The 56,592-nt window shown below is 58.1% G+C and carries 58 protein-coding genes and 1 tRNA gene (1 of these 59 only partly in view); 33 read left to right on the top strand and 26 right to left on the bottom strand.

What is annotated here, in order from left to right:
* Positions 1-377, top strand: the 3' portion of a protein-coding gene (locus tag AB1E37_RS04240; protein WP_002916184.1) for a MarR family winged helix-turn-helix transcriptional regulator. It extends 130 nt beyond the left edge of the window; 377 of the gene's 507 nt are visible here — the last part of the coding sequence; the start codon falls outside the window, past its left edge; its stop codon occupies positions 375-377.
* Here the strand turns inward: AB1E37_RS04240 and AB1E37_RS04235 are convergent.
* Positions 374-1,330, bottom strand: coding sequence for a nickel/cobalt transporter (locus AB1E37_RS04235; protein ID WP_004900395.1), 957 nt, complete (start codon positions 1,328-1,330; stop codon positions 374-376). The genes AB1E37_RS04240 and AB1E37_RS04235 overlap by 4 nt on opposite strands.
* An 818-nt stretch (positions 1,331-2,148) precedes the next feature.
* Between AB1E37_RS04235 and AB1E37_RS04230 the strand changes: the two genes are divergently transcribed.
* From AB1E37_RS04230 to AB1E37_RS04180, 11 genes are all read left to right on the top strand, one after another.
* Positions 2,149-2,397, top strand: coding sequence for a hypothetical protein (locus tag AB1E37_RS04230; protein ID WP_004144011.1), 249 nt, complete (start codon positions 2,149-2,151; stop codon positions 2,395-2,397).
* 150 nt (positions 2,398-2,547) lie between these two features.
* Positions 2,548-3,153, top strand: a complete 606-nt coding sequence (gene fimB, locus AB1E37_RS04225; protein WP_004151951.1) for a type 1 fimbria switch DNA invertase FimB — start codon at positions 2,548-2,550, stop codon at positions 3,151-3,153.
* Between the two features lie 465 nt (positions 3,154-3,618).
* A complete protein-coding gene (gene fimE / locus AB1E37_RS04220) occupies positions 3,619-4,227 on the top strand; it encodes a type 1 fimbria switch DNA invertase FimE (RefSeq protein ID WP_002916189.1) in 609 nt (202 codons plus the stop codon).
* 479 nt (positions 4,228-4,706) lie between these two features.
* Positions 4,707-5,255, top strand: a complete 549-nt coding sequence (gene fimA / locus AB1E37_RS04215) for a type 1 fimbrial major subunit FimA (protein ID WP_002916190.1) — start codon at positions 4,707-4,709, stop codon at positions 5,253-5,255.
* A 70-nt stretch (positions 5,256-5,325) separates the two neighbouring features.
* Positions 5,326-5,862: a fimbrial protein gene (locus tag AB1E37_RS04210; protein ID WP_004174507.1), complete on the top strand. Its 537-nt coding sequence runs from the start codon at positions 5,326-5,328 to the stop codon at positions 5,860-5,862.
* A 28-nt stretch (positions 5,863-5,890) separates the two neighbouring features.
* Positions 5,891-6,616 carry a fimbria/pilus periplasmic chaperone gene (locus AB1E37_RS04205; protein WP_002916192.1) on the top strand — a complete coding sequence of 242 codons (726 nt, stop codon included), beginning with the start codon at positions 5,891-5,893 and terminating at the stop codon, positions 6,614-6,616.
* Positions 6,617-6,697: 81 nt separating this feature from the next.
* Positions 6,698-9,310 (top strand): fimbrial biogenesis usher protein, encoded by a 2,613-nt coding sequence (locus AB1E37_RS04200; protein ID WP_009308599.1) that lies wholly within the window; start codon positions 6,698-6,700, stop codon positions 9,308-9,310.
* Positions 9,311-9,320: 10 nt separating this feature from the next.
* Positions 9,321-9,848 carry a fimbrial protein gene (locus AB1E37_RS04195; RefSeq protein WP_019705553.1) on the top strand — a complete coding sequence of 176 codons (528 nt, stop codon included), beginning with the start codon at positions 9,321-9,323 and terminating at the stop codon, positions 9,846-9,848.
* Between the two features lie 27 nt (positions 9,849-9,875).
* Complete coding sequence (locus AB1E37_RS04190) at positions 9,876-10,361, top strand: fimbrial protein (protein WP_181948611.1); 486 nt, start codon at positions 9,876-9,878, stop codon at positions 10,359-10,361.
* A 17-nt stretch (positions 10,362-10,378) separates the two neighbouring features.
* The gene (locus tag AB1E37_RS04185) at positions 10,379-11,284 is read left to right on the top strand and encodes a fimbrial protein (RefSeq protein ID WP_004151788.1); all 906 of its coding nucleotides are present in this window, start codon (positions 10,379-10,381) and stop codon (positions 11,282-11,284) included.
* Positions 11,281-12,693, top strand: coding sequence for an EAL domain-containing protein (locus AB1E37_RS04180; protein WP_032448088.1), 1,413 nt, complete (start codon positions 11,281-11,283; stop codon positions 12,691-12,693). Before AB1E37_RS04185 ends, AB1E37_RS04180 begins: the two co-directional genes overlap by 4 nt.
* A 42-nt stretch (positions 12,694-12,735) precedes the next feature.
* Here the strand turns inward: AB1E37_RS04180 and AB1E37_RS04175 are convergent, their stop codons facing one another.
* Both AB1E37_RS04175 and yjdI read right to left on the bottom strand, forming a co-directional pair.
* Positions 12,736-13,008 (bottom strand): GNAT family N-acetyltransferase, encoded by a 273-nt coding sequence (locus AB1E37_RS04175; RefSeq protein ID WP_002916201.1) that lies wholly within the window; start codon positions 13,006-13,008, stop codon positions 12,736-12,738.
* Between the two features lie 11 nt (positions 13,009-13,019).
* The gene (gene yjdI / locus AB1E37_RS04170) at positions 13,020-13,250 is read right to left on the bottom strand and encodes a 4Fe-4S mono-cluster protein YjdI (RefSeq protein ID WP_002916202.1); all 231 of its coding nucleotides are present in this window, start codon (positions 13,248-13,250) and stop codon (positions 13,020-13,022) included.
* A gap of 205 nt (positions 13,251-13,455) precedes the next feature.
* Here yjdI and AB1E37_RS04165 point away from each other — a divergent pair, with 205 nt between their 5' ends.
* The 4 genes from AB1E37_RS04165 to AB1E37_RS04150 are packed head-to-tail and all read left to right on the top strand — an operon-like array spanning position 13,456 to position 18,155.
* Entirely contained in the window at positions 13,456-13,728 is a 273-nt protein-coding gene (locus tag AB1E37_RS04165; protein WP_002916204.1) for a YtcA family lipoprotein, read from the top strand.
* Between the two features lie 6 nt (positions 13,729-13,734).
* Positions 13,735-14,760 (top strand): multidrug transporter subunit MdtN, encoded by a 1,026-nt coding sequence (gene mdtN, locus AB1E37_RS04160; RefSeq protein WP_004181222.1) that lies wholly within the window; start codon positions 13,735-13,737, stop codon positions 14,758-14,760.
* A gap of 12 nt (positions 14,761-14,772) precedes the next feature.
* On the top strand, positions 14,773-16,710 hold the full coding sequence (mdtO, locus tag AB1E37_RS04155; RefSeq protein ID WP_004151786.1) for a multidrug efflux transporter permease subunit MdtO: 1,938 nt from the start codon (positions 14,773-14,775) through the stop codon (positions 16,708-16,710).
* Positions 16,707-18,155, top strand: a complete 1,449-nt coding sequence (locus tag AB1E37_RS04150; RefSeq protein WP_032448089.1) for an MdtP family multidrug efflux transporter outer membrane subunit — start codon at positions 16,707-16,709, stop codon at positions 18,153-18,155. The genes mdtO and AB1E37_RS04150 overlap by 4 nt, the downstream gene beginning before the upstream one ends.
* A 467-nt stretch (positions 18,156-18,622) precedes the next feature.
* On the opposite strand, the gene AB1E37_RS04145 is transcribed toward AB1E37_RS04150, so the two are convergent.
* The 5 genes from AB1E37_RS04145 to AB1E37_RS04125 form a co-directional block, all read right to left on the bottom strand.
* Positions 18,623-18,922, bottom strand: coding sequence for a DUF1889 family protein (locus tag AB1E37_RS04145; RefSeq protein WP_002916274.1), 300 nt, complete (start codon positions 18,920-18,922; stop codon positions 18,623-18,625).
* A 183-nt stretch (positions 18,923-19,105) separates the two neighbouring features.
* Positions 19,106-20,659 (bottom strand): peptide MFS transporter, encoded by a 1,554-nt coding sequence (locus AB1E37_RS04140; RefSeq protein ID WP_002916277.1) that lies wholly within the window; start codon positions 20,657-20,659, stop codon positions 19,106-19,108.
* A gap of 472 nt (positions 20,660-21,131) precedes the next feature.
* Positions 21,132-21,554, bottom strand: a complete 423-nt coding sequence (arsC, locus tag AB1E37_RS04135; RefSeq protein WP_016947386.1) for a glutaredoxin-dependent arsenate reductase — start codon at positions 21,552-21,554, stop codon at positions 21,132-21,134.
* A gap of 9 nt (positions 21,555-21,563) precedes the next feature.
* A complete protein-coding gene (locus tag AB1E37_RS04130; RefSeq protein ID WP_023301507.1) occupies positions 21,564-22,856 on the bottom strand; it encodes an arsenic transporter in 1,293 nt (430 codons plus the stop codon).
* A gap of 51 nt (positions 22,857-22,907) precedes the next feature.
* Positions 22,908-23,237: a metalloregulator ArsR/SmtB family transcription factor gene (locus AB1E37_RS04125; protein ID WP_002916281.1), complete on the bottom strand. Its 330-nt coding sequence runs from the start codon at positions 23,235-23,237 to the stop codon at positions 22,908-22,910.
* A 218-nt stretch (positions 23,238-23,455) separates the two neighbouring features.
* Here AB1E37_RS04125 and AB1E37_RS04120 point away from each other — a divergent pair, with 218 nt between their 5' ends.
* Together AB1E37_RS04120 and AB1E37_RS04115 are read left to right on the top strand one after the other, a co-directional pair.
* A complete protein-coding gene (locus AB1E37_RS04120) occupies positions 23,456-23,749 on the top strand; it encodes a YciI family protein (RefSeq protein WP_032448091.1) in 294 nt (97 codons plus the stop codon).
* 30 nt (positions 23,750-23,779) lie between these two features.
* A complete protein-coding gene (locus AB1E37_RS04115; protein WP_002916283.1) occupies positions 23,780-24,352 on the top strand; it encodes a DUF1349 domain-containing protein in 573 nt (190 codons plus the stop codon).
* Between the two features lie 3 nt (positions 24,353-24,355).
* Here AB1E37_RS04115 and AB1E37_RS04110 read toward each other — a convergent pair whose 3' ends face one another.
* Positions 24,356-24,631 (bottom strand): hypothetical protein, encoded by a 276-nt coding sequence (locus tag AB1E37_RS04110; RefSeq protein ID WP_004174494.1) that lies wholly within the window; start codon positions 24,629-24,631, stop codon positions 24,356-24,358.
* A gap of 171 nt (positions 24,632-24,802) precedes the next feature.
* Positions 24,803-25,702 (bottom strand): LysR family transcriptional regulator, encoded by a 900-nt coding sequence (locus AB1E37_RS04105; RefSeq protein ID WP_004174493.1) that lies wholly within the window; start codon positions 25,700-25,702, stop codon positions 24,803-24,805.
* A 138-nt stretch (positions 25,703-25,840) separates the two neighbouring features.
* Between AB1E37_RS04105 and AB1E37_RS04100 the strand changes: the two genes are divergently transcribed.
* From AB1E37_RS04100 to AB1E37_RS04085, 4 genes are read left to right on the top strand one after another with little or no spacing between them, the layout of a single operon-like run.
* On the top strand, positions 25,841-26,149 hold the full coding sequence (locus tag AB1E37_RS04100; protein WP_004151785.1) for a superoxide dismutase: 309 nt from the start codon (positions 25,841-25,843) through the stop codon (positions 26,147-26,149).
* A gap of 8 nt (positions 26,150-26,157) precedes the next feature.
* A complete protein-coding gene (locus AB1E37_RS04095) occupies positions 26,158-26,715 on the top strand; it encodes an NAD(P)H-dependent oxidoreductase (RefSeq protein WP_023285538.1) in 558 nt (185 codons plus the stop codon).
* 20 nt (positions 26,716-26,735) lie between these two features.
* Complete coding sequence (locus tag AB1E37_RS04090; protein ID WP_367777019.1) at positions 26,736-27,755, top strand: aldo/keto reductase; 1,020 nt, start codon at positions 26,736-26,738, stop codon at positions 27,753-27,755.
* Between the two features lie 32 nt (positions 27,756-27,787).
* Complete coding sequence (locus AB1E37_RS04085) at positions 27,788-28,591, top strand: carboxymuconolactone decarboxylase family protein (RefSeq protein ID WP_004185540.1); 804 nt, start codon at positions 27,788-27,790, stop codon at positions 28,589-28,591.
* A 363-nt stretch (positions 28,592-28,954) separates the two neighbouring features.
* Here the strand turns inward: AB1E37_RS04085 and AB1E37_RS04080 are convergent, their stop codons facing one another.
* A complete protein-coding gene (locus tag AB1E37_RS04080) occupies positions 28,955-29,884 on the bottom strand; it encodes a LysR family transcriptional regulator (RefSeq protein ID WP_015958948.1) in 930 nt (309 codons plus the stop codon).
* A gap of 129 nt (positions 29,885-30,013) precedes the next feature.
* Here AB1E37_RS04080 and AB1E37_RS04075 point away from each other — a divergent pair, with 129 nt between their 5' ends.
* On the top strand, positions 30,014-31,402 hold the full coding sequence (locus AB1E37_RS04075) for an MFS transporter (protein WP_032448092.1): 1,389 nt from the start codon (positions 30,014-30,016) through the stop codon (positions 31,400-31,402).
* A gap of 167 nt (positions 31,403-31,569) precedes the next feature.
* Here the strand turns inward: AB1E37_RS04075 and AB1E37_RS04070 are convergent.
* Positions 31,570-31,643: transfer RNA gene (locus AB1E37_RS04070), tRNA-Gly, on the bottom strand.
* 80 nt (positions 31,644-31,723) lie between these two features.
* Positions 31,724-32,437, bottom strand: coding sequence for an amidase activator ActS (gene actS / locus AB1E37_RS04065; RefSeq protein ID WP_004157874.1), 714 nt, complete (start codon positions 32,435-32,437; stop codon positions 31,724-31,726).
* Positions 32,438-32,753: 316 nt separating this feature from the next.
* Between actS and idi the strand changes: the two genes are divergently transcribed.
* The gene (gene idi, locus AB1E37_RS04060; protein WP_032448103.1) at positions 32,754-33,308 is read left to right on the top strand and encodes an isopentenyl-diphosphate Delta-isomerase; all 555 of its coding nucleotides are present in this window, start codon (positions 32,754-32,756) and stop codon (positions 33,306-33,308) included.
* 234 nt (positions 33,309-33,542) lie between these two features.
* Here idi and lysS read toward each other — a convergent pair whose 3' ends face one another.
* From lysS to xerD, 5 genes are all read right to left on the bottom strand, one after another.
* The gene (lysS, locus tag AB1E37_RS04055; RefSeq protein WP_002916299.1) at positions 33,543-35,060 is read right to left on the bottom strand and encodes a lysine--tRNA ligase; all 1,518 of its coding nucleotides are present in this window, start codon (positions 35,058-35,060) and stop codon (positions 33,543-33,545) included.
* A 9-nt stretch (positions 35,061-35,069) separates the two neighbouring features.
* Positions 35,070-36,168 (bottom strand): peptide chain release factor 2 gene (gene prfB, locus AB1E37_RS04050; protein WP_095858446.1). Its coding sequence is split into 2 segments (ribosomal slippage): positions 35,070-36,092 and positions 36,094-36,168, totalling 1,098 coding nucleotides; the frame shifts between segments, so codons are not numbered across the junction.
* A gap of 85 nt (positions 36,169-36,253) precedes the next feature.
* Positions 36,254-37,987: a single-stranded-DNA-specific exonuclease RecJ gene (recJ, locus tag AB1E37_RS04045; protein WP_004149758.1), complete on the bottom strand. Its 1,734-nt coding sequence runs from the start codon at positions 37,985-37,987 to the stop codon at positions 36,254-36,256.
* A gap of 5 nt (positions 37,988-37,992) precedes the next feature.
* Complete coding sequence (gene dsbC, locus AB1E37_RS04040; protein WP_002916301.1) at positions 37,993-38,706, bottom strand: bifunctional protein-disulfide isomerase/oxidoreductase DsbC; 714 nt, start codon at positions 38,704-38,706, stop codon at positions 37,993-37,995.
* 22 nt (positions 38,707-38,728) lie between these two features.
* Positions 38,729-39,625 (bottom strand): site-specific tyrosine recombinase XerD, encoded by an 897-nt coding sequence (gene xerD, locus AB1E37_RS04035; protein WP_004144729.1) that lies wholly within the window; start codon positions 39,623-39,625, stop codon positions 38,729-38,731.
* 100 nt (positions 39,626-39,725) lie between these two features.
* Between xerD and fldB the strand changes: the two genes are divergently transcribed.
* On the top strand, positions 39,726-40,247 hold the full coding sequence (gene fldB / locus AB1E37_RS04030; protein ID WP_004144730.1) for a flavodoxin FldB: 522 nt from the start codon (positions 39,726-39,728) through the stop codon (positions 40,245-40,247).
* 6 nt (positions 40,248-40,253) lie between these two features.
* On the opposite strand, the gene AB1E37_RS04025 is transcribed toward fldB, so the two are convergent.
* Both AB1E37_RS04025 and sdhE read right to left on the bottom strand, forming a co-directional pair.
* A complete protein-coding gene (locus AB1E37_RS04025; RefSeq protein WP_002916310.1) occupies positions 40,254-40,664 on the bottom strand; it encodes a protein YgfX in 411 nt (136 codons plus the stop codon).
* Positions 40,645-40,911, bottom strand: coding sequence for an FAD assembly factor SdhE (sdhE, locus tag AB1E37_RS04020; protein ID WP_002916312.1), 267 nt, complete (start codon positions 40,909-40,911; stop codon positions 40,645-40,647). The genes AB1E37_RS04025 and sdhE overlap by 20 nt, the downstream gene beginning before the upstream one ends.
* Positions 40,912-41,156: 245 nt before the next feature.
* Here sdhE and ygfZ point away from each other — a divergent pair, with 245 nt between their 5' ends.
* On the top strand, positions 41,157-42,140 hold the full coding sequence (gene ygfZ / locus AB1E37_RS04015; RefSeq protein ID WP_023286864.1) for a tRNA-modifying protein YgfZ: 984 nt from the start codon (positions 41,157-41,159) through the stop codon (positions 42,138-42,140).
* A 98-nt stretch (positions 42,141-42,238) separates the two neighbouring features.
* Here ygfZ and AB1E37_RS04010 read toward each other — a convergent pair whose 3' ends face one another.
* Complete coding sequence (locus tag AB1E37_RS04010) at positions 42,239-42,898, bottom strand: hemolysin III family protein (protein ID WP_002916317.1); 660 nt, start codon at positions 42,896-42,898, stop codon at positions 42,239-42,241.
* Positions 42,899-43,061: 163 nt separating this feature from the next.
* The gene (gene yqfB, locus AB1E37_RS04005; protein WP_004144734.1) at positions 43,062-43,373 is read right to left on the bottom strand and encodes a N(4)-acetylcytidine aminohydrolase; all 312 of its coding nucleotides are present in this window, start codon (positions 43,371-43,373) and stop codon (positions 43,062-43,064) included.
* Between the two features lie 49 nt (positions 43,374-43,422).
* Here yqfB and AB1E37_RS04000 point away from each other — a divergent pair, with 49 nt between their 5' ends.
* From AB1E37_RS04000 to AB1E37_RS03970, 7 genes are all read left to right on the top strand, one after another.
* Positions 43,423-44,151, top strand: a complete 729-nt coding sequence (locus AB1E37_RS04000) for a MurR/RpiR family transcriptional regulator (RefSeq protein WP_002916321.1) — start codon at positions 43,423-43,425, stop codon at positions 44,149-44,151.
* Between the two features lie 118 nt (positions 44,152-44,269).
* Positions 44,270-45,703 (top strand): 6-phospho-beta-glucosidase BglA, encoded by a 1,434-nt coding sequence (bglA, locus tag AB1E37_RS03995; RefSeq protein ID WP_002916322.1) that lies wholly within the window; start codon positions 44,270-44,272, stop codon positions 45,701-45,703.
* A 124-nt stretch (positions 45,704-45,827) separates the two neighbouring features.
* On the top strand, positions 45,828-46,187 hold the full coding sequence (locus AB1E37_RS03990) for a hypothetical protein (protein WP_004185561.1): 360 nt from the start codon (positions 45,828-45,830) through the stop codon (positions 46,185-46,187).
* 49 nt (positions 46,188-46,236) lie between these two features.
* On the top strand, positions 46,237-48,246 hold the full coding sequence (locus AB1E37_RS03985; protein ID WP_009308616.1) for a protein-disulfide reductase DsbD: 2,010 nt from the start codon (positions 46,237-46,239) through the stop codon (positions 48,244-48,246).
* A gap of 1 nt (position 48,247) precedes the next feature.
* Complete coding sequence (locus tag AB1E37_RS03980) at positions 48,248-48,859, top strand: DsbA family protein (RefSeq protein WP_009308617.1); 612 nt, start codon at positions 48,248-48,250, stop codon at positions 48,857-48,859.
* A complete protein-coding gene (locus AB1E37_RS03975; protein WP_009308618.1) occupies positions 48,849-49,352 on the top strand; it encodes a protein disulfide oxidoreductase in 504 nt (167 codons plus the stop codon). Before AB1E37_RS03980 ends, AB1E37_RS03975 begins: the two co-directional genes overlap by 11 nt.
* A 142-nt stretch (positions 49,353-49,494) precedes the next feature.
* Positions 49,495-50,858 (top strand): IS3-like element ISKpn1 family transposase gene (locus AB1E37_RS03970; protein ID WP_087760150.1). Its coding sequence is split into 2 segments (ribosomal slippage): positions 49,495-49,963 and positions 49,963-50,858, totalling 1,365 coding nucleotides; the frame shifts between segments, so codons are not numbered across the junction.
* A 63-nt stretch (positions 50,859-50,921) separates the two neighbouring features.
* Here the strand turns inward: AB1E37_RS03970 and AB1E37_RS03965 are convergent.
* The 4 genes from AB1E37_RS03965 to gcvT form a co-directional block, all read right to left on the bottom strand.
* Positions 50,922-51,665, bottom strand: coding sequence for an SDR family oxidoreductase (locus AB1E37_RS03965; protein WP_004174442.1), 744 nt, complete (start codon positions 51,663-51,665; stop codon positions 50,922-50,924).
* A 62-nt stretch (positions 51,666-51,727) separates the two neighbouring features.
* Positions 51,728-54,601 (bottom strand): aminomethyl-transferring glycine dehydrogenase, encoded by a 2,874-nt coding sequence (gene gcvP / locus AB1E37_RS03960; RefSeq protein ID WP_004900541.1) that lies wholly within the window; start codon positions 54,599-54,601, stop codon positions 51,728-51,730.
* Between the two features lie 206 nt (positions 54,602-54,807).
* Positions 54,808-55,197 (bottom strand): glycine cleavage system protein GcvH, encoded by a 390-nt coding sequence (gene gcvH, locus AB1E37_RS03955; RefSeq protein ID WP_002916479.1) that lies wholly within the window; start codon positions 55,195-55,197, stop codon positions 54,808-54,810.
* Between the two features lie 24 nt (positions 55,198-55,221).
* On the bottom strand, positions 55,222-56,316 hold the full coding sequence (gcvT, locus tag AB1E37_RS03950; protein ID WP_002916480.1) for a glycine cleavage system aminomethyltransferase GcvT: 1,095 nt from the start codon (positions 56,314-56,316) through the stop codon (positions 55,222-55,224).
* Between the last annotated feature and the right edge of the window lie 276 nt (positions 56,317-56,592).

Genomic DNA, 56,592 nt, shown 5'->3' with positions numbered 1-56,592 from the left:
CGCAGGTGGAAGTGGCCTTTACGCGCCACGATCTGGTGCGCTGGGAGTTTGACATGCTGGCGACGCTGCGGCGCGCCGGGGCGCCTTTCGTACTTTCGCCCACCCAGCTCTTCTCCACGCTGATGATTACCTCCGGCACCATGACCCATCGTCTGAAGGCGCTGGAGAAACGCGGGTTTATTACCCGCCTGCCCAATCCGGAGGATGCCCGCAGTATGCTGGTCGCCCTGACTTCCGCCGGACGCGAACGGATCGATGCCGCAGTGGAAACCCACGTCGACAACGAACGGCAACTGCTGGCAGGACTCAGTGACGGTGAACGCCAGCAGTTGGATCAGGCGCTGCGGGTGTTGATGCGACTGCTGGAAACGGGCTAACAGCCAGCGGCGATAAAGTCGCCGTTGGCGCTGATCGGCACCACGCTGAAAAACAATCCCACGGCAAAGAGGATCAGCGCCAGACCGCCGAGGATCTTCACCAACGGTACCAGCCAGGGCCGCGGGCGGTGATTCGTGACCAATCGTTTGACCGTCCGATGGCGCGCATAGTGAACCAGCAGCGACAGACCGAGGATCGAGAGCGCGGTGCCCAGCGCCATGCTCATCACCGCGGCGATGCCCCAGCTAACAATCCCCAACGCATTGGCGAATAATAAAATCATGATCGCCCCGCTACAGGGCCGAACGCCGATAGCCAGCACCACGCCAAGGCGCGTCTTCCAGTCAGCGCCCTGCATATCCTGCCCCACGCCGTGATGGCCGCAGCCGCACGAGGCGTCATGCTGATGCGCTGGCGTCAGACGGCGAATCACCTGTTTTGTCGGCCACAGGCTTTGCAGAGCGCGAAAGATAACATAAGCCCCAAAGACGCCGATGGTCAGGGCGCTGATCTTCTCGACGTACCAGCGGCTGGCGCTAAGATCGCCGGCGGCCAGATTCAGCCCCACCGCAAGAATAAAGACAAAGAGTATCGCAGTGACGCCCTGCAACAGGCTGCCGAGAAAGGGCACCACCCGCGCCGCCGTCAGGCTCTCCTGATTGGTGCTCAGGTAGGTCGTCACGATAAATTTACCGTGTCCCGGTCCGACGGCGTGCAGCACGCCATAGAGAAAGGCCCCCACCAGCAGCCAGATACCGCCGCTGTACTGATGGTTATTCAGCAACAGAAGGTACATCACCAGATAGCGATGCAGGGTAATTTGGGTGGCGAGACACCACTGGAGAAAGTCACCCCAGTGGCTGTGCAAGGTGATAGCGGCGGCCAGCAGTAGAAGGCCGCCGCACCCGGCCGCCAGCAGGCGCCAGTCGCGGAGCGCAATCGGAGTCGTCATCGTTATACCATTGTAGTAAACGTAAACCGCCTGACAGCAACTTTACGACAGGCGAGCGAAGGTGTCAGCGCTGAAGGGTGAGGAATTTGTCGAAGCTGTTCACGGGATTGTTCGTAGTCACCAGGCTCCGCATTATCTACCGATCGCTATCTTCCCGACACCGTATTAGCGCAGAATGCCTCAATATCTTGAGCATACCACAGCTATATCTTTTTATGCGTTATTGGTTACCAATACCTTTTAACAGGAATAATTACTCAAAAAATCACAGATAAAAATAAATAAGTTATTTCTTGGCGAGCATTTTTTGTCAGTTATTATGCTGCGCTTCCGGCAACAATATTCTTTAACTGCTATTTATTGCACTCTTCAGCAGGATCACTTCCATGAAAAGAGGCTTACTTACCCTGGTTACTGCTGCCATCGCTTTCCGTACAGGCCACCTGGCGCAGCGACAAGCGCCAGGAGGCACGTGACGAAAAGTGGTGAACCGGCAGGCTTCGGCGTATCCTGGATGTGAGTCCTTCCCGCGCCGAAGCGAGTATTCCAACCCGCCGCCAGACCGTGTCGCAATACTTACCTGTCCTCTTCTACCTCCCATTGATATCTTCCTGTATACGTTGACCGTGACGAGTTTTCATTTCATTCAACCGCATGTACCAGATTAAGCTTACCCGTTGAAATACGGCGTAATGTGCTCTATTACAGACAATGCTATTATCACCAGGCTTTTTGCAGTATGGTTTAATCACTGTTGTAGTTTTGCAGTGAATGCTATCCAGACGACTTAAGGTTGTATTTTGTCTGAGAAATTTCTCATGCCATTCCCGAAGGTTGTCGGCGAGGGAGGCTGGTTTACTGGGGTGACATTGCCCAGTAGACAGGCAATCAATCATGACGGCATTGATAGCCGCCTTGCCGTGGCCGGAAGCCCAAGCCTTCATCATCATGCGGGTATCATCAAGAGGATCAGGGATGTACAGGACGTGGAAACCCCCAGGAAAGATTCATCAGTTCAGCCAGCTCACCCTTTCTTTACCCTTCAGATCGCGGCCTCTTATCGTTAGCAATGGAGCTAGCCCATGATACCGCTCGCGCTCGTAGCAAATTAAAACGTTATCACCACGCTGTTTCAAAATAAAAAGGCAGTCAAATTTAACAATGACCTGACGCAGGCTCGGAAAACCAAAAATATGCCTGCAATAAAAGGGAAAACCATGACGAATAACGCCGACATAAAAAAAAGGAACTTCCTGACTCAGAATGAAATTGAGTCTTTACTTAAAGCGGCCGATACCGGTCCTTATGCTGCACGTAATTATTGCCTGACGTTACTGTGCTTCATCCATGGTCTGCGCGCCAGCGAGATCTGTCGTCTACGAATATCGGATATCGACCTTGCTGCCCGATGTGTTTACATCCATCGGCTTAAAAAAGGGTTTTCGACTACCCACCCGTTGCTGGATAAAGAGATCTACGCCCTAAAGCGCTGGCTGGCCATTCGCAGCAGCTGGCCGCAGGCCGCCAGCGAATGGCTGTTTCTCTCCCGCAAAGGTAATCCCCTTTCCCGCCAACAGTTTTATCAGATTATCGCGTCCTCAGGGGGACTGGCGGGGCTGCCACTGGAGATCCACCCGCACATGCTGCGGCACTCCTGTGGCTTTGCGTTGGCGAATATGGGGATCGATACCCGCTTGATACAGGATTATCTCGGGCATCGCAATATCCGCCACACCGTCTGGTATACCGCCAGCAATGCGGGACGCTTCTATGGCATCTGGGACAATCCCCGTGACAAACAGCGATCGTCGCTGATCCAATAGCCTTGACGCCATGGATGGCGTTGTATCGCGAGCGGTCGACAAATTAAAATATTCATGATTATTAACCCTGCGTTAATTAGGATTACTGTTCCCACAAGTTCTTATTTAATCCTTATGACTGAGAGTTAATATAACCCTGCGTTTACTCAGGAATAAGGCTGGGTATTTATTGGTGGGAAAAAATTACCGCGGCTGTGTTTTTAATAGCGGCTGGTAATGAAAAATATCCTTTCATTTTATATACCTGGCGGCAACCCGCGCAGATACTATTGAGCCGATGATTAAAATCTTTAAAATTAAGAATTATCACCCGACGATATTTTTAGTGTCTGGCAATGTAATATGTTATCAATTCGTGATTAATCATCTTCACCCTGTACCGTTTTAGCATTACAGAACCTTTCTCGTCATGGCGTATGGTTTCGCTGTGACGGTCATTCATACCTATTTTCAGGAGCAACTATTGTGAACCGACGTCGTTTTCTAACCGCCAAAGAAGTTCAGGCCATGATGCAGGCTGCTCGTCAGGGCCCTACCGGCGAACGGGACTACTGCCTCATTCTGCTGGCCTTTCGCCATGGCATGCGCATTAGCGAACTGCTGGATCTGCATTATCACGATCTGGATCTCCATGAAGGGCGGGTTAATGTGCGGCGATTAAAGAATGGTTTTTCGACGATTCATCCACTGCGTTTTGATGAGCGCGAGGCGATTGAGCGCTGGAGCCTGGTCCGTGCCGGCTGGAAAGCGGCGGACAAAACGGACGCACTGTTTATCTCCCGCCGCGGCACCGCGCTCTCCCGCCAGCAGGCGTATCGTATTATTCGCTCCGCCGGGGAAAATGCGGGTACCGTCACGCACACTCACCCCCATATGCTGCGTCACGCCTGCGGCTATGAACTGGCTGAAAGAGGGACAGATACGCGTTTGATACAGGATTATCTAGGACATCGCAATATTCGTCACACAGTACGTTACACCGCCAGTAATGCGGCACGTTTCGCTGGCATCTGGGAAAGAAATAATCTTTTAGAGGAAAAAGACCAGAAGACGAAAAATGAAATAACTGATTGATTTTAAAGAATTAAAAAAATAACGAACAGGTCAATTGGGGCCAAACTGTTTATATCATAAAAATGTTTTGACATATTTTGCAACTCACTGCGCCATATTTCCGCAAAAAAAATCATATCTCATTGATTATTATCTATTTTTAAACCTGCAATTACTCACTTTTCTCTAACCATATCTCTGCTGCACCGGCGATCCGTCGCCAACGCCATCGCTATTCCTTTCGCCCCCCCTCCCACCACACCAGATTATATTACCATAAAAACCAAATTTTGCAGCATTTAAAACCACAGAATACCAGGTTGACACAAAATACAGATCATTTACCCCAACGAGTCAAAATGGCCCCAATTGTCTCATCGGTTGGGCGAAAACTGTGCAGAGCCGGCAGCCGGACCACTCGGCTGAAATCTGAAATGCCTGGAAGGCACAACGGCTGCCAATCCGGTTCGTTATTTCGACATCGTTCAAAGGAAAACAGTATGAAAATCAAAACACTGGCAATGATTGTTGTGTCAGCCCTGTCACTGAGCTCCACGGCAGCTCTGGCCGATACCACCACGGTCAACGGCGGGACCGTGCATTTTAAAGGAGAAGTCGTTAATGCGGCCTGTGCGGTGGATGCCGGCTCTATCGATCAAACCGTTCAGTTAGGCCAGGTGCGTTCCGCGAAACTGGCCACGGCGGGGAGCACCAGTTCGGCCGTCGGTTTCAACATCCAGCTGGATGATTGCGACACTACGGTAGCCACCAAAGCGTCCGTCGCCTTCGCCGGTACGGCCATCGACAGCAGCAATACCACCGTTCTGGCCCTGCAAAACTCTGCCGCCGGCAGCGCAACCAACGTCGGCGTGCAGATCCTCGACAATACCGGTACGCCACTGGCACTGGACGGCGCCACCTTCAGTGCTGCGACCACGCTGAATGACGGCCCCAACATCATCCCGTTCCAGGCACGTTACTACGCGACCGGCGCAGCGACGGCTGGTATAGCGAACGCGGATGCCACGTTCAAAGTGCAGTACGAGTAAGACCCGAGTCAGGCAGGGAAGCTATTCGGGCCAGGAGGGCCCGCTCTCTATTTTCAACCGGAGTGAAACGATGCAGGGAATGAAATCTGGTCTGCTGCTGCTACTGCCTCCGCTGGCGCTGGCCGGTAATCATTGGAACGTCACGCTGCCGGGGGGCAGCATGCGTTTTCAGGGCCTGATAATGGCGAGCTCCTGCCGCGTCGAAGCCGGCGATCGGCAGATGACGGTCAATCTGGGGCAGATCAGCAGTAATCGATTTCATGCTGTCGGCGAAGACAGCAACCCAATCCCTTTCGCGATTCATTTACAGGATTGCAGTACGGCGGTCAGCCAGCATGTGGGTGTGACCTTTCACGGCGTGGCTGATGGAAAAAACCCCGACGTGCTGTCGGTGGGTGAAGGTCCGGGGATCGCCAGTGGGATCGGTATTGCGCTATTCGACAGCCAGGGCCAGCAGCTCCCGCTCAATCGTCCAGCGGATCGCTGGATATCACTCTACCGCGGACCGACGACGCTAAATTTCGTCGCCAAATATCGGGCGACCGGACGCCAGGTCACCGGCGGTGCAGCCAATGCCCAGGCCTGGTTCTCATTGACCTATCAGTAATTAATCCGCAGACAAACAGGACAACACGGTGAGCAGACAAGGAGATAATGTGAGAAAAACGGCAACGATGGCGCATGGCTTACTGGCAGGATGTGTGCTTTTCGCCGCCAGTATCTTTAGCGCCAGCGCGCAGGCGGGCGTTGCGCTTGGCGCGACCCGGGTTATCTACCCGGCGGGACAGAAGCAGGTCCAGCTCGCGGTGACCAATAATGATGACAACAGTACCTGGCTTATTCAGTCATGGGTGGAAAATGCCGATGGTCAGCGAGACGGCCGGTTTGTCATCACTCCTCCGCTGTTTGCCATGCAGGGTAAAAAAGAGAACACCCTGCGCATTATCGACGCCACCAATAACCAGCTGCCGCAGGATCGGGAAAGTCTGTTCTGGATGAACGTGAAGGCGATCCCTTCGATGGATAAATCAAAGCTCAGCGACAATACCCTGCAGCTGGCGATTATCAGCCGCATCAAGCTCTACTACCGTCCGGGAAAACTGGCCCTGCCTCCGGATCAAGCGGCGGAAAAGCTGACCTTTAGCCGTAGCGGATCGTCGCTGACGCTGACGAACCCCACCCCCTATTACCTGACGGTGACCGAACTGAACGCCGGGACACGCATTCTGGAGAACGCCCTCGTACCGCCGATGGGCAAAACCAGCGTCAAGCTACCCGCGGATGCCGGGAACACCATCACCTATCGCACGATTAATGATTACGGCGCGCTGACGCCGAAAATGAATGGCGTGCTGCGCTAACCAAGAAGCGCCCCGCCGCGCGGGACACGCTGCGCATGACCAGAAGCAATGACAGCCGGGCAACGTCGGACCGGAGGGATAATGTCACATCGGAAATATGGACTGGATCATTTAGGTTGCCGAACTGCCCGGCGCCTGGTATCTCCGGCGCTGGCGCTGTGGCTCTGCTCACAGCCGTTTGCCGCGCGGGCGGACCTCTATTTTAACCCCCGCTTTTTAGCTGACGATCCGGCGGCGGTGGCTGACCTGTCGGGATTTGAAAAAGGCCAGGAGGTTCCGCCAGGCACCTATCGCGTCGATATTTATCTCAACAATGGTTTTATGACCACCCGGGACGTCACTTTCCAGGCCGATGCCCAGGGTCACGGTCTGTCACCCTGCCTGACGCGCGGCCAGCTGGCGAGCATGGGTGTGGATACCGGTCGGGTGCCGGGCATGGCGACGCTGGACAGCACGGCCTGCGTGCCGCTGACCACGCTTATCAGCGAAGCTACCACGCGCTTCGACGTCGGACAGCAGCGCCTGTACCTCACTGTCCCCCAGGCATTTATGGGTAACCATGCGCGCGGCTATATTCCGCCGGAGCTGTGGGATAACGGTATCACCGCCGGGCTGATTAACTATAACTTCACGGGCAATAACGCCCATAACACCACAGGTGGCAGCAGCCGTTACGCCTATCTGAATCTACAGAGCGGCCTGAACATTGGCGCCTGGCGTCTGCGCGATAACAGCACCTGGAGCTACAGCAGCGGCGGTAGCACCTCATCCAACGAGAATCGCTGGCAGCACGTTAACAGCTGGCTTGAGCGGGACATCACGCCTCTGCGTTCGCGACTCACCCTAGGGGACAGCTACACCAACGGCGATGTCTTCGACGGGATCAACTTCCGCGGCGCCCAGCTGGCCTCCGACGACAATATGCTACCGGACAGCCAGAAAGGCTTTGCGCCGGTGATCCACGGGATCGCCCGCGGCACGGCGCAGGTGTCAATCAGGCAAAACGGCTACGAAATCTACCAGAGCACAGTGCCGCCGGGACCATTTACCATCGACGATCTCTACGCCGCGGGCAATGGCGGCGATCTGCAGGTCACGATCAAAGAAGCGGATGGCTCCCGCCAGGTCTTCAGCGTGCCCTGGTCAACGGTGCCGGTTCTCCAGCGTGAAGGCCATACCCGCTTCGCCCTCACCGCCGGGGAGTACCGCAGCGGCAACAGTCAGCAGGAAACGCCCGATTTTTTCCAGGGCACGGCCATGCATGGCCTGCCGGCAGGCTGGACGCTCTACGGCGGCACCCAGCTGGCAGACCGCTATCGCGCCTTTAACCTTGGGGTGGGGAAAAACATGGGCTATTTCGGCGCCCTGTCGCTGGATATCACTCAGGCCAACGCCACCCTGGCTGACGACAGCGAACATCAGGGGCAGTCGGTGCGTTTTCTCTATAACAAATCCCTGGATGAGACCGGCACCAACCTGCAGCTGGTGGGCTACCGCTACTCTACCCGCGGCTATTATAACTTTGCCGATACCACTTACCGCCGGATGAGCGGCTACAGTGTGGAAACCCAGGACGGCGTTATCCAGGTAAAACCGAAATTTACCGACTACTACAATCTGGCTTACAGCAAGCGCGGCAAGGTGCAGCTGAGCGTGACTCAGCAGTTGGGGCGCACCGCCACCCTCTATCTCAGCGGTAGCCACCAGACCTACTGGGGCACCGACGATGCCGATGAGCAGCTGCAGGCCGGCCTCAACGCCGCCGTGGACGATATCAACTGGTCGCTAAGCTACAGCCTGACAAAAAACGCCTGGCAGCAGGGGCGCGATCAAATGCTGGCGATCAATATCAATATCCCCTTCAGCCACTGGCTGCGTTCCGACAGCCGCTCGGTCTGGCGGCACGCCAGCGCCAGCTACAGCCTGTCGCACGATCTCAATGGCCGCATGACCAATCTGGCGGGCCTGTACGGCACCCTGCTGGAAGACAACAACCTCAGCTATAGCGTGCAGACCGGCTATGCCGGCGGCGGCAACGGCGACAACGGGAGCACAGGCTACACCGCCCTCAACTACCGCGGCGGCTACGGCAACGCCAACGTCGGCTACAGCCGCAGCGATGGCTTTAAACAGCTCTATTACGGGGTCAGCGGCGGCGTGCTGGCGCACGCCAACGGCATCACCCTGAGCCAACCGTTAAACGATACCGTGGTGCTGGTGAAAGCCCCCGGCGCCGGCGGCGTGAAAGTGGAAAACCAGACCGGGGTACGCACCGACTGGCGCGGGTATGCCGTCCTGCCTTATGCCACTGAGTATCGTGAAAACCGGATCGCGCTGGATACCAACACCCTGGCGGACAATGTCGACCTTGACGATGCGGTGGTCAGCGTGGTGCCCACCCATGGGGCGATTGTCCGCGCCAACTTTAACGCCCAGGTGGGGATGAAGATCCTGATGACGCTGACCCATCGCGGCAAACCGGTGCCGTTTGGCGCCCTCGCCACCGGCGACAGCAACCAGAGCGGCAGCATCGTCGCCGACAACGGCCAGGTCTACCTGAGCGGGATGCCGCTGGCGGGCAAAGTGCGGGTGAAATGGGGCGATGGCCCGGACGCTCAGTGCGTGGCCGATTACCGTCTGCCGCCGGAGAGCCAGCAGCAGGCGCTCAGTCAGCTTTCGGTCGCGTGCCGCTAAGGAGATCATGATGAGAACACTGCAGTATCTGCTGGGCGCCCTGTTCACCCTGGGCGCACCGGCTGCGCTTGCCGCCGATAGCACGATCGCCATCAGCGGCTATGTCCGCGATAACGCCTGCGCGGTAGCCGGCGAATCGAAGGATTTTACTGTCGATTTACAGGATAACGCCGCGAAGCAGTTTTATGCCGTTGGGGCGACGACGCCGCCGGTGCCGTTCCGCATCGTGCTGTCGCCCTGCGGCACTTCCGTCACCGCGGTGAAGGTCGGTTTCACCGGCGTGGCGGACAGCATCAACACCAGCCTGTTAAAACTCGATGCCGGGGCCTCGGCGGCGGCAGGAATGGGGGTGGAAATTCTCGATCAGCAGCAGTCCCGGCTGCCGGTCAATGCGCCGTCATCCACCATGACCTGGACCACGCTGACCCCGGGCCAGACCAATATTCTCAACTTTTACGCCCGGCTGATGGCCACTCAGGTGCCCGTCACCGCCGGGCATGTCAATGCGACAGCGACATTCACCCTGGAATTTCAGTAAGCGGAGGCTGAAATGAAATGGACTCATGTGGGCTGGCTGCTGGCCGGCCTGTTAACCGCGAGCGCTTCCCTGCGGGCGGCCGACGTCACTCTCACCGTCAACGGCAAGGTGGTGGCCAGACCCTGCACGGTTTCCACCGTCAATGCCACCGTCGAGCTGGGCGATCTCTATACCTTTAGCCTGATCGGTGCGGGCTCGGCATCGGCCTGGCACAGCGTGGCGCTGGATCTGAGCAACTGCCCCGTGGGTACTTCACGGGTGAAAGCCACCTTCAGCGGAACGGCGGACAGCACCGGCTATTACAAAAACCAGGGAACGGCGGGCAATATTCAGCTCGAACTGCAGAACGAGGACGGCACCACGCTGAACAATGGCAGCAGCCAGTCGGTACAGGTGGATGAGGCCAGCCAGTCCGCTCGCTTCCCGCTGCAGGTCAGGGCGCTGTCCGTCAACGACGGCGCCACGCAAGGCACCATTCAGGCGGTGATTAACGTCACCTATACCTACGCCTGAGCCAGGAGAGCATCATGATGAAAAAAATAATCCCCCTGTTCACCACCCTGCTGCTGCTGGGCTGGTCGATGAACGCCTGGTCCTTTGCCTGCAAAACGGCCACCGGGGCGACGATTCCCATCGGCGGCGGGTCAGCCAACGTCTACGTTAACCTGACCCCGGCGGTGAACGTCGGGCAAAACCTGGTGGTCGACCTCTCCACGCAGATTTTTTGCCATAACGACTATCCGGAAACGATCACCGACTACGTGACCCTGCAGCGCGGATCCGCCTATGGCGGTGTGCTGTCGAGTTTTTCAGGCACCGTGAAATATAACGGCACCTCTTACCCGTTCCCGACCACCACGGAAACCGCGCGGGTGATTTATGATTCACGGACCGATAAACCCTGGCCGGCCGTCCTGTATCTGACGCCGGTGAGCACTGCCGGTGGGGTGGCCATCACCGCAGGATCGTTAATCGCGGTGCTGATCCTGCATCAGACCAACAACTACAATAGCGACTCCTTCCAGTTCATCTGGAACATTTACGCCAACAACGACGTGGTGGTCCCCACCGGCGGCTGCGACGTCTCCGCCCGCGATGTCACCGTCACCCTCCCCGACTACCCGGGATCGATGGCCGTGCCGCTCACCGTCCACTGCGCGCAAAGCCAGCAGCTGGGGTATTACCTCTCCGGCACCACCGCGGACAGCGCCAACGCGATCTTCACCAATACCGCCTCCGCCTCGCCGGCGCAGGGGATAGGCGTTCAGCTGACGCGCAACGGCAGCGCCGTCCCGGCGAACAGCACGGTCTCGCTGGGCACCGTCGGCACCTCGCCGGTCAACCTCGGCCTGACGGCCACCTATGCCCGGACCACAGGCCAGGTTACCGCCGGCAACGTGCAGTCGATCATCGGCATCACCTTTGTCTATCAATGATGACCGATTATATCCTCTCGCCCTGCTCGCTGGCCGCCCGCGGGTTGAGCCAGCTGATGCTGAACGCCGCGAAGCGGCCCGTTGAGCTGCCGGTCGAGGGCGTGTCCCTGCGCGAGCTGGCCGCCGTGAAGCGGATCGTGGTGTATCTCCCTGACGATCCCCTGTGGATGCTCACCACGCTGCGCCAGGCGGCAAGGCTACTCGACGAGGCCTTGCCGCCGTTACCGATGTTGATTCTGAGCCGCAGCCCGGCCATCTGGCTGTGGCAAACGCTGCTCTATCAGGTGAGTCATCCGGATCGTCTGCGCAACGTCCATACTGCCCCCGCCGATCTGTCCTGCGCGGAGCTGGCCCATCGGCTGGAGAATGCGCCGCGGCTTGAGCGGCTTGCCAGCGAAGCCGCCCTGATCCACGGAAAACGGGTCGTCGGGTTGACCCACGCCGAGCTCAAGGTGATCCTCGCCCTGCTGCAAGGGCAGACGATAGGCGAGCAGGCCCAACGTCTCGGATTGAGCCAGAAAACGCTCTACACCCAACGGCTGGCTGGGGTGAAAAAGCTGGTGGAATGTCATCCGCATCTGGCCCCCCGCTTTCCGCGCACGCTGCTGCCGCGCTCACCCGCAAACGCACTGACGGCGTTTGAACAGGAATGGGTACAAGCGATTCACGATCGCCAGGTCTTCCCGGTTTTTCAACCTATCGTCGATAGTCGCTCACAGCTACAGGGGGTGGAGATCCTGATCCGCTGGCGCCACCGCGGCCAGGTACTTCACCCCCAGACCTTTCTGCCGCACTTCCGCGCCGACTACACCTGGCTGCTGCTTACGGCCTTTGTTCTGCAGGAGGCCGTGCAGAATATTAATGAGTATCCAGGCACCTTCTATTTTTCGGTCAACATACCCTCCTCACTCGCCGACAGTGACAGCCTGCTGCGGATGGTGGAAGCCGCTCGCCAGCAGCTTCGGCAGCCAGAGGGCGTGGCAAGGCTGGTGCTGGAATATGCTGAAACTATCGATTTTCGCCATCAGAGCCGCTCCGCCGCCCACGTGGCGCAGCTGCAACGTGCTGGCGTGCGCGTGATGCTGGACGACTGCTTTTCTCAGGGGAGCGTTATCTTTCCGGCGCGTCGACAGCACTTCAATGCGTATAAACTGGATATGAGCATCGTCAATGACGCCCAGCACGATCCAAAGGCGCTTGCGCTAATAAAAAGCCTGGCCTACTACTGTCAGTTGAGCGGCAGCCGCTGTGTGGCGGAAGGGGTGGATTCACTGGCGAAATTTACGCAGTTAAAATCGCTGGGGATTGATCGCTTCCAGGGCTATCTGTTTTCACCACCGATGCGGCGCGAACATCTCCCGGATCTGATCCGCCGCTTTTCCCACCAGCGCGATCCGGCGAAACGTTGAGGGTGCGAGAAAAGCGCACCGGTTAGCACCGGTGCCGGTACGTCATGCGCGAATATCGTCGTATTCGCGGGTGTTATCGAATTCATGTTTGGCAAACGGGCAGAGAGGGATAATCTTCCGCTGCTCCTGGCGCATTTTTTCCACTACCTTCGCCACCAGCTGTTTCCCCACGCCCTGGCCTTTCAGGCTGGGATCAACATCGGTATGTTCGATAATGCTGAGGTGTTCGCCGGTGGGAACAAAAACAATCTCCGCCACCTGGTTTCCCTGCGCGTCGTTAACATAAAATTTGTTATGCCCTTCCAGTATTTCCATCTTCTCCTCGCTTATTTATGACGATATTGCAGAGCGCCGCTCGGGCAGGTATCAATCACGTTTACCACCGTCGCGACATCCACTTCATCCGGGATAATCCACGGCTTACGCTTCAGGTTGAAGAGCTTCGCGCTGCCGCGCACGCAGTTCCCGGAATGCTGACAGATCGCCGTATTAAAGTAGACGTCGATTTTCTCCCCGGTGTAGGCCCGGTAGCCGGCTTCCAGTAATTCCTTATCCATGACATTGCCTCGGTCGTTTTTATCTTTCAGGCTAAGCATAGCCCTCGCCGTGGCGGCTGACTATGCGCAAGCGCGGGAATTGACGCCTCACATCATGCTCTCCCATCGCGCAAGGATCCCGCAGTCAACGATCGGTTGACTTTCATTCCCGCAACGAGGCGATTACACTCATGACACACTGGTATGATCACTCAGGGATGTTCCATTGAATCATATTGCCACCATCGCCCGCCCGGCGCGGTTACTGCTCGTCTTGCCGCTTTCCGGCTGCTCACTTTCGCCAGAGATCCCGGTATTGGGCGCTGCTTTTCCCGGCTGGTTTTTCTGCTTACTGGGCGGTGCGTTTTTACTGATCCCCTGCCATATCCTGATTACCCGTAAAGGCTGGCAGCCGCGCTTTTCTCCCCTGGTCTTCAGCTACGTCGCGCTGATGTTCCTGTTCGCCACGTTGCTGTGGTTTCTGTTTTTTGTTCACTGATCGCTTATGACAACTTCCCGCACTCCCCTGTTACGCAAAAAGTGGCCTCTGCTGGCGCTGGTCCTTGCCGCCATCCTGGCGCTGATCCTCGTTATCTGGCAGTTGCAAACCTCGCCGGAGACCAATGACGCCTATGTCTATGCCGATACCATCGATGTAGTGCCCGAGGTCAGCGGACGCATCGTGGAGATGCCCATTCGCGATAACCAGCGGGTGAAAAAAGGCGATCTGTTGTTCCGCATCGACCCCCGCCCCTATCAGGCAATGCTCGATGACGCGAAAGCCCGGCTGACGACCCTCGACGCGCAGATCATGCTGACCCAGCGCACCATCAAAGCGCAGGAGTATAACGCCCAGTCGGTGGCGGCCGCCGTCGAGCGCGCCAGAGCGCTGGTTAAGCAGACCACCTCCACGCGTATCCGCCTTGAGCCGCTGGTGCCGCAGGGGTTCGCTTCCCAGGAAGATCTCGATCAGGCGCGCACCGCTGAGAAAGCGGCGCGGGCGGAGCTGGAGGCCACGCTGCTGCAGGCCAAACAGGCCTCGGCGGCCGTGACCGGCGTGGATGCCATGGTGGCGCAACGCGCCGGGGTCCTGGCGCAAATCGCCCTCGCTGAACTGCATCTGGAATTTACCGAAGTGCGCGCGCCGTTCAACGGCGTGGTGGTGGCGCTGAAAACCACCGTCGGCCAGTACGCCTCGGCGCTGAAGCCGGTCTTCACCCTGCTGGATGACGACCGCTGGTATGTGATCGCGAACTTCCGCGAAACCGACCTGAACAACGTGCGCCCCGGCGTGGCGGCGCGGATCACCGTGATGACCAACCACAACCGGACCTTTAACGGGGTGGTGGATTCGGTCGGCTCCGGGGTCCTGCCCGAAGGTGGGAGCGTCATCGAAGGGCTGCCGCTGATCCAGAAAAGCATTAACTGGGTCCACGTCTCGCAGCGCTTCCCGGTGAAAATCGCCGTCAGCGATCCCGACCCGGAACTGTTCCGCATGGGCGCCTCGGCCAGCGCCGTGCTGCAGCCGTAGCCGGGCGACGCTATGTTTCCTCTCGCCCATTTTTTACGCCAGGAACTGCGCGACGCGCCGGGACGCGCCAGCTACACGCTGCGCCTGACGCTAAGCTGCGCGGTGCTCATCACCCTGTTTATGACCCTGCAGATCCCTTTCCTGGCCGTTGCGCTGATCGTCGTGTTCTACGTCAGCCAGCCTAACGTGTTGATGATTAAGCTGGTCAGCGTGGTCTTTTTTGTCACCGTCACCGTGGCGCTCGGCGGCGTGCTGCTGATCATCAAGTGGACCTATGACTACCCGCTGATCCGCCTGGCGGCCTCCGTGGCGCTCTTTTTCTGCGCCCTCTATCTGATGCGGGTGCTGGGCAAGCTGGGACTAGCCTTTTTCGTGGTGGCGCTGGCGGTGATTTACGCTCAGACCTTCCCGTCGATGACCAGCCAGAGCGAGATCCTGGTGCGGCTGCTGCTTTGGCTGTGGGTGGCGATTAACACCGCGATCCTCGTCACCCTGCTGGTCAACGCCTGCTTTCAGCAGGCCTTTCCCGGTAACCAGTTTAAGGCGCGCCTGGCCGGGATGCTGCACGAGGTCGCCCGGCGGCTTGCGGCCCCGGACGCTGAAGCGCCACCGACCTTCGGCGAGACCGCCGCGCAGTTCAATCAGCTGCAGTCGCTGTTCGCCCAGGCCAGCCGGGCGACACCGGAGATCGCCGCCGATCCCCTGGCCTGGCGCTCGCGGCTGGCCGCCACTTTGCGCTGCTACCAGCTGGCGGCCCTGCTGCAAGCAGACGAGGCGGATAGTGACGATCGCCAGCAGCTGTCGCAGGCGGTACTTCAGCTGAAGAACGCCCTTAGCGAGGAGCCGTTTGACGGCGCTATTCCTCCCCTGACGCTCAGCGGTCGCGGCGTCAATCGCGCTGTTCTGCAGGAGATGGCTACCACTCTGCAGCGGCTGGCGCAGGGTGAGCCGGTTGCCCTGCCGCAGGGTGAGGTGGAGAAGGCGCCCCTGCTGGCGCCGGACGCCTGGCGCAACCCGGCATATCTCCATTTTGCGCTCAAGACCCTGCTGGCGACCCTAATCTGCTATGTCTTCTATACCGCTGCCGACTGGCAGGGTCTACATACCATTATGCTGAGCTGCGTGATCGTCGCCCAGCCCGGGCTGGGCGCCACGATGCAAAAGACATGGCTGCGCATCGGCGGAGCGCTGCTCGCCTCCCTGCTGGCGCTGCTGTTAATCGTCTTTGTCCAGCCCTGGACCGATTCGCTGACGGGCCTGCTGGCGATGTCCCTGCCGGTGCTGGCGCTGGCGGCGTGGATTGCCGCCGGCTCGGAGCGTATCGCCTACGCCGGGATCCAGATTGGTTTCACCTTTGCGCTGGCCTTTCTCAGCTGGTTTGCTCCGCTGACGAACCTCACCGAGCTGCGGGATCGGGTGCTGGGCATCCTGCTCGGGGTGCTGGTCTCCTCCATTGTTCATTTGTATCTCTGGCCGGACAGCGAAGCGCCGCAGCTGAAAACCCGCCTTGCGGCACTCTATCGCCGGCTGGCGGACTGCCTCGCCGCCCCGAAGGAGGCGGTTCCGCTGGCTCCCCTGCTTGTCGCCTTCACCGACAGCGAAGCGCTGATCCACCGGGTTCGCGCCGAACCGCTGGGCACGTATGCTCACCCCTGGCCCCAGGCGAAAGACTGGCCGATGCGCGCCACCCTCGCCCAGGCCGAGGAGATCGCCCGCCTCAGCGAAGGCTACCGACTCAACGCCGCGCCGGGAGACCCGACCCTGGCCCGCTGCGCCGAACAGCTGCGGCGCTACGCTGAACGTATCGAACAGGAGGCGACGGCGCCTGGCGAACAGCTGACCGCCGAACTGACTAACCCCTTTGGCCCGGCGCTGGCCGCCGCGCTGGCCGCCCTGCCCGACTGGGGGCCGACACCGATAGCGACTGAGCAACAGGCTAAAACGTCATGATGATCCTTCCTTTCTCCGCGCGCCTGCGCGGCACTCTTTTTACCCTGACGCTGACGTTGCTCAGCGGCTGCGCGCTGATCCAGGATGAGCCTGCCCAGGTCGCCATCGTCAATCCGCAGCAGGCCCAGCTGGCGCAGGTGATCCACCTGGCGAACAGCGACTGGCCGGCCGCCCGCTGGTGGGAGGCCTATGATGATCCTCAGCTCAATATGCTGATCAACCGGGCGCTGCAGAACTCGCCGACCATGCAGGCCGCCCGGCTGCGCATCTCCCAGTCGCAGTCCACGGTGGAACTCGCCCGGTCGGCGATGGGCCTGCAGGCCACCGCCGTCGCGGCGCAAAACCGCCTGCGGATCACCGACAAATCCTTTAGCTGGCCCTACTCATACTCCCTGCCGGTGGATAAAAACGGCCCCTGGTATACGCTGAATACCGTTGGCGTCGGGGCGCAGCTGAATATCGATCTCTGGGGGGCCGATCGCGCCCGGGTCGCCGCCGCTATTGGCGAGAAAAACGCCCGGCTGGCGGAGACCGCCGGCATTGAGCTCGACATCGCCAGCAGCGTGGCGCAGCTCTATTTCGCCATGCAGGCGACGTTCCAGAAAATCGCGCTGCTGCAGGAGCTGGAGGGCATTGCCCGATTCTCGGTGGAAGCCCACGAGCACCGGACCCGGCGCGGCCTGGAAGACAGTGTGGATGTGGCCAACGCCCAGGCCGAACAGCTCGCCGCTCGCCAGCAGATCATTAGCGCCGAGGGGATGCTGACCCAGTATCGTGAAACCCTGCGGGCGCTGATCGGCGCCGATGCGCAGAGCATGCCGGCCATCCATCCGGTGGCGCTGCCGGCGCTCCAGGAGACGCTGCCGCCGTCGCTCTCTTTCGAGCTGCTGGCCCGCCGTCCGGACCTGCAGGCGCTGCGCGGCTACGTCACCGCCTCCCTGAGCCAGGTCGATGCGGCGAAAGCGGCCTTCTACCCCCATTTTGATATCAAAGCGTTCTGGGGCTATAACGCCCTGAGCATCGGGGATCTGTTTAAGTCCTCTTTCCAGCAGATCAACCTGCTGCCCGGGCTGTATCTGCCGATCTTCGACGGCGGCCGTCTGAACGCTAATCTGCAGTCGGTACGCACCGCCAGCAACATCCTGATCAAACAGTACAACCAGGCGGTGCTGGATGCGGTTCGCGATGTCGCCATCAGCTCCAGCCAGCTTAACGACCTGAATCAGCAGCGCGCGCTGCAGCAGCTAAAAGTCACCGCGGCGCAGACCACCACCGATAGCGCTCGCGCTCATTATCAGCGCGGCCTCCTCAGCCGCTACGCCGCCGAAGAAGCCCGCCGGGCGGTCCTCGCCCAGCAGCTGTTGCTGCTGGACATTGAGGCCCAGCGGCTAAGCACCGACATTACCCTGATCAAAGCCCTGGGCGGCGGCTATCGAGGGCAGTAACAAAAATGCCTTCCCCGAGGGGAAGGCATTCAGACTGCAGACAAAGTGCAATCTTCAGCGATTGCCCGGCGGCGCTGCGCTTGCGCAGGCCTACAGCTAACTGCATAACTGTCTGATATTGGAGTTTTTTGTAGGCCGGGTAAGGCGAAAGCCGCCACCCGGCAGAAAGGCAAGCACAATAACGAAACGGGTTTGTCATTCGCCAGAATGCCTTCCCAATAGGGGAAGGCAATCAGACTGCAGACAAAGTGCAATCTTCAGCGCTTGCCCGGCGGCGCTGCGCTTGCGCGGGCCTACAGCTAACTGCATAACTGTCTGATATTGTAGTTTTTTGTAGGCCGGGTAAGGCGAAAGCCGCCACCCGGCAGAAAGGCGAACACAATAACGAAACGGGTTTGTCATCCGCCAGAATGCCTTCCCAATAGGGGAAGGCATTAAGCTGAAGAGGCGGGGTGGATGCGCGGCGATTACACCAGGGCGCGCAGCTCTTCCCGCATATAGGTGGAAAAGAATTCCGGATGCTTAATCACCAGCCGTTCGCCGGCGGCGACCCGTTCAGCCCACTCCGCCACTTTATCGGTAAACCCAGCGCTCCAGCCCTGCTGTTGGCCGCGCGCAGCGACGTCGGCCGGGGTGGCGGGTACGCCCAGTTCTTTTAAATATTTGAGAATTCCCTTCGCGGTACTTTCATCCATAGACTGTGGTACTGGCTCAGACGTATTCATACCACCGATGAAATCCAATGCTTTATCAATGACTGCTGGCATAGGTGTGTCCTTATATTAACCACATAGTAAACCTGACTACACTATGGACCGGAAAGCGACGTGATTTCAAAGAACACGCTCACGTTATGGGACATCGCGCATTGTGAAAAGGGGATTTTGTTCTGCTGGGGCGGGGATTGGACAAAAAACAAGCCGGCCCGTAGGGCCGGCCTGAGGATCGCGTCAGGCGTTGCTGAGGGATTTTTGCGCGGCGCTGGACCGACTGTTCTCCAGCATCCGGCGGACCGGGACAATCAGCACGGCCAGCACGGCGGCGCAGATCAGCAATGCGATGGAGCAGCGGGCGAAGAGGTCCGGCAGCAGCGACAGCTGATCGGCCTTCACATGACCGCCGATCAGGCCCGCCGCCAGGTTACCCAGCGCGCTGGCGCAGAACCACAGCCCCATCATCTGGCCGCGCATTCTCTCCGGCGCCAGCAGAGTCATGGTCGCCAGCCCAATCGGGCTGAGGCACAGTTCACCGAGCGTCAGCATCAGGATGCTGCCCACCAGCCACAGCGGCGACACACCGGCCCCGCCGTTGCTCAGAACGTTCTGCGCCGCCAGCATCATCAGGCCAAAGCCCGCCGCTGCGCACAGGATGCCAATGACGAATTTGGTCATACTGCCCGGACGAACGTTTTTACGCGCCAACGCAGGCCACGCCCAGCTGAATACCGGCGCGAGGAGAATGATAAACAAGGCGTTAATCGACTGGAACCAGACCGCGGGGATCTCAAAATCGCCGATCATCCGGTTGGTATAGTCGTTAGCAAACAGGTTGAAGGAGGTCGGTTTCTGTTCAAACGCGGACCAGAAAAAGGCCGCCGAGACCAGCAAAATAAAGCATACCAGCAGGCGCGCCCGCTCTTTACGGTTGAGTCCGGCGAAGACGAACAGCCAGATGAAATAGAGCGCCACGGAGGCGGCAATTACATAGACCAGCACGCTGGCCACCGCCACCGGGTTAATCACGATCGTGCCCAGGCTGATAAGCGTGACCAGCACCGCCACTCCCAGAGCCAGCGCCAGCAGCCACGCTCCAACGCCATTCTTTTTCGCCACCGGGCTGTTCCAGGTGGAATCGAGGCCAACCTCCGCGTCATAGCGCTTCATCGACGGTACGGCAAAGACACGGAAAATGATCAGCGCCACCAGCATCCCGATCCCTCCGATGCCGAAGCCCCAGTGCCAGCCATGCGATTTGATAAGCCAGCCAGAGATCAATGGCGCGATAAACGAGCCGATGTTGATCCCCATATAGAACAGCGAAAAACCACCGTCGCGGCGCGCGTCGCCCTTTTTATACAGGGTGCCGACCATCACCGAGATACAGGTTTTAAACAACCCGGAACCCAGGACGATAAACATCAGACCGATAAAGAACAGATCGTTGCCCAGCCATGCTGACAGAGCGATCGACAGGTGCCCCAGGGCGATCAGGATAGAGCCGTACCAGACGGCGCGTTGTTGGCCAAGCCAGTTATCCGCCAGCCAGCCGCCAGGCAGCGCGGCCAGATACATACTGCCGGCAAAAATCCCAACGATCGCCGAGGCGTTCTCTCGCGCCAGGCCCATGCCGCCGTCGTACACTGTCGCCGCCATAAACAGGATCAGTAAAGGACGGATGCCGTAAAACGAGAAGCGCTCCCACATTTCAGTGAAAAACAGTGAGCCCAGCGGATAAGGATGGCCGAAAAAGGTACGGCTTTCGTTTTTATTAACAGAGGAATGCATAAATTCTCCAGGTAAGGTGCGCCGCAGCGCAAGTTAACCGTATAAAGCAGGCTGACGATTTATAATTTGTTTGTATTAACATCAAACACGAGCATTTTTAACCATTTGATAACCACGCAATGGTTTTGTCCAGCCCCTTACCTTCCCTTTTTAGATGAAAAGTCGACAAACATCTAGTTTTACAGATTTAATGTTCGCAATAATGCAAACGACGTTGACTTTATATCATTACGCACAAAACGAAATTTTACCTATTAAAAACAAACAGTTAATAATTTATCGAGAGACATAAACCACCGGCGCAGAGGCGGTGTATAACGGCAGGAAAAGTAAGGGAAACAGACTGGATAGTGGAGAAATAGCGCTAAGCGAGAATATTGTCAGCAATCCAGGCGCTACATACCTGGAGAGCCTACCATACAGGAGGATTAACACGGCATGCCGGCTGCTACAGCCGGCGCCATTCTGCGCGCTATTTCACACGCTGCCCTGCGGCATCAATGACTGGCTCACCGTCCTCCTTCACGAATGCGCCTTTTTGCGGCGCCGTCAGGATCTCCAGCACCACCTCTGACGGGCGGCAGAGTCGGGTGCCCTGCGGCGTCGTTACGATCGGACGGTTAATCAGGATCGGATGCTGAAGCATAAAGTCGATTATCTGGTCGTCAGTAAACCGGTCTTCCGCCAGGCCCAGCGCGTCGTAGGGTTCGACGTTTTTCCGCAGCAGCGCGCGCACCGGGATCCCCATCGCGGCGAGCAGCTGGCGCAGCTCATCACCCGACGGCGGCGTCTCCAGATAATAGATAATGGTGGGCTCGGCGCCGCTGTTACGGATCAGCGCCAGCGTATTACGCGAGGTGCCGCAGTCAGGGTTATGGTAAATGGTGATGCTCATAGCACGTTCTCATGGCTGGTTGAAGGAGAGACGCAGCGCCAGCGCGGCCAGCGTCACGAGCAGTACCGGCAGGGTCATGATAATGCCGCAGCGAAAATAATAACCCCAACCGATGGTGATGTGCTTCTGCGCCAGCACATGCAGCCACAGCAGCGTGGCCAGGCTACCAATTGGCGTAATTTTCGGCCCCAGATCGCAACCGATGACGTTAGCATATATCATAGCCTCTTTGATAGCCGCTGATGCCGCGCTGCCTTCAATCGACAGGGCGCCGACCAGTACGCTGGGCATATTATTCATGATCGAAGAGAGGAAGGCCGACAGAACACCAGTGCCCAGCGTCGCGGTCCAGAGCCCGCGCTCCGCCAGCATGTTCAGCACCGTGGTCAGATAGTCCGTTAACCCGGCGTTTCGCAGACCATACACCACCAGATACATTCCCAGCGAGAAGATCACTATCTGCCACGGGGCGCCGCGCAGCACCTTGCCGGTATTAATTACCCGTCCGCGCTTCGCGACAGCAAACAGGATCCCGGCACCGAGCGCCGCGATGGCGCTGACCGGGATCCCCAGCGGTTCAAGGATGAAAAAGCCAGCCAGCAACAGCAGCAGCACGCCCCAGCCGGTGCGGAACGTCGCTGGATCTTTTATTGCCGTGGCCGGCGCTTTCAGTAACGCCATATCCCAGGCCGGCGGGATATCCTTGCGAAAGAACAGGTGCAGCATCGCCAGGGTGGTGAGGATCGCCGCGAGATCGACCGGCACCATCACCGAAGCGTACTCCCTGAAGCCGATGGCAAAGAAATCTGCCGAAACGATATTCACCAGATTCGACACCACCAGCGGCAGGCTGGCGGTATCGGCAATAAATCCGGCGGCCATGACAAAGGCCAGCATCGTTCCCTTGCTGAACCCCAGCGCTCGCAGCATGGCAATCACGATTGGCGTGAGGATCAGCGCCGCCCCATCGTTGGCAAACAGCGCCGCCACAGCCGCGCCGAGCAGGATAATCCAGGTAAACAGCAGACGACCCCGGCCTCTTCCCCAGCGGGAAACGTGCAGCGCGGCCCATTCGAAAAAGCCAGACTCATCAAGCAGCAGGCTGATAATGATAACGGCGATAAAGGTGGCGGTCGCATTCCAGACGATATGCCATACCACCGGGATATCGGCTACCTGTACGCCACCGGTGGCCAGCGCCAGCGCCGCGCCAAATGCCGCGCTCCAGCCGATCCCTAACCCCCGCGGCTGCCAGATCACCAGCACCAGGGTCAGGATAAAAATCGTACCTGCCAGCAACATCGTTCCTCCGCCAATCACATTCGAAAAATCATATATGTTAAGATAAATTTTTTACCGGCAACCCGGCCCGCCAGCCAGTCTGCTGATCATCAGCCGCACATCCTCCTGCTGACTGAGCCAGGCCTGCTCAATCACCTGCGCCGCCCAGGCCGGCATCTGCGGAGAGAGGCGGTAATGGACCCACTTACCCTGTTTACGATCCAGCAGCAATCCGCTCTCACGGAGCATCGCCAGATGGCGGGAGATCTTGGGCTGGGACTGGGCGAGCGCCGTACAGAGATCGCACACGCACAGCTCTCCACGCGCCTTGAGCAGCAATACGATCCCCAGCCGAGTTTCATCGGCGAGGTTTTTGAACAGTTGCAGGGGCAATAAAGACATGATTTCTCCTCAAGCGTGACGGACAGCATACGGGGCCACAAAGAAAGATCAATATACATGCGAAAAAACATATATATTAATTCACGTCTGCGATGAGCATCCGGGATGTTGCGCCCCGCCATCCCTGCTAAATAGCACGGAAAAATGCCGCGTTTTCTTTTATCCATCATCGAAATATGTCAGGCTGGAGATCCCATTGGATTGCCAGGGCTTTCAGGATGAGTACGATTTATGTGGTTGTTTTAACGTATATAAAACCGCTCGAAGAGGTTGACCGTGCGATCCCCGCCCACATCGAATGGCTCAAAAAAGGCTATGCCGACGGCCTCTTTCTCGCCTCCGGCCGCCGTATTCCCCGCACCGGCGGCGTCATTCTGGCAAAATGCGATAGCCGGGAAACTCTGCAAGCGCGTCTGAGCCAGGATCCCTTCCAGCAGCTGGGTCTCGCCCGTACAGAGATTATTCCCTTTGAGGCCAGCATGTCGTCACCCGCGCTGCAGTCGCTGTTATAACCCTGTCTGAAAGCATATCCCGGAGGAAAAATGCAGCCGTACTTTCACTGGATCAATGAACCTGCCGAGTGGCGCCGCGATTCCGACGGCCTGACGGTGGTCACTAATAAGCATACCGACTTCTGGCGCCATACCTGGTATGGCTTCGAGCGCTTCTCTGGCCATCTCTATGCCGCAGAAGTGGCGGGCGATTTTACCCTGCAGGCAAAAATCTGTGCGGATTTCACCACGCTTTACGACCAGGCCGGGCTGATGATGATGGCCGACGAGCAGACCTGGCTGAAGGCGGGAATTGAGTTTAATGACGATGCCCCGGCCATCGGCAGCGTACTGACGCTAACCCACTCCGACTGGGCCACCGGGCTTTTCCCCGGCGACCCGCGCACCTTCTGGCTGCGGCTGACCCGCAAGGGCGACGCGTTAAGGCTGCAGTATTCAACCGACGGCGAGCGCTGGCCGCTGCTGCGGCTCGGCTACTTTCCGCCAGGCCCGGTGAAAGCGGGCGTCATGTGCTGCTCACCGGAGCGTGGCGGACTGGCGGTTGCGTTTCAGGATATTCAGCTTTCCCCGCCGCTGGACAAAGCGCTGCACGATCTGAGCTGAACGCTAGCGGGAAGACCCGACTTTCTCTGCATCCTGGGGCCCAGGATTGCAGGGTTCGCTGGTGCCAGGGAGATAAAAATGACCGTGCTTATCGGGATCGGTGCCGCCAGGGCACCCTGCCCGACCCGAGGAATTATCGATATCGCCGCCGTTCGAACCGTTGCCGCCGTCGGCGCCAGCGCTCACCGACTGCCCGTTATGGCCACCGTGAACACCATGCGCAGCACTGGCCGAAAACGCCACCAGCGCGAATATACAGACTATGAAGCGTCTGCCCATTGATACCTCTCCCTTATTGATATTCCCAGCCTATGACGTTGGTGATGGGTTAAGCCGTTGAGCGGCAAAAATCATCGCGATAAAAACCGCTTTATCCGCAAGGAGTATAGGGTTAAGACTGAGGGAAAGACAGGATCTGTGCCTTCAGATATTTCGCACGCAAAATAGCCTTTATTCCGCGGCATGCATTATCAGGAAATCAATCAGGGCTTTCACCCTTTTCGTTCTGCCTGCGTTTTTTGGGTAATAGAGATAAACCGGCGGATAGGTTTTCCAGTAGTCCTCCATCACGGGAATAAACTGCTCACGATCGGGCTGTAATTGCAGGATAGGTTCAAATAAACGGCCAATCCCCAGTCCGTGGCGAATACCGTCGGCCATGACGTCAATATCATTGCTGATTAACTGTCCGGGCATCTCGACGGTGAGCTGCTCGCCGTGGTCATTGAGGATCAGCGGCAGGATGCGGTTGTTGGTAATAAAGCGATAGCCAATCAGCCGGTGATGATGGAGATCGGCAGGCATCGCGGGCACGCCATATTCGGCAAGATAGGCAGAGGAGGCGTATAGCCCTTCACGAAACGGCTTCATTAACGGGCGGGCGACCACGCCGCCTTCGAGAATATCGCCAAAGCGGATCCCAAGGTCGAAACGTTCTTCAATAATATTGACGGTACCGTCATAGACCGATATTTCCAGCTGGATCCCCGGATATTGCTGACAAAATGCCGCCATCGCCGGTTTGAGAATAAGCAGGTAGGCAAAGCGCGAGAGGGTTATTCTCACTGCCCCGGAGGGCTCCTGATTCTGGTCGCGGATGATTTCCAGCGACTTTTCCAGTGTCTCCACCGCCGCGGCGGTCTGCTCCAGCAGCTGTTGCCCGGTTTCCGTCAGCTCGATACGCCGGGTAGTGCGCACAAAAAGGGGGTGGCCAATATGCTCCTCCAGCAGCCTGAGCGCATTGCTGACCGACGGCGGCGTGATTTCGAGCTTGCGCGCGGCGGCCGAGATATTGCCCTCGCGCGCAATGCTCTGAAAGATGCGTATCTGATTATAAAGCGCGTTATTCATAGCATCTCCTTAAGACACCCTCGCCTGATTATTAAGTACAGGCTAAATATTCTTAAGTCAATGACCGCCTAATCTTCCCCCCCTGCGGCTCGTATACTTTTGTCTCTTCCCGCTGATAACGACTTTCCGGAGACAACTATGCGAATTTTATGTCTGGATATCCCTGCCCCCGGCGCGACGCTGGAACACTATGCGCCGCACCTTACCGCAGAAGCCCTGCACGCCTGGGGACTGTACAAGTCAGGCTTTATTCGCGACATCTATTTCCGTCAGGATCGACCCGGCGTCGCTATTTTCCTCGAGTGCGACACCGTGGAAGAGGCGAATAATGTCATGGCCGAATTTCCGCTGGCAAAAGCGGGTCTATTAACCTTCGAGTGTATTCCACTCGGCTCGTTTATTAGCTGGGAAAATCTCTTCTCTGCTGAATTTAAACATCAGGAGTAACGTTGGGAATGGCTCATATTCTTGTCGTTTCCGGGCATCCGGATCTTAACCATTCCATCGCCAACGCCACCATCCTCGATGAGCTGGCGACCGCCCTGCCTGATGCGGAAATCCGTCGTCTGGACTGGCTCTATCCGGACGGCAAATTCAACATCGCCGCTGAGCAGGAAAGCCTGCTGCAGGCGGATGTGATTGTCTGGCAGTTTCCCTTTAGCTGGTATGGGCTGCCCGGGTTAATGAAACAGTGGCTGGACGAGGTATTTGTCCACGGCTTCGCCCATGGCTCAACGGCGAAACTGGGTGGTAAAAAGTTGATCCTCTCCTTCACCACGGGAGCGCCACAGGGGCTCTATACCGCTGACGGTTTCTTTGGCCATGCCGTTGAGGAGTATCTCCTTCCCTTCGAGACCACGGCCAGGCTGTGCAATCTTGAGCTGCTGGCGCCGGTTTATACCTGCGGTATTAGCTACGCCGACCGGGATGCCGACAAAATCGCTCAGCAAAAAACGCTTGCCCGGGAACACGCGGCCAGACTGATCGCGCGGCTTAATACTCTGGTGGAATAACCCAAAGGGAGAAAATAACGATGCAGTATACCCGGCTCGGGAAGAGTGACTTACTGGTCTCCCGTATCTGCATGGGATGTATGGGGTTTGGCGATCCGTCAACGGGTCAGCATCGCTGGACGCTGGACGAAACAGCCAGCCGGGACATCATCCGCCACGCTCTGGAACAGGGCATCAATTTTTACGATACCGCCATCGCCTATCAGAACGGCTCCAGCGAACGGTACGTTGGCCGGGCGCTGCGGGAGATGGCAAAACGCGAGGAGGTGGTGCTGGCCACCAAGTTTCTGCCACGAACCGCTGCCCAGATTGCCGAGGGGATCAGCGGAAAACAGGCGATAGCCCGCTCGCTTGACCAGAGTCTGCGAAACCTCGGGATGGACTACATCGACCTCTACATCTACCACATCTGGGATTACAACACCCCGGTTATCGACGTGCTGGAGGCGCTGCACACCGCAGTGACCGCCGGCAAGGTGCGCGCGATTGGCATTTCCAATTGCTATGCCTGGCAGCTGGCGAAGGCGAACGCTCTTGCCGAACGCGAAGGGCTGACATCCTTTGTTTCTGTGCAGAGCCACTACAACCTGATTATGCGTGAAGATGAACGAGAGCTGTTCGGGCTGTGCGCGGAAGAGGGTATCGCCATGACTCCCTATAGCGCGCTGGCCAGCGGCCGTCTCTCCCGCTTAGAAGGCCACACGCGGCGAGCGGTGGAAGATGATTATGCCCGGGGCAAATACGACGGCACGGCAGAGCAGGACCGGATCATTATTGCCCGCGTCGCCGAACTTGCCGAACGGCATCAGGTCTCCATGACCGAAATTTCGCTGGCCTGGCTGCTGCCTAAAGTCACCGCCCCGGTGATCGGCGCCACGCAAAAGCATCATGTTGACGGCGCGGTCAACGCTGTAGCCCTTCAACTGAGCCCGGAAGACATCCGTTATCTGGAAGAAGCCTACCAGCCGCACGTTCTCACAGGCGTGATGGCGCAAAACACGCCGCAAGCCAAAGACCATCATCAGGTGTGGACGCGGTAACCCTCTGTCCTGTTCAGCAGGGAGAATAAAACATGAAAAACGTGATTGCCGCGGCAGCCTTGTCGCTTGTGCTGTCTGATTTTACTTATGCCCACGAACAAAGAGATGAAGCTATGATGAAAATTACCCCTTCCACCCTTGCGGACGCTGATATTCAAGCGGTCTCCCCGGCGCTGGCGCGCTTCGGCCGCGAGGCCATCAGCAACGACCTCTGGCAACGTGACGCCCTGTCCGCCCGCGACCGTAGCATCGTGACCGTAGCGATGCTGATTGCCCGCAACCAGCCAGGCGAGCTGAAGCACTATATTGCCGTTGCGCTCGATAGCGGCGTGACGCCAGCGGAAGTGTCAGAGATTATTACTCACCTCGCCTTCTACGCTGGCTGGCCCAATGCGATGTCAGCCGTCAGCGTCGCTAAAACCATCTTTGAAGCCAGGGGCGTGACGGCAGAGGCCCTGCCCGCCGCCTCGCCAACGCTGCTGCCACTCAATGAACAGGTAGAGAAACAGCGTGCAGACACCGTGGAAAAAAATGTCGGCCCCATTTCGCCTGGCCTGGTTAAATTTACCGCCGACCCGCTGTTTCTCGACCTCTGGCAACGGCCCGCGCTTACGCCCCGCGACAGAAGTCTGGTGACGGTCAGCGCGTTAATCGCCGCCGGACAGAGCGCGCAGATTGGCTACCACCTAAACAGAGCTATGGATAATGGGCTTTCGGCTGAAGAGGCCGGAGAAGTAGTCGCCCAGGCGGCGTTCTACGCGGGATGGCCAAATGCGTTTACCGCCGCCCCGGTGGTCGGTGAGGTATTGCGAGCGCGCGAGAGCAAAGCTGAATAAAAAAGAATAAAGGACAGGGAAGCTGTCCTTTATTTATCGTTAATTGTTAATTTAAAGGTACCACGAGGGCTTTCGATTAGGTCTCGCGGAAAGAACATAAACGGTCTATCGAAGTATGGAGACTTCGATCGTGAGTCTGTTCACATCGCTCATTGAGAAAATTGCCGTTCCGTATGCCGTCATGAGTCTCATCCTTTGAAAGCAGCGATCGCTGTGGCGAGACGATAGCGCGGACATGTCTATTTGGTCCAGAGATGGACATCTCAATTTAGCTACTACACCGCTACTTCGATTGATGTATTTTATATTAAATATCAATGAATTGAATTATTCATTTAATATAAATTGATGTTATAGCAATCGCTATACAGGCTCCTTAGTCATGACTGACCTCCCCACACCGCATATCGCAAGAATTTGCTCTCTCAGCCAGCGGTGACCGGGGTCGCGTTCCATTCTTGGGTGCCACATCTGCGATACCGTAATACGACGGCTTTTGAACGGCAGCTCGAAAAGGTGTACCTGGTCCGTTACCTGCTGATTGAGTAAATAGAGTGCGGGTATCATGGCGATAAGATCCGATTCCAGCGCCACGGAAAGTGCTGTCGGAAATCCCGGTACGACGCTTGCAATTTTACGTTTTGTCCCCAGTTCGGCCAGCGCATCGTCAACGGATCCGTGCAACGCGCCCTCGGGTGACGCTACCACATGGCCCCAGGCGACATAATCACTCACGCCTATTTCAGCCTGCTTAGCCAGCGGGTGCCCTTTACGGACGACGCCAACAAACCGATCCTCAAACAGTCGTTGCAGCCGTATTTCTGGCCCCATATTACTCTGAACGCCAATCTCCAGATCAACCAGCCCTTCCCGAAGATAGCGCGACGTTTTTTCCGGCTTAGGCGCGAAGCGTATACAGACGTCCGGCGCTGCGTCGGCAACCGCTGCTATAAGCGCAGGCCCAAACGCCACCACAAAACCATCGTTTGCCCTGATGGTAAAAAGACGCGCCAGATTTTGCGCGCTGAACGTTTCAGTTGAGGGCTGTAATACCGCCCTGGCATCGTGCACTGCACGCCTGGCGCGATCCCGGGTCGCTTCGGCCCACGGGGTCAGTACCATGTTACGCCCGGCGCGTACCAGGATCGGGTCTCCTGTGACATCGCGTAACCTGCTTAATGTCCGGCTCATGGCCGAAGTGCTGAGGTTCAGACGACGAGCCGCACCTGCGACACTCGCTTCACTCAGCAATACGTCGAGAGCTACCAGCAAATTAAAATCGGGATCAGACATTACCCTTCCTCCCAGCACATTAAGATAAGGCGTTTGATGCAACAATAAAGTGAAAATAGTGCGCCTTCCGCCTGGTAAAAGCCATCTTTATAGTTTTGTCATCCATACACTCTTCTCAGAGGACAAATGATGACGCTCTTTTCCAGTCAACCCGGCGACGAAGGACTGCCTGGCCCGGCGCGCGCACGGGTGATGGCCGCAATAATGACCACCACCTTAATGGGCGTGTTTGATGGCACCATGATCAACATTGCCCTGCCCTCCATGGCTCAGGAGATGCAGGTACCTGCCAGTATTGCCGTCTGGTTCGCCAACGGGTATCTGCTGGCAGCTGCGATGACGCTGGCGATATTCGCGGCGCTTGCGGCCCGTCTGGGTTATCGCCCCGTATTTCTGGCGGGCCTGACGACCTTTACCCTGACATCACTGGGTTGTGCGCTGGCGAATAAGCCCGAAGTGCTTATCGGTATGCGCGTGCTTCAGGGGATCGGCGGCGCGGCGACGCTGAGTATTGCCCCCGCAATACTCAGGTCCGTATTTCCCGGACGCTTACTTGGCCGCATTCTGGGGTTCCATGCCCTGCTCATTGCCTCGAGCTCCGCTATCGGCCCGGTATTGGGCGGTACGATCCTTCACACCCTTAGCTGGCAATGGCTGTTTGCGATAAACGTTCTTCCCGGCACCCTCGCCTTACTGCTGGCGGTCAGAGCGCTGCCGCGGGATGCGATCCGTATGCAGGCGCCCTTCGACACCGTGGGCGCCATATTGTCGGCGCTGCTGTTGGGTTCGACGATCATGGCGGCGAACAGCCTACAGAACGCTACTTCTCAATTCGGCAGCCTTTGCTGGATGGCTCTCGCTGCGCTGAGCGGCATGGCTTTTATCTGGCAAATCCGCCGCACGGGTCATCCCTTACTGCCGCCGAGCATGTTTAAAAATGAACGTTTTACCCTCGCGGCCTTCACGTCGATGGTTGCTTTCGTCAGCCAGGGGATCACCTTTATTGCGCTACCCTTCCTGTTTCAGAGCGAATACGGCTACAGTCCGGTAGTGTCTGCCCTGCTGTTTACGCCGTGGCCATTAGGGATCGTGCTGATTGCGCCGCATGCAGGCCGTTGGGCGGACACGATATCAGCCCCGGCGATATCCACCCTGGGGCTGGTGATATTTGTCGTCGGTTTGATCCTGCTGGCGACGTTACCCGCCGGCCCTTCAATGTGGGATATCTGCCTGCGAAGTCTGGTATGCGGAATAGGGTTTGGCTGCTTTCAGAGTCCCAATAACCGGGAAATGCTCTCAAACGTTATTCGTGAGCACGCGAGTTATGCGTCCGGTGTTTTATCCATTATGCGCACTTTCGGGCAGTGCCTGGGAGCCGCCGCCGTAGCCGTTCTGCTGGCAGCAGATGAAAGGTCAATTCATGTTGCGCTGTGGAGCGCCGCCGCGGCCTCTGCGGTATCGGTCGTCGTCAGCGCGAGCCGGTTGCGTAAAATCACTCATCCTGCGGAAACAGGATAAGCGCGAAAATATCACTAAACGCTACGACTCCAGCGCCAGCAGCGCAAAACGCCGATCCCGCAACCAAAGTGGAGTCTTCCGTCGGAGTTCAATAGACTAACAGAATGCTATAACCGCTGATTTATCAAGGGAAAATTGAGTTTGGTAGACTTCAGGAGACTTGAATTTGGAGCGGGCGAAGGGAATCGAACCCTCGTATAGAGCTTGGGAAGCTCTCGTTCTACCATTGAACTACGCCCGCGAAGAGGTGCGAGAAGCATTATAGCCCTTACGCACCCTGTGACAAGCCTGCCGGATGCTGACTGGCGATAAAATAACCTTTTAGCACTTAGGTTTACTTCCCTGCGGCGGCAGGTAACGCAGCGGATCGATGGCTGTCGCCCGGTAGCGGATCTGGAAATGCAGCCGCACTGAGTCGGCATCCGTACTACCCATGGTGGCAATTTGCTGGCCGGCCTTCACGCTCTGGCCATTATTCACCATTAGCTTATCGTTGTGGGCATAGGCGGTGATGTAATCCTCGCTGTGCTTAATCATGATCAGATTGCCATAGCCGCGCAGCTGATTGCCGACGTAGACCACCTTGCCCGCCCCGGCGGCATACACCGGCTGGCCGCGGGTTCCGGCGATATCAATGCCTTTATTGCCGCCATCGGCGGTGGAATAAGGCAGGACCACTTTGCCGCTGGTCGGCCAGCGCCAGCAGCGCTGTCCCACCGGCGGCCAGGAGGACTGAGGTACCGCGGACGAAGGCGTGACCGCCGCGGTGCGCGTAGAGGAAGATTTTTTCTTCGTTGTCTTCGTTGAACTGCTGCCGTTAAGCTTCAGCTTCTGCCCCACCTCAATGGTGTAAGGCGGGGAGATGTTATTCAGGCGGGCCAGATCGCGAACGCTGGTGCCGGTGGTGCGGGAGATGCCGTACAGGGTATCGCCGCGTTTAACGGTGTAGGTGCCACCGGAATCGGAGGTGCTGGAGCAGCCGGCCAGCACCAGGCTTGCCGCCAGCATCAGTGTCATATAAAAGCGTTTCATCATCAGGCATCCTGCACTTAACACAACCACTTACCTCGCAATCAGGGCGAATATCATACCAGTCCGCGGCGCAGGGCGTCATCCCTGATGGCGAAACCATTATCCCCCGTCCCTAGCGCGCGGTCTGCGGCAGGCAGAAATTCATATTTGCGCCACGCGGCGCGGCGGCCTCTCCTCTCCATTGCGCGTTGCCGTTCACAGAGCTGCCTCCAGGGCTTGTTTTGGTAATGCCTTTCTCCCATTTATGGGCTACCCTAGTGGCCTGAGTACATGACCCGGCGGGTTTGTGCCGGGTCATTTTTTATTTTCAGGAGTCGTCATGGCCGGGGAACACGTCATTTTGCTGGATGAGCAGGATCAGCCTGCCGGTATGCTGGAGAAGTATGCCGCCCATACGTTTGATACCCCTTTACATCTCGCGTTTTCCTGCTGGCTGTTTAACCAGCAGGGTCAGTTGCTGGTCACTCGCCGTTCGTTGGGCAAAAAAGCCTGGCCCGGGGTATGGACCAACTCGGTCTGCGGACACCCCCAGCAGGGCGAGACCTTCGAGCAGGCCGTCACGCGCCGCTGTCGCTTCGAACTCGGTGTGGAGATCTCTGATATCGCGCCGGTTCACCCGGCCTTCCGCTACCGGGCGGTCGCCCCAAACGGTATCGTTGAGAACGAAGTGTGCCCGGTATATGCCGCGCGCGTGGTAAGCGAAGTGCAGCCTAACGACGATGAAGTCATGGACTATCAGTGGGTTGACCTGGCAACCATGTTAAGCGCGCTGGCCGCCACGCCGTGGGCGTTCAGCCCGTGGATGGTGCTGGAAGCGGAAAATCGGGACGCCCGCCAGGCGCTGACCGACTTTGTTGTGCGTCTGCGCGGGTAAGCTGACTATTCTCCAGGCCAGGCGCAGCCCTGTGCCTGTCATTAATGCCTGGCGGCGCTACGCTTGCACAGGCCTACGGTTCTGCGCCATTGCGTAGCCCGGATAAGGCGTTTACGCCGCCATCCGGGATCCCCGGCTTGCGCTGCGCTGAGCCAGGCTACGCCAGCCTTAGGACATCACATCAGACATAAAAAAACCCGGCAAGCCGGGTTTTTTGCTTTTCGCGAAGGGCGATTATTTCTGCGGACGCATCGCCGGGAACAGAATAACGTCGCGGATGGTGTGGCTGTTGGTGAACAGCATGACCATACGGTCGATACCGATACCCAGACCAGCGGTCGGCGGCAGGCCGTGTTCCAGCGCGGTGACATAGTCTTCGTCATAGAACATTGCTTCGTCGTCGCCTGCGGCTTTCGCATCAACCTGATCCTGGAAGCGCTGCGCCTGGTCTTCGGCGTCGTTCAGCTCGCTAAAGCCGTTACCGATCTCACGGCCGCCAATGAAGAATTCAAAGCGGTCGGTGATTTCCGGGTTGACGTCGTTACGGCGCGCCAGCGGAGAAACTTCCGCCGGGTATTCGGTGATGAAGGTCGGCTGGATCAGGTGCGCTTCCGCCACTTCTTCGAAGATCTCGGTCACGATACGGCCCAGACCCCAGCTCTTCTCCACTTTGATGCCGATAGATTCAGCGATCGCTTTCGCGGAATCAAAGTTATCCAGATCCGCCATCTCGGTTTCCGGACGGTATTTCTTGATCGCTTCGCGCATGGTCAGTTTTTCAAACGGCTTGCCGAAGTCGAACACCTGGTCGCCGTAAGGCACTTCGGTGTTGCCGAGGATGTCCTGCGCCAGGGTGCGGAACAGAGATTCGGTCAGCTCGATCAGATCTTTGTAATCCGCATAAGCCATGTAGAGTTCCATCATGGTGAACTCTGGGTTATGACGAACGGAGATCCCTTCGTTACGGAAGTTACGGTTGATCTCGAAGACGCGTTCGAAGCCGCCAACCACCAGACGCTTGAGGTACAGTTCCGGCGCGATACGCAGGTACATGTCCAGATCCAGCGCGTTATGATGGGTGATGAACGGACGCGCGGAAGCGCCGCCCGGGATCACCTGCATCATCGGGGTTTCTACTTCCATAAAGCCGCGGCCAACCATGAACTGACGGATGCCCGCCAGGATCTGCGAACGCACTTTGAAGGTCTTACGAGATTCATCGTTGGAGATCAGGTCCAGGTAACGCTGACGGTAACGCGCTTCCTGATCCTGCAGGCCGTGGAATTTGTCCGGCAGCGGGCGCAGAGCTTTAGTCAACAGACGCAGCTCGGTGCAGTGGATAGAGAGCTCACCGGTTTTGGTCTTGAACAACTTACCGCGGGCGGCGATGATGTCGCCGAGGTCCCACTTTTTGAACTGGTCGTTATAAACGCCTTCCGCCAGGTCATCACGCGCCACGTACAGCTGGATGCGGCCGCCTACGTCCTGCAGGGTCACGAAGGACGCTTTACCCATGATACGACGGGTCATCATGCGGCCAGCAACGGCCACTTCAACGTTCAGCGCTTCCAGCTCTTCGTTTTCTTTGCCATCGAAGTCAGCGTGCAGTTGGTCAGAGGTATGGTCACGACGGAAATCGTTCGGGAATGCGACGCCCTGCTCACGCAGCGCAGCCAGCTTCTCGCGACGGGTTTTCAGTTCATTATTAAGGTCAATTGCCGCGTCAGCGCCCTGTGCTTGTTGTTCAGACATGTTGGTTCCTCATAACCCTGCTTTCAAACTTGCTTCGATAAATTGGTCCAGGCTGCCATCGAGCACCGCCTGAGTGTTGCGGGTTTCCACCCCGGTACGCAGATCTTTAATACGCGAGTCATCCAGCACGTAAGAGCGGATCTGGCTGCCCCAGCCGATATCGGACTTGTTGTCTTCCATCGCCTGCTTCTCGGCATTTTTCTTCTGCATCTCCAGTTCATAAAGCTTTGCTTTCATCTGCTTCATGGCCTGGTCTTTGTTCTTGTGCTGCGAACGGTCGTTCTGGCACTGCGTCACCAACCCGGTCGGGATATGGGTAATACGCACCGCGGATTCCGTACGGTTAACGTGCTGACCACCGGCGCCGGAGGCGCGGTATACGTCAATGCGCAGGTCGGCCGGGTTAATTTCGATATCGATATCGTCTTCCACTTCCGGGTAAACGAACGCGGAGCTGAAGGAGGTATGACGGCGGCCGCCGGAATCGAACGGGCTCTTACGTACCAGACGATGAACGCCGGTTTCCGTACGCAGCCAGCCGTAGGCGTAATCGCCAATGATCTTAATGGTCACGGATTTAATCCCCGCGACTTCACCTTCGGATTCTTCGATGATTTCGGTCTTAAAGCCGCGCGCTTCCGCCCAGCGCAGGTACATGCGCATCAGCATGCTGGCCCAGTCCTGGGCTTCGGTGCCACCGGAACCGGCCTGAATGTCAAGGTAGCAATCGGCGCTGTCGTATTCGCCGGAGAACATGCGACGGAACTCAAGCTGCGCCAGCTTCTCTTCCAGGGTATCCAGCTCGGCGACGGCTTCGTTAAAGGTCTCTTCGTCATCCGCTTCCACGGCCAGATCCAGCAGGCCGGCAACGTCTTCCAGCCCCTGGGACATCTGATCCAGGGTATCTACGATGGCTTCCAGGGAAGAACGCTCTTTACCCAGCGCCTGGGCGCGTTCGGGTTCGTTCCACACGTCCGGCTGTTCCAGCTCGGCGTTTACTTCTTCGAGACGCTCTTTCTTGGCATCGTAGTCAAAGATACCCCCTAAGAACGTCGGAGCGCTCCGTGAGGTCCTGAATGCGGTTTTTTACCGGATTTATTTCAAACATGGTCGGTTTCTTTTAATGGATTTGTCAAAATGCGGTGATAAGAGCGGAATTCTACCGGATTCGCGCCCTTATTCCTACACTGTTGTCAATTTGGCCAGAGGTGATCGATGATCAGCTGCAGGCTACGGTTGCCGCGGAACTCGTTGATGTCGAGCTTGTAGGCTAACTGGACTTCACGCACGCCGTTATCCGGCCAGATGGAAGTATCAACGTTGAAGGCGATACCGTCCAGCAGCGGCCCGCCGTCAACCGGTTCGACCATCACCTTCAGGTGACGCTCGCCCACCAGCCGCTGCTGCAGCAGGCGAAAACGACCGTCAAACAGCGGTTCCGGGAACATCTGCCCCCACGGCCCGGCGTCGCGCAGCATCTGCGCCACTTCCATGCTCATCTCCGCCGCCGCCAGCGGGCCATCGGAAACCACCTCGCCCTGCAACAGCGCAGGATCCAGCCATTCGGTCACCAGCTCGCCGAAGCGCTGTTGAAACTCTTCAAAACGCGCCTCCTCCAGCGATAAGCCCGCCGCCATCGCATGGCCGCCGAACTTCAGGATTAGCCCGGGATAAAGCGTATCAAGGCGCTCCAGCGCATCGCGCATATGCAACCCCTGAATGGAACGGCCGGAGCCTTTCAGCGTGCCGTCGCCGGTAGGCGCAAAAGCGATAACCGGGCGATGGAAGCGCTCCTTAATCCGCGAGGCGAGAATGCCGACTACCCCCTGATGCCATTGCGGATGGTACATCGCCAGCCCGCCGGGCAGGGTATCGGCGCTGCGCTCCAGCTGCTGACAGAGCGTTAGCGCTTCCGCCTGCATCCCCTGCTCAATCTCTTTGCGCGTCTGATTAAGCGCATCGAGCTCGTTGGCCAGCACCCGCGCTTCGCCGATGTTATCGCACAGCAGCAGCGCGACGCCGACCGACATGTCGTCCAGCCGTCCCGCCGCGTTCAGGCGCGGCCCGAGGGCGAAACCGAGGTCGCTGGCCGCCAGCTTTTGCGGATCGCGGTTGGCAATTTCCAGCAGCGCCTTAATACCGGGCCGACATTTGCCGGCGCGAATGCGGCTTAACCCCTGCCAGGTGAGGATACGGTTGTTAGCATCCAGCGGCACGACGTCCGCGACGGTGCCAAGCGCCACCAGATCCAGCAGCTCGGCAAGGTTCGGCGCGGGGATGCCGCGAGCGTCGAACCAGCCTTTATCGCGCAGAAAAGTGCGCAGCGCCAGCATCAGATAAAACGCCACCCCCACCCCGGCCAGTGATTTTGACGGGAAGTCGCAATCGCGCAGGTTGGGATTAACGATAGCTTCCGCCGCCGGCAGCGTCTCGCCCGGCAGATGGTGATCGGTCACCAGCACCGGGATCCCCAGCGCATGGGCATGATCGACGCCGGCATGGGACGAGATCCCGTTGTCGACGGTCATGATCATCTGCGCGCCGCGAGCATGGGCCTGATCGACCACTTCCGGGCTTAAACCGTAGCCGTCTTCAAAGCGGTTCGGCACCAGATAGGAGACGTTGCCGTAACCCAGCGCGCGCAGGGCCAACACGCTGAGCGCGGTGCTGGTGGCGCCGTCGGCGTCAAAATCACCGACCACCACGATGTGCAACCCTTTCTGGAACGCGTCATGCAGCATCTCGACCGCTTTTTCAACGCCGGTGAGCTGCGTCCAGGGGAGCATGCCTTTGACGCTGCGCTCCAGCTCCTGCGCGCTGCGCACCCCGCGGCTGGCATATAGCCGCTGCAGCAGCGGCGGCAGGTCGGCGGGGAGTTCGACGCCGTCAACCGCCTCGCGGCGGCGTAGTTGTATCTGTTGTTTCACGCGAATCAGTTACCGCTTGTCTGTTTTTTGTGCTCATCAAGGAACGCCTTCAGCTCTTTCGGCCCCTGATAGCCCGGCAGCACCATGCCGTTACTGAGGACCATCGCCGGCGTACCGTTGACGCCCATCTGCACGCCGAGGGTGTAATGTTTGGCGATATCTACGCTGCAGCTCGCCGGCTGCACGCCTTTACCATTCATGGCGTCATCCAGCGCTTTGTTGCGATCTTTCGCGCACCAGATGGCCTTCATGTCCTGCTCCGCCTGGCTTTGCAGACCCTGGCGCGGGAAGGCCAGATAGCGCACGGTGATCCCCAGCGCGTTGTAGTCGCTCATCTGCTCGTGCAGTTTATGACAGTAGCCGCAGGTAATATCGGTGAAGACGGTGATGACGTGCTGCTCCTTCGGCGCTTTGTAGACAATCATCTCATTGCTCAGCGCGTTCAGCTTACCCAGCAGCAGCTGGTTGGTGACGTTGACCGGCTGCGCGCCGCTCACGTCGTACATCGGCCCCTGGATGATATGTTTGCCGTCGTCGGTCACGTACAACACGCCGCTGTCGGTCAGCACCGTGCTCATCCCGGAAACCGGCGATGGTTGAATATCGGTGCTCTGCACACCCAGCTTCGCCAGCGACTGTTTAATTGCCGCGCTATCGGCGTGCGCCGCTCCTGAAAGGGAGGCCGCCAGCAGGGTGAACATCAATAAACCTTTTTTCATACTCAGTCCTTTTGTTCAGCACTCACGCCCGCGGGTGGTGCTGTTGATGAAGTTGTCGCAGACGCTCGGTCGCCACGTGGGTGTATATCTGCGTGGTGGAGAGATCGCTGTGTCCTAACAGCATCTGCACCACGCGCAGATCGGCGCCATGATTGAGCAAATGCGTGGCGAACGCATGGCGTAACACGTGCGGGGAAAGCTTTTCGCTGTCGATCCCCGCCAGTACGGCATAGTGTTTAATCCGGTGCCAGAAGGTCTGGCGCGTCATCTGCTGGGCGCGCTGGCTGGGAAATAAGACATCCGACGCCACGCCGTTCAGCAGCCAGGGGCGACCATACTCGAGGTAATTTTCCACCCACAGTACCGCCTCTTCCCCCAGCGGCACCAGCCGCTCTTTGTTGCCTTTTCCCACCACCCGCAGCACGCCCTGCCGCAGGCTGATGTCGCTCATCGTCAGCCCCACCAGCTCCGAGACGCGCAGGCCGGTGGCATACAGCACCTCCAGCATCGCTTTATCGCGCAATTCCAGCGGCTGCTCCACCAGCGGCGCCTGCAGCAGGCGCTCAACCTGCGCCTCACTGAGATCTTTTGGCAGCCGCTGCGGTAGCTTCGGCGAGGCCAGCAGCGCGCTGGGATCGTCCGGGCGAATTTTTTCCCGGTACAGATGCTGGAAAAAACGGCGCACGGCGCTCAGCAGGCGCGCGGTGCTGGTGGCTTTGTAGCCGCCGGACTGCCGCTCAGCCAGCAGCGCCTGCAGATCGTCGCTGCCAACGCTTGCCAGCGACAGGCCGCGATGGTGCAGCCACTCAACTAACATCGTCAAATCGCGACGGTAGGCGCTGAGCGTATTCTCCGCCAGGTTGCGCTCCAGCCAAAGGGCATCGAGAAACTGTTCGATTAGTGCCAGATCCTGTTTCACATCGGCCTCTTTGTTCGTTAAACGCTCTCATTATGCCTTAAGAGGACGCCTTTCTGGTACACTGCCCGCCATTCACGGCAAGAATCGAGATGTTTACGCGATGAATATAGGTCTGTTTTACGGCTCCAGTACCTGCTACACCGAAATGGCCGCGGAGAAAATCCGCGATATCATCGGCCCCGAACTGGTGACGCTGCACAATCTGAAAGATGACTCCCCCGCGCTGATGAGCCAGTACGACGTACTGATCCTTGGCATCCCGACCTGGGATTTCGGCGAAATTCAGGAAGACTGGGAAGCGGTCTGGGATCAGCTGGACACCCTGAACCTCGAGGGAAAGATCGTCGCGCTGTACGGCATGGGCGATCAGCTGGGCTACGGCGAATGGTTCCTTGACGCGCTCGGCATGCTGCATGACAAGCTGGCGACCAAGGGCGTGAAGTTTGTCGGCTACTGGCCAACCGAAGGCTATGAGTTCACCAGCCCGAAACCGGTGATCGCCGATGGCCAACTGTTCGTTGGCCTGGCGCTGGATGAAACCAACCAGTACGACCTGAGCGACGAGCGCATCCAGAGCTGGTGCGAGCAGATCCTCGGCGAAATGGCCGAACACTTTTCCTGACGCGGCTTACTCCTGCGCCGGTTTTTGCAGCACCAGCCGGCGCAGATCGCGCCACTCTCCGGCGTCCATGCTGTCCGCCGCCAGCCAAAGATGCTGTCCGCGCCGGGTATCGACATGGCGCAAACGCAGCAGCATACCGCTATTGATAACCCACGGCGTCCCGAGGATCTCCCATTCGGCGTTTTGCCAGCGAAGACGGGAATCGGTGAGCAGTTTTATCTCCCCGCGACGGGCATGGATCCGCCGCTGGCTGCGCACGCAGTCGAAGACCACCAGCGACAGCAGCAGCAGCCAGATCGGGGTATAGCTCAGCGGCCAGGGAACCAACAGCACCAGGGCCGCCACCACGCCGTGAAGCAGCAGGGAAAACCACTGCGCGCGCCAGGAGATACGGAGATCAGATTGCCACAGGACCACGTTCCCGATTCCGTGTCTGAATTAAGGTTACCATCCGCTGCAGCTCCGCATCGGCCGGTTTGCCGTGGTTCATCAGCCAGTTGAACAGATCCGGATCGTCATTTTCCAGCAGGCGAATGAACAGCTGTTTGTCAGCGTCGCTGAGGGTATCGTACTCATACTCAAAGAACGGCATGATGGAGATGTCGAGTTCGCGCATCCCGCGGCGGCATGCCCAGTGGATACGTGCTTTATTGTTAATGTCCATGTTGACCTTCCAGCAGCAAAATATAGGTTAGTTTAACCCGTTTTCTGCCGTAACTTTACAGGAATATCGCTGAATGCGAGCATCCTTCCATAAAAACCTTAAAATAATGATGGGTTTATTGATTCCCTGCGTCAGGCGGCTGTCTCACGCCAGCGCACAAATGGCCTGTTGAAAGCACTTGCAATGCACTATAGCTCTTTTACCATTGGTCACACACACTGCGTTAAGCGATTCAGGATATGACTATGGCTTTTACACCTTTTCCTCCGCGTCAGCCTTCCTCTTCCGCTCGTCTGCCGTTAACGCTGATGACCCTGGATGACTGGGCGCTGGCGACAATTAGCGGGCCGGACAGCGAAAAATATCTGCAGGGGCAGATTACCGCCGATGTGAGTCATCTCACCGATGCCCAGCATCTGCTTGCCGCCCACTGTGATGCCAAAGGCAAGATGTGGAGCAACCTGCGCGTATTCCGTCGCGAGGGCGGCTTCGCGTGGATTGAGCGCCGCAGCCTGCGCGACGCGCAGCTGACCGAGCTGAAAAAATATGCCGTCTTCTCCAAAGTCACCATTGCCGCCAACGACGATCTGGTTCTGCTGGGAGTAGCCGGCTTCCAGGCGCGCGCCGCGCTGGCGCCGCTGTTCGCCGCCTTGCCCGACGCTGCCACCCCGGTGGTCAGCGAAGGCGCCACCAGCCTGCTGTGGTTTGAACACCCGGGCGAGCGCTTCCTGCTGGTGACCGATGTCGACACCGCCAACCGCGTCACCGACGCGTTGCGCGGCGAAGCGCAGTTTAACAACAGCCAACAGTGGCTGGCGCTGAATATTGAAGCCGGCCTGCCGGTTATCGACAGCGCCAACAGCGGGCAGTTCATTCCGCAGGCCACCAACCTGCAGGCGCTGGGCGGCATCAGCTTCAAAAAAGGCTGCTACACCGGCCAGGAAATGGTCGCGAGGGCGAAATTCCGCGGCGCCAATAAGCGCGCGCTGTGGACGCTGTCAGGGACCGCCAGCCGGGTGCCGGAAGCCGGGGAAGACCTGGAGCTGAAGATGGGCGACAACTGGCGCCGCACCGGTACGGTGCTGGCAGCCGTACAGCTGGATGACGGAAGCCTGATGGTCCAGGTAGTGATGAATAACGACATGGAACCGGACAGCGTGTTCCGCGTGCGCGACGATGCCGGCAGCCTGAGCATCAAACCATTGCCGTATTCTCTGGAAGAAGATTAAGGAAAAGTTCCCGGCTTGCGGCGCTTGCGCCTTAGCCGGGCTACCCGGCCGCAGAATATCGTAGCCACGGTAAGCGCAGCGCCACCGTGGGATGTTTATCAGGACTGGCCGATGTAAAGATAAATCGCCAGGAAGTGACACACGCTGCCGCCGAGCACGAAACCGTGCCAGATAGCGTGGTTATAGGGAATACGTTTGCAGACGTAGAAGATGACCCCCAGCGAGTACACCACCCCGCCAACCGCCAGCAGCGTTACCCCGCCCACCGCCAGCTTCACTGCCAGCTGATAGACCACGATAAGCGACAGCCACCCCATGGTCAGATAGGTCACCAGCGACAAAATTTTAAAGCGGTGCGCGATGGTCAGCTTAAACAGGATCCCCAGCAGCGCCAGGCTCCAGATGACGATCATCAGCCCCTTCGCCAGCGGTGAATTCAACCCCACCAGCAAAAACGGCGTGTAGGTCCCGGCAATCAGCAAATAGATGGCGCAGTGGTCGAATTTCTTCAGCCACTGTTTCGCCCGCTGATGCGGGATCGCGTGATAGAGCGTGGAAGCGAGGAACAGCATAATCATGCTGCCGCCGTACAGGCTGTAGCTGGCGATCGCCGTCGCGCTGGCGTTTGTATCCGCCGCCTGCACCAGCAGCAACACAAGGCCGACGATACCGAACACCAGCCCGATCCCGTGGCTGATGCTGTTGGCAACTTCCTCTGCCAGAGAATATCCCTGAGTGATTAATGGTTTGCGAACCATACTGGACTCCGTGAAAACAAGAACGCTTTCATTGCCCACTTAGGGTAACTGAGAATGATTCCAGTGAACACCTGTTAGCTAAAATAAAACGATGTATATTTGTAAATACTTTAAAATCATAAAGTTACATTTTTATTTCAACTCACAGCTGTTCCTGATTATCTTAAAGCGTTTTGAATTCAATGACATAAAACTGGCTCTCGCCAGGATAGATGTCGCTGATGACCTGCCGCAGCTGCCCGAGAGTCATATTCTCCTGTTGCGCATGCTGTTCGGTCAGCGTATCGAGCGTCACCGTCGAGGTCGCGGTCACGGCGATGGTGCAAAAATAGCCGTCATCTTCATAGCGCCCAACGCGCAGCACATCGCCGGGCTTAAAGTGCGACTCCGCTGCATCGCGAATGGTGATGGTTTTGCGCCCGGCGAGGATGTCGTCCTGAAAACGCTGAAAAAAGGTAATGTCATTGGCCTGCATGATATAATTCCGTCCTGGTCATTATGAATTGTGAGTTCGCCCTGTGAGTATGTTCTCCCACGCCGCTGTCGCCAGTCTCAATAATCTTGAGATGATGGTCTACCACTACGTCATTAAAAATCGTGACAAAGTGATGTACATGACCATCCGCGAACTGGCCGAGGCCGCCGGGGTCTCCACGACCACCGTGTTACGCTTCTGCCGCAAACTGCAGTGCGAGGGCTACTCTGAATTTCGCGTGCGCTTTAAATTATATCTCGAGCAGAATGAGCCTCAACAGGCAAATATCGGCGCCAGCGAAATAATGAGCTTTTTTAAAAGCGTCAATAATGACGAGTTCGATGAATTACTCGAGCAGGCCGTCGATATTATTCTCGCCTCCGAACGTATTATTTTTGTCGGCGCCGGCACCTCCGGCGCGCTGGCGAAATATGGCGCACGCTTCTTCTCCAACGTCGGTAAATTCAGCAACCATATTGACGACCCCTATTTTCCTGTAACCAACGATATGGCCCGCAACGCGCTGGCGATCGTGCTTTCCGTCTCTGGCGAGACGGAAGAGATCCTGCGCTTTGCCAGCCAGTTCAGCCTGCATCATTGCAAGGTGATGTCGATTACCAGCCATGAGCATTCGCGGCTGGCCAAACTGGCTGATTTCAATCTCTCCTGGCACGTGCCGCAGACGCGCATTGGCGGCGTCTACGATATTACAACGCAAATTCCAGTGATCTATATTCTCGAATCCCTCGGACGTAAATTAGCGCGCAAAATCAGCTAAAAATAACAGCCTGTTTTTTTGATGTAACATATTACCTTTGGCGGAATTTGTTATATCGTGACATTCACTTTCACTTTGCTAGACTCGAGAACAATAGTTATTAGAGAGATTAGCCAGGATGAAAAAATTAACCCTTCCGAAAGATTTTTTATGGGGCGGCGCGGTCGCCGCGCATCAGGTTGAAGGCGGCTGGGATCAGGGCGGCAAAGGCCCCAGCATCTGCGATGTGTTGACCGGCGGGGCGCACGGCGTGCCGCGCGAAATCACCCACCAGGTCGAAGCGGGAAAATACTACCCGAACCACGAAGCCGTCGACTTCTACGGTCGCTACAAAGAAGACATCAAACTGTTCGCCGAGATGGGCTTCAAGTGCTTCCGCACCTCTATCGCCTGGACCCGCATCTTCCCGCAGGGTGACGAAACCCAGCCGAATGAAGAGGGACTGAAGTTCTACGACGACATGTTCGACGAGCTGCTGAAATACAACATCGAGCCGGTGATCACTCTCTCCCACTTCGAGATGCCCCTGCACCTGGTGCAGCAGTATGGCGGCTGGACCAACCGCAAAGTGGTCGATTTCTTTGTGCGCTTTGCCGAAGTGGTCTTCGAGCGCTATAAGCACAAAGTGAAATACTGGATGACCTTTAACGAGATCAACAACCAGCGCAACTGGCGCGCGCCGCTGTTCGGCTACTGCTGCTCCGGGGTGGTCTATACCGAGCATGACAATCCGGAAGAGACCATGTACCAGGTGCTGCACCACCAGTTCGTGGCCAGCGCGCTGGCGGTGAAAGCGGCGCGGCGCATCAACCCGGACATGCAGGTCGGCTGCATGCTGGCGATGGTCGCCCTCTACCCTTACTCCTGCAAACCGGAAGATGTCATGTTCGCCCAGGAGTCGATGCGCGAGCGCTACGTCTTTACCGACGTCCAGCTGCGCGGTTACTACCCGAGCTATGTGTTGAATGAATGGGAACGCCGCGGCTTCAACATCAGGATGGAAGACGGCGACGCGCAGATCCTGCGCGAAGGTACCTGCGCCTATCTCGGCTTCAGCTACTACATGACCAACGCGGTGAAAGCCGAGGGCGGCACCGGCGATGCCATTTCCGGTTTCGAAGGCAGCGTGCCGAACCCGCACGTCAAAGCCTCCGACTGGGGCTGGCAGATTGACCCGGTCGGCCTGCGCTATTCTCTGTGTGAACTGTATGAGCGTTATCAGAAGCCGCTGTTTATCGTGGAAAACGGCTTTGGCGCCTACGACAAAGTAGAAGCCGACGGCAGCATCAACGATGACTACCGCATCGACTACCTGCGCGCCCACATCGAAGAGATGATCAAAGCGGTCACTTATGACGGCGTCGATCTGCTGGGCTATACCCCATGGGGCTGCATCGACTGCGTCTCCTTCACCACCGGGCAGTACAGCAAACGCTACGGCTTCATCTACGTCAACAAACACGACGATGGCACCGGCGACATGTCCCGCTCGCGCAAGAAGAGCTTTAACTGGTACAAAGAGGTCATCGCCAGCAACGGTGAGAACCTGTAACTAACCGCCCTCTCCCGGCCGGGGGAGGGCTAATTGCTTATCCGCCAGACACTTCTTTACAGCTTTACCATTGCCAAAACCCGTTCGCCCGTTAAGATAAGCCTCGTGAATATTTGAGGCAATCATGATTAAGCGACAACGCAAAGCCATTCTTTTTGTCCTCCTGGCCTGTCTGGTGGTGCTAACCTGCACCGCTCAACGGATGGCCGGGATGCACGCGCTGGTCATGAACCTCACCGCCGACAGCCCGTCGCTACAGCAAAACCAGGATCAGGCCGAGGCGCCGGTCACGCCGTGCGAGCTCAGCGCCAAGTCGCTGATGGCCGTTCCGCCGATGCTGTTTGAAGGGGCGCTGTTGGCTATCACCCTGCTGCTGGCGGTGCTGGCGGCGATCCCGCCGCGTATCGAACGCCAGTGGCCTCCCCGCGTTATCTCCTCACCCCGATTGCGGGTGCATCTGCGATTATGCGTCTTCCGTGAGTGATTGATTCTCCTGGCAGTTCAGGTTAATTCATCACTTACGGAGCAAACTTATGTATATGGTATTCAGGCGACTACTGGTCTGCCTGCTTTGGCTATGGCTGCCCGTCAGCCAGGCCGCCGACAGCGGCTGGCTGCGCGCCGCCGACAATCAACACGCCAGCGTGCGCCTGCGGGCGCAAACCGAGAGCAATGGCGACACTCGCCTGCTTTTAGACGTAGCGCTGGAAAAGGGCTGGAAAACCTACTGGCGCTCGCCAGGGGAAGGCGGCATCGCGCCGGCTATCGCCTGGCACACGCCGCTGGAGGTGAACTGGCGCTGGCCGACGCCGCAGCGCTTCGACGTCGCGGGCATTTCCACTCAGGGCTATCACGGCGACGTCAGCTTCCCGATGACGCTGCGCGGGAAGATACCGCCGACGCTTAGCGGCGTCCTGACGCTCTCTACCTGCAGCAATGTCTGCATTCTCACTGACTACCCCTTTTCGCTGGATATGACGACTCCGGCGGGGGAGCGATTTAATTATGATTTTACCCGCGCGATGGGCACACTGCCGCTGCGCGATGGCCTGACTTCGCAGCTGACCGCCAGCTACGTCAGCGGCAAACTGACGGTGACCGCCCGCCGCGATGCCGGCTGGCAGCAGCCAGCGCTGTTTATCGACAGCATGGAGGATGTCGATTTCGGCAAGCCGAGCTTTACCACCCGCAGCGATACGCTGACCGCCACCGTACCGGTCACCGATAGCTGGGGCGAAGCGGCGCCGGATCTGCGCGGTAAAACCTTGTCGCTGGTGCTGGCCGATAGCGGTCAGGCGCAGGAAAGCCAAGTCGCCGTCGCCGCCGGCAGCGCCGCGCCGGGGCTGGCGTTAGGCTGGGTGCTGCTGATGGCGCTGGCCGGCGGGCTAATTCTCAACGTCATGCCCTGCGTGCTGCCGGTGCTGGCGATGAAGCTCGGCTCGCTGGTGCAAACCGAAGGTCGCGAACGCGGCGCGGTGCGGCGGCAGTTCCTCGCCTCGGTATTTGGGATCGTCGTCTCGTTCCTGGCGCTGGCGCTGATGATGACCGCGCTACGCCTGGGGAATCAGGCGCTCGGCTGGGGCATCCAGTTCCAGAACCCGTGGTTTATCGGCGCGATGGCGCTGGTGATGGTGCTGTTCAGCGCCAGTTTATTGGGGCTGTTCGAAATCCGCCTATCCTCCAGCGCCAGCACCTTCCTCGCCACCCGCGGCGGCAACGGCTTAATGGGCCATTTCTGGCAGGGCGCCTTCGCCACCCTGCTGGCGACGCCCTGCACCGCGCCGTTCCTCGGTACCGCCGTGTCGGTGGCGCTGGTGGCGCCCCTGCCGCTGCTGTGGGGCATTTTCTTCGCCATGGGGATCGGCATGAGCCTGCCGTGGCTGCTGATCGTTGCCTGGCCGGGTCTGGCGCAACGACTGCCACGCCCGGGCCGCTGGATGAATCATCTGCGGGTGGTGCTGGGGCTAATGATGCTTGGTTCAGCGCTATGGCTGGTCAGCCTGCTGACGATCCACATCGGCCGTACGCCGGTGCTTACCCTGCTGGTGATGCTGGCCATCGCCCTGCTAGTGGCCACCGCCTGGCGCTACCGCTGGCGGACGGCGCTGCGCGCGGGCGCCCTGGCCATCGTGGTGGCGGGCGCCGTCGCCTTTGTTGCCCAACAGGACGGCCAGGGCCCGCGCCGCGACCGGGTTAACTGGCAGCCGCTCAGCGAGCAGGCTATCGCCAGCGCCCTGGCGGAGCATAAACGGGTATTTATTGATGTCACCGCCGACTGGTGCGTGACCTGTAAAGCCAATAAATACAACGTGCTGCTGCGCGACGACGTCCAGCAGGCGCTGTTAGCGCCAGATGTGATCGCCTTACGCGGCGACTGGAGCCGCCCCTCCGCTGACATTAGTCAGTTTTTAACCGCACGCGGCAGCGCCGCGGTGCCGTTTAACCAGATTTACGGACCGGAATTGCCGCAGGGACAGATTCTGCCTGCGCTGTTAGACCGCGAACACCTTCTCGCCACCCTGTCCGCCGCTAAAGGAAAATAACATGAGAGCTATCACCGCCTTATTACTGCTGTGCGTATCGGCCTTCAGCTTCGCCGCCCCGGCGGAAGAACCACAATCGAACGGTAATGACCAGTTAGCCCAGCTGCTGTTTAACGATCCGAATAGCCCGCGCACCGGCGCGAAAGAGCCAAAACTCACAATCGTCTCGTTTACCGATTACAACTGCCCTTACTGCAAACAGTTTGATCCCCTGCTGGAAAAAATCGTGCACGATAATCCGGACATCCAGCTCATCGTTAAGCTGCTGCCGTTTAAAGGGCAGAGTTCGGTGAATGCCGCTAAAATCGCGCTCTCCACCTGGCGTCAGCAGCCCGATAAATTCTGGGCGCTGCATCAGCGGCTGATGGCGAAAAAAGGCTATCACGATGACGCCAGTATCGCCGCCGCGCAGAAGAAAACCGCTACCGATAGCGTAAATATCGATGACAAGACCATGGATTCGCTGAAGATGAACCTGATTTTGTCGCAGGTGCTGAATATACAGGGCACCCCGGCAACGATCATCGGCGATCAGATGGTGGCCGGCGCGATCCCTGCTGAAGACCTGGAGGGGCTGGTGAAAGAACAGCTGGCGAAAGCCCGTGGCCAGTAAAATCAGGCGCTGGCTGCGCGAGCTGGCGGTGTGGCTGCTGATTGGCGCGGCGGTGAGCCTGGCGGTGGATTATTTTCGCCAGCCCGCGCTGCCGCAAAACGTCAGCGCCACATCGCTGCAGACACTCGACGGCAGGACGCTGGATCTGAACGCCATGAGCCAGCAAAAGCCGCTGCTGCTGTACGTCTGGGCGACCTGGTGCGGAGTCTGTCGCTATACCACGCCGTCGGTGGCATCGCTTGCCGCCGACGGCGGCAATGTGCTGACGGTAGCCCTGCGTTCCGGCGATAACGCCGCGCTGGAGAAGTGGCTGACCAGGAAGAAACTGGCGCTGCCGACGGTGAATGATCCAAGCGGCCAGCTGGCGCGGCAGTGGGATATCCAGGTAACGCCAACGCTGGTGGTCATTTCTCAAGGCGAGGTGAAGTCGGTTACCACCGGCTGGACCAGCAGTTGGGGAATGCGCCTGCGGCTGTGGCTGGCCTCCTGGTAGACCGTCGGGCTTTAGCGGTTTTTATGCCGGGTAAGGCGTATCCGCCACCCGGCCTACCATTCGGCTTTGACCCCGTAGGCCCGGCAAGCGCAGTGGACTGCACCCCAAAAGTTGGACACCCAACTGAGTAAGGTGCAATTTTATGGCTAAACCAAAGTATTCCCCTGAAACAAAACTGGCTGTGGTTAATCATTATTTGTCCGGTAAAGACGGAGAACAGAGTACAGCCGACCTTTTTGGTATTGAAAGAACATCTGTCCGTCGCTGGGTCAGGGCATGGCAGTTCCACGGTGCAGAAGGCCTGACTGCAAAAAATAATCATTATTCCGATGAATTTAAACTCGTGGTCGTCCGGGCGGTTATCAGTGACCGCCTGACGATGCGTGAAGCGGCTGCCCGGTTTAATCTCTCCGCAGAAATACTTGTCCGGCGCTGGCTCGACGTGTACAACGATGCCGGAGCGGAAGGTCTTTTAAACATACAATGCGGACGGCCCGGAAAAATGACAAAGCCAAAAAATATCCCACCACTGACAGATAAAGAGCTGGAAAAACTCTCCCCCGAAGAGCTCAGGGCCGAACTGCGTTATCTGCGGGCAGAGAATGCCTATCTAAAAAAGTTGAAAGCCTTGGTTCAGAGCGAAAAAAATGGCAAAAAGCCCTGATAATCAGTGAACTAAGGCACGAACACGCTCTGCGGGACCTTCTGCGGGCGGCCGGTATGTCCCGTAGCACGTGGTATTACAATATGAATGCACTGAAGCAAGGGGACAGGTATGCGGGTCTTAAAGAGAACATCAGGAAGATATACCACTATCACAAAGGTCGTTATGGCTACCGCAGGATCACGCTCGTACTGAGAAAACAGGGGCTGCGGATAAACCATAAAACAGTGCAGCGGCTGATGGCAGAACTGTCACTCCGGTCTGTGATAAGGGCGAAAAAATATCGTGCCTGGAAAGGGAGAACGGGCGAGGCCGCGCCCAATATCCTGAGCCGGAACTTCGGTGCGTCAAAAGCCAACGAAAAATGGGTAACAGATGTGACAGAGTTCCCGGTACAGGGAAAAAAGCTTTACCTGTCTTCAGTTCTCGATCTGTTTAACCGGGAGGTTATCGCCTACAGCCTGTCGGAAAGGCCGGTGATGGAGATGGTGAATACGATGCTGGACGGTGCGTTCCCGAAGCTCAGACCGGGAGATGCTCCGCTGCTGCACTCGGATCAGGGCTGGCATTACAGGATGAGGAGCTATCAGGAACGTTTAAAGGCGCATGGGATGACGCAGAGTATGTCGCGTAAAGGAAACTGCCTGGATAATGCAGTGATGGAAAACTTCTTCGGGACCCTGAAATCGGAGTGTTTTTATCTGAGGGAGTTCAGGAGTGTCAGTGCGCTAAGAAAAGCCGTAGAGGACTATATCCATTACTACAACAACGAGCGGATAAGCCTGAAATTAAAAGGCCTGAGTCCGGTAGAGTACCGAACCCAGGCTCTGAGAGCCGCTTAATATGAACCATCCAACTTTATGGGGTCAGTCCAGCAGCGCCGCCGGGCAATAGACATCTACGGGTTATTTCCCGCCCGCCAGTTCAAGGAAGCTACCCGTCACATACGACGCTTTGTCGCTCAGCAGCCAGGCAATGGCCTGAGCGACCTCTTCCGGCTGGCCGCCGCGCTGCATCGGTAGCGAACCTTTCACTCGATCCACGCGTCCCGGTTCACCGCCGGAGGCGTGCATCTCGGTATAAATCAGCCCCGGACGCACGCCGTTGACCCGGATCCCCTGCGCCGCCACCTCCAGCGCCAGCCCGGTGGTCAGGGTATCTACCGCCCCTTTCGACGCGGCATAGTCAACGTACTCCCCCGGCGCGCCAAGGCGCGACGCCGCCGACGACACGTTAACTATCGCCCCGCCCTTACCGCCATGTCGATGTGACATGCGCTTTACCGCCTCGCGACAGCAGAGGAAATAACCGGTGACGTTGGTGGCCAGCACGCGGTTAATACGCTCGGCGCTCAGGCTCTCCACCGTACACTGGGTAAACAGGATCCCGGCGTTGTTGACCAGCGCCGTCAGCGGCTCGCCCATGCGGTCGATCGCCTCAAACATCGCCATCACCTGCGCTTCATCGCTGATGTCCGCCCGCAGCGCCGTGGCTTTGCCGCCAGACGCCACAATGGTATTCACCACCTCGGTGGCGGCGTTAATGTTGTGATGGTAATTGACCGCCACGGTATACCCTTCCTGCGCCAGCAGCAGCGCCGTCGCCCGGCCTATGCCGCGGCTCGCGCCGCTAATAAGAGCTATTCCCATACCTTCCCTCCAAAAAAATAAAGGCGCCGCAGCGCCTTTAAAAGTTTAGCTAAAACGCAAACTTACTGGTATTCGCTCATCGGTACGCAGGAGCAGAACAGGTTGCGGTCGCCGTAGACATCATCCAGACGCTTCACCGTCGGCCAGTACTTGTTGTGCAACCCTGCCGGGAATACCGCCAGCTCGCGGCTGTACGGATGGTTCCACTCGCCCACCAGCTCGCCCTGGGTGTGCGGCGCGTTCACCAGAGGGTTATCCTCCAGCGGCCATTCGCCGGCTTTGACGCGGTCGATTTCCGCGCGGATCGCCAGCATCGCGTCGATAAAGCGGTCCAGCTCGACCTTGCTTTCCGATTCCGTCGGCTCAACCATCAGCGTCCCCGCTACCGGGAAAGACATGGTCGGGGCATGGAAGCCAAAGTCGATCAGGCGCTTGGCGATATCCAGCTCGCTAATGCCGGTCTCTTCTTTCAGCGGACGAATATCGAGAATGCATTCGTGCGCTACGCGACCATCGCGACCGGTGTAGAGCACCGGGTAGGCGTCTTTCAGCCGGGTAGCGATGTAGTTGGCGTTAAGGATCGCGTTCTGGCTCGCCTGCTTCAGCCCTTCCGCACCCATCATGCGGATATACATCCAGCTGATCGGTAGAATGGACGCGCTGCCGAACGGCGCGGCGGAAACCGCGCCCTGGCGGGTCAGCATGCCTTCAATTTGTACCACGCTGTGGCCCGGTACAAACGGCGCCAGGTGCGCTTTCACGCCGATAGGGCCCATACCCGGACCGCCGCCGCCGTGCGGAATGCAGAAGGTTTTATGCAGGTTGAGGTGCGAAACGTCAGCGCCGATAAAGCCCGGAGAGGTGATCCCGACCTGGGCGTTCATGTTGGCGCCATCGAGGTAAACCTGGCCGCCGAACTGATGCACTATCTCGCACACTTCACGGATGGTTTCTTCATACACGCCGTGGGTCGACGGATAGGTGACCATGATGCAGGAGAGATTGGCCCCCGCCTGCTCTGCTTTTTCACGCAGATCGGCGAGATCGATGTTGCCGTTTTTATCACAGGCAACGACCACTACCTGCATACCCGCCATCTGCGCGGAAGCCGGGTTGGTGCCGTGCGCGGAGCTAGGGATCAGGCAGATATCGCGATGGCCTTCGTTGCGGCTCTCGTGATAATGGCGAATCGCCAGCAGGCCAGCATATTCACCCTGCGCGCCGGAGTTCGGCTGCATGCAGACGGCGTCATAGCCGGTCAGTTTCACCAGCCAGTCGGAAAGCTGGGCGATCATCTGCTGATACCCTTCCGCCTGCTCGACCGGGCAGAACGGGTGCAGCTCGGCGAATTCCGGCCAGGTGATCGGGATCATCTCCGCCGCGGCGTTCAGTTTCATGGTGCAGGAGCCCAGCGGGATCATCGCCTGGTTCAGCGCCAGATCTTTACGCTCCAGGGCGTGCATGTAGCGCATCATCTCGGTTTCGCTATGGTAGCGGTTAAACACCGGATGGGTGAGGATCGCATCGTCGCGCAGCATCGCCGCCGGGATCGAACGGCTATCCAGCGCCACGTCTTTATCCAGGGTATCGATATCCAGACCGTGATCGTCGCCGACGATGGCGCGGAACAGGTTCAGCACATCTTCGCGAGTGGTCGCTTCATCGAGCGTAATGCCCACCGCGCCGTGAATATCGCTGCGCAGGTTAATCTGCAGGTCTTCGGCACGCGCCAGCACCGCAGCTTTATCCGCCACTTCGACGCACAGGGTGTCGAAGTAGTGGGCATGACGCAGCTTCAGCCCTTTCTTCTGCAGGCCGTCGGCCAGAATGTCGGTCAGACGATGAATGCGACCAGCGATACGTTTCAGACCCGCCGGGCCGTGGAATACCGCGTACAGGCTGGCGATGTTGGCCAGCAGCACCTGCGAGGTACAAATGTTGGAGTTCGCTTTCTCACGGCGGATGTGCTGCTCGCGAGTCTGCATCGCCATGCGCAGCGCGGTATTCCCCGCCGCATCTTTCGATACGCCGATAATCCGGCCCGGCATGGAGCGTTTGAATTCATCTTTCGCCGCGAAGAAGGCCGCGTGCGGGCCGCCGTAGCCCATCGGCACGCCGAAGCGTTGGGCGGAACCGAAAACGATATCCGCGCCCTGCTTGCCCGGCGCCGTCAGCAGCACCAGCGCCATAAAGTCGGCGGCGACGCTGACAATCACTTTGCGCGCTTTCAGCTCGGCGATCAGTTTGCTGTAATCGTGGATTTCGCCGGTGGTGCCCACCTGCTGCAGCAGCACGCCGAAGACATCCTGGTGATCGAGCACTTTGTCGGCGTCATCGACGATGACGTCGAAGCCGAAGGTTTCCGCGCGGGTGCGAACCACGTCCAGGGTTTGCGGATGGACGTCGGCGGCAACGAAGAAGCGGTTGGCGCTCTTCAGTTTACTGACGCGTTTGGCCATCGCCATCGCTTCGGCGGCGGCGGTGGCTTCATCAAGCAGCGAAGCGGAAGCGATATCCAACCCGGTCAGATCCAGAGTGACCTGCTGGAAGTTGAGCAGCGACTCCAGACGGCCCTGGGATACTTCCGGCTGGTAAGGGGTATAGGCGGTATACCAGCCCGGGTTTTCCAGCATGTTGCGCTGAATGACCGGCGGCAGCTGCACGGCGGTATAGCCCATGCCGATGTAAGACTTGAAGCGCTTGTTGCGACTGGCAATCGCCTTCAGCTCCGCCAGCGCGGCGAATTCGGTAGTCGCGTCGCCCACCTGCGGTGGGGTCGCCAGCTGGATATCCTGCGGCACAATCTGGCCGATCAGGGCGTTAAGCGAATCCGCGCCGACGGTCTTCAGCATCTCTTGCTGTTGCTGAGCGTCCGGGCCAATGTGACGTTCAATAAAGGCGTCGCGGTTTTCAAGCTGACTTAAAGTCTGAGTCATGAGCGATGGTTCCTGAAACGTGCGGTGAATCGTGGTTGTCTGACTGGTTTGCCCGGCAAGCGCTGATGCTTACCGGGCCAGAATACGCAAAATCATTCGCGTTGCAGGAAGGCGGCGACACAGCGACTCCCCGGGAGCTTACAAAAGTAAGTGACCGGGGGGAGCCAGGAAGCCAACGCCCCTGCAGCGTGAAGGATGAAGCGTATTTATTCGTCTTCCAGTAAAGCTTCATACGCGGCGGCATCCAACAGCGCGGCAACCTGCGCTTCGTCGCTGGCTTTGATCTTGAAGATCCAGCCGTCGGTATACGGGTCGCTGTTGACCAGTTCCGGAGAGTCGTTCAGCTCTTCGTTGACGGCAACGATTTCACCGCTAATCGGCGCGTAGATATCGGAGGCCGCCTTCACGGATTCGGCAACCGCGCAATCGGCGCCCGCTTCAACGGTGGCGCCCACTTCCGGCAGGTCAACGAAAACCATATCGCCAAGCAGCTCCTGCGCGTGCTCGGTGATCCCTACGGTATAGGTACCGTCCGCTTCTTTACGCAGCCACTCGTGTTCTTTGCTGTATTTCAGTTCTGCTGGTACGTTGCTCATCAATTCATCTCCAAAAAAGGGAAATCACACAATGGCTTTGCCATTGCGTACAAAACCAGGTTTAGTCACTTTAACCGGCATTTCACGGTTACGGATTTGCACCACCGCGGTGTCGCCAATCCCGGCCGGCACGCGAGCCAGCGCGATGCTGTAGCCCAGCGTCGGCGAGAAGGTGCCGCTGGTGATAATGCCTTCTTTTTGATTACCGTCGCTATCGGTAAAACGGACCGGCAGACCACCGCGCAGGACGCCTTTCTCGGTCATCACCAGGCCAACCAGCTGCTCGGTGCCTTTTTCGCGCTGCATCTCCAGCGCTTCGCGGCCGATGAAGTTACGATCGGCGGGCTCCCAGGCGATAGTCCAGCCCATGTTCGCCGCCAGCGGGGAAACGCCTTCGTCCATCTCCTGGCCGTACAGGTTCATCCCGGCCTCCAGGCGCAGGGTGTCGCGCGCGCCAAGACCGCACGGCTTAACGCCAGCGTCCAGCAGACCGCGCCAGAAATCAGCCGCCTGCTCGTTCGGCATCGCAATTTCATAACCCGCTTCGCCGGTATAGCCGGTGGTGGCGATAAACAGGTCGCCGGCCTGCACGCCGAAGAACGGCTTCATGCCTTCCACGGCCTGACGCTGAGCGTCGGTAAACAGCGTCGCCGCCTTCGCTTTCGCCTGGGGGCCCTGCACCGCGATCAGCGACAGATCGTCGCGAACGGTAATTTCAAGGCCGTAAGGTTCAGCTTGTTCGGAGATCCAGGCGAGGTCTTTTTCGCGGGTGGCGGAGTTAACAACGAGGCGGAAATAATCTTCAGAAAGGAAATAGACAATCAGGTCATCGATGACGCCGGCGGAGGCGGTAAGCATTCCCGTGTAGAGCGCTTTGCCCGGGGTGGTGAGCTTCGCCACATCGTTGGCCAGCAAATAGCGCAAGAACTCGCGGATCCGGCTGCCGTGGAAATCGACGATGGTCATATGCGACACATCGAACATCCCTGCATCGCCGCGCACCGCATGGTGCTCATCAATCTGGGACCCGTAATGCAGCGGCATCATCCAGCCATGGAAATCCACCATGCGCGCGCCGCACAGCGTGTGTTGTTCATACAACGGAGTCTGTTGAGCCATCTTTTCCTCATCGAATAAAACGGAACCAGCCACGAAATTGTCGGCGATTTTGCGCCATGAAATTCGGCGTCGGCATCGCTGACGGACGCCGACGCAAACGTTCTCTTTGGCCTGAACTTACCACCGAACCCGGCGCTAAACCATAAGCTCATTCAGGGCATCACATTAGCTTATGGCTAAAATCCGCCGAAAAGCCTACAGAGTTATTGACTAGAAAAAAGCGATTTACGCCACATAAAATTAACATTAACGGCGCGACAATTAGGTAATGATGGT

The sequence above is a fragment of the Klebsiella sp. Shm-1 genome, assembly GCF_040804525.1.
GTDB classification, from domain to species: domain Bacteria; phylum Pseudomonadota; class Gammaproteobacteria; order Enterobacterales; family Enterobacteriaceae; genus Klebsiella; species Klebsiella pneumoniae.
The sequence above is the reverse complement of the archived record's forward strand: the minus strand, read 5'-3'. Positions and strand labels throughout refer to the sequence as shown.

Coding starts and splice junctions, on each gene's coding strand:
- AB1E37_RS04175 (WP_002916201.1), bottom strand. CDS start 13,008: ATGGAAATACTGGAAGGGCATAACAAATTTTATGTTAACGACGCGCAG.
- arsC (WP_016947386.1), bottom strand. CDS start 21,554: ATGAGCATCACCATTTACCATAACCCTGACTGCGGCACCTCGCGTAAT.
- AB1E37_RS04200 (WP_009308599.1), top strand. CDS start 6,698: ATGTCACATCGGAAATATGGACTGGATCATTTAGGTTGCCGAACTGCC.
- AB1E37_RS03985 (WP_009308616.1), top strand. CDS start 46,237: ATGTATATGGTATTCAGGCGACTACTGGTCTGCCTGCTTTGGCTATGG.
- AB1E37_RS04120 (WP_032448091.1), top strand. CDS start 23,456: ATGAGTACGATTTATGTGGTTGTTTTAACGTATATAAAACCGCTCGAA.
- fldB (WP_004144730.1), top strand. CDS start 39,726: ATGAATATAGGTCTGTTTTACGGCTCCAGTACCTGCTACACCGAAATG.
- AB1E37_RS03990 (WP_004185561.1), top strand. CDS start 45,828: ATGATTAAGCGACAACGCAAAGCCATTCTTTTTGTCCTCCTGGCCTGT.
- gcvP (WP_004900541.1), bottom strand. CDS start 54,601: ATGACTCAGACTTTAAGTCAGCTTGAAAACCGCGACGCCTTTATTGAA.
- actS (WP_004157874.1), bottom strand. CDS start 32,437: ATGATGAAACGCTTTTATATGACACTGATGCTGGCGGCAAGCCTGGTG.
- AB1E37_RS04195 (WP_019705553.1), top strand. CDS start 9,321: ATGAGAACACTGCAGTATCTGCTGGGCGCCCTGTTCACCCTGGGCGCA.
- AB1E37_RS04185 (WP_004151788.1), top strand. CDS start 10,379: ATGAAAAAAATAATCCCCCTGTTCACCACCCTGCTGCTGCTGGGCTGG.
- AB1E37_RS04210 (WP_004174507.1), top strand. CDS start 5,326: ATGCAGGGAATGAAATCTGGTCTGCTGCTGCTACTGCCTCCGCTGGCG.
- AB1E37_RS04095 (WP_023285538.1), top strand. CDS start 26,158: ATGGCTCATATTCTTGTCGTTTCCGGGCATCCGGATCTTAACCATTCC.
- AB1E37_RS04180 (WP_032448088.1), top strand. CDS start 11,281: ATGATGACCGATTATATCCTCTCGCCCTGCTCGCTGGCCGCCCGCGGG.
- AB1E37_RS04110 (WP_004174494.1), bottom strand. CDS start 24,631: ATGGGCAGACGCTTCATAGTCTGTATATTCGCGCTGGTGGCGTTTTCG.
- mdtO (WP_004151786.1), top strand. CDS start 14,773: ATGTTTCCTCTCGCCCATTTTTTACGCCAGGAACTGCGCGACGCGCCG.
- bglA (WP_002916322.1), top strand. CDS start 44,270: ATGAAAAAATTAACCCTTCCGAAAGATTTTTTATGGGGCGGCGCGGTC.
- AB1E37_RS03980 (WP_009308617.1), top strand. CDS start 48,248: ATGAGAGCTATCACCGCCTTATTACTGCTGTGCGTATCGGCCTTCAGC.
- AB1E37_RS04075 (WP_032448092.1), top strand. CDS start 30,014: ATGACGCTCTTTTCCAGTCAACCCGGCGACGAAGGACTGCCTGGCCCG.
- AB1E37_RS04085 (WP_004185540.1), top strand. CDS start 27,788: ATGAAAAACGTGATTGCCGCGGCAGCCTTGTCGCTTGTGCTGTCTGAT.
- AB1E37_RS04145 (WP_002916274.1), bottom strand. CDS start 18,922: ATGCCAGCAGTCATTGATAAAGCATTGGATTTCATCGGTGGTATGAAT.
- AB1E37_RS04115 (WP_002916283.1), top strand. CDS start 23,780: ATGCAGCCGTACTTTCACTGGATCAATGAACCTGCCGAGTGGCGCCGC.
- idi (WP_032448103.1), top strand. CDS start 32,754: ATGGCCGGGGAACACGTCATTTTGCTGGATGAGCAGGATCAGCCTGCC.
- AB1E37_RS04010 (WP_002916317.1), bottom strand. CDS start 42,898: ATGGTTCGCAAACCATTAATCACTCAGGGATATTCTCTGGCAGAGGAA.
- yqfB (WP_004144734.1), bottom strand. CDS start 43,373: ATGCAGGCCAATGACATTACCTTTTTTCAGCGTTTTCAGGACGACATC.
- AB1E37_RS04235 (WP_004900395.1), bottom strand. CDS start 1,330: ATGACGACTCCGATTGCGCTCCGCGACTGGCGCCTGCTGGCGGCCGGG.
- lysS (WP_002916299.1), bottom strand. CDS start 35,060: ATGTCTGAACAACAAGCACAGGGCGCTGACGCGGCAATTGACCTTAAT.
- AB1E37_RS04140 (WP_002916277.1), bottom strand. CDS start 20,659: ATGCATTCCTCTGTTAATAAAAACGAAAGCCGTACCTTTTTCGGCCAT.
- dsbC (WP_002916301.1), bottom strand. CDS start 38,706: ATGAAAAAAGGTTTATTGATGTTCACCCTGCTGGCGGCCTCCCTTTCA.
- AB1E37_RS03965 (WP_004174442.1), bottom strand. CDS start 51,665: ATGGGAATAGCTCTTATTAGCGGCGCGAGCCGCGGCATAGGCCGGGCG.
- fimB (WP_004151951.1), top strand. CDS start 2,548: ATGACGAATAACGCCGACATAAAAAAAAGGAACTTCCTGACTCAGAAT.
- AB1E37_RS04000 (WP_002916321.1), top strand. CDS start 43,423: ATGTTCTCCCACGCCGCTGTCGCCAGTCTCAATAATCTTGAGATGATG.
- AB1E37_RS04150 (WP_032448089.1), top strand. CDS start 16,707: ATGATGATCCTTCCTTTCTCCGCGCGCCTGCGCGGCACTCTTTTTACC.
- gcvT (WP_002916480.1), bottom strand. CDS start 56,316: ATGGCTCAACAGACTCCGTTGTATGAACAACACACGCTGTGCGGCGCG.
- mdtN (WP_004181222.1), top strand. CDS start 13,735: ATGACAACTTCCCGCACTCCCCTGTTACGCAAAAAGTGGCCTCTGCTG.
- yjdI (WP_002916202.1), bottom strand. CDS start 13,250: ATGGATAAGGAATTACTGGAAGCCGGCTACCGGGCCTACACCGGGGAG.
- AB1E37_RS04125 (WP_002916281.1), bottom strand. CDS start 23,237: ATGTCTTTATTGCCCCTGCAACTGTTCAAAAACCTCGCCGATGAAACT.
- sdhE (WP_002916312.1), bottom strand. CDS start 40,911: ATGGACATTAACAATAAAGCACGTATCCACTGGGCATGCCGCCGCGGG.
- AB1E37_RS04130 (WP_023301507.1), bottom strand. CDS start 22,856: ATGTTGCTGGCAGGTACGATTTTTATCCTGACCCTGGTGCTGGTGATC.
- AB1E37_RS04090 (WP_367777019.1), top strand. CDS start 26,736: ATGCAGTATACCCGGCTCGGGAAGAGTGACTTACTGGTCTCCCGTATC.
- AB1E37_RS04105 (WP_004174493.1), bottom strand. CDS start 25,702: ATGAATAACGCGCTTTATAATCAGATACGCATCTTTCAGAGCATTGCG.
- AB1E37_RS04080 (WP_015958948.1), bottom strand. CDS start 29,884: ATGTCTGATCCCGATTTTAATTTGCTGGTAGCTCTCGACGTATTGCTG.
- ygfZ (WP_023286864.1), top strand. CDS start 41,157: ATGGCTTTTACACCTTTTCCTCCGCGTCAGCCTTCCTCTTCCGCTCGT.
- AB1E37_RS04230 (WP_004144011.1), top strand. CDS start 2,149: ATGCCATTCCCGAAGGTTGTCGGCGAGGGAGGCTGGTTTACTGGGGTG.
- AB1E37_RS04100 (WP_004151785.1), top strand. CDS start 25,841: ATGCGAATTTTATGTCTGGATATCCCTGCCCCCGGCGCGACGCTGGAA.
- fimA (WP_002916190.1), top strand. CDS start 4,707: ATGAAAATCAAAACACTGGCAATGATTGTTGTGTCAGCCCTGTCACTG.
- gcvH (WP_002916479.1), bottom strand. CDS start 55,197: ATGAGCAACGTACCAGCAGAACTGAAATACAGCAAAGAACACGAGTGG.